The 55,514-nt window shown below is 64.3% G+C and carries 60 protein-coding genes and 1 tRNA gene (2 of these 61 only partly in view); 31 read left to right on the forward strand and 30 right to left on the reverse strand.

Features of this window, described 5'->3' with window-relative positions:
- Positions 1-16, forward strand: partial view of a hypothetical protein gene (locus KF889_04735; GenBank protein ID MBX3498729.1) — the 3' end only. It extends 779 nt beyond the left edge of the window; 16 of the gene's 795 nt are visible here — the last part of the coding sequence; its start codon lies off the left edge, out of view; its stop codon occupies positions 14-16.
- On the opposite strand, the gene KF889_04740 is transcribed toward KF889_04735, so the two are convergent.
- Positions 1-1,083 carry a hypothetical protein gene (locus KF889_04740; GenBank protein MBX3498730.1) on the reverse strand — a complete coding sequence of 361 codons (1,083 nt, stop codon included), beginning with the start codon at positions 1,081-1,083 and terminating at the stop codon, positions 1-3. The two genes, KF889_04735 and KF889_04740, sit on opposite strands and share 16 nt — an antisense overlap.
- Before the next feature lie 280 nt (positions 1,084-1,363).
- Entirely contained in the window at positions 1,364-2,842 is a 1,479-nt protein-coding gene (locus tag KF889_04745; GenBank protein ID MBX3498731.1) for an aldo/keto reductase, read from the reverse strand.
- A gap of 74 nt (positions 2,843-2,916) precedes the next feature.
- Between KF889_04745 and KF889_04750 the strand changes: the two genes are divergently transcribed.
- From KF889_04750 to KF889_04785, 8 genes are all read left to right on the forward strand, one after another.
- On the forward strand, positions 2,917-3,291 hold the full coding sequence (locus KF889_04750) for a TIGR04076 family protein (GenBank protein ID MBX3498732.1): 375 nt from the start codon (positions 2,917-2,919) through the stop codon (positions 3,289-3,291).
- Positions 3,288-4,361: an aldo/keto reductase gene (locus KF889_04755; GenBank protein MBX3498733.1), complete on the forward strand. Its 1,074-nt coding sequence runs from the start codon at positions 3,288-3,290 to the stop codon at positions 4,359-4,361. Before KF889_04750 ends, KF889_04755 begins: the two co-directional genes overlap by 4 nt.
- An 8-nt stretch (positions 4,362-4,369) precedes the next feature.
- Positions 4,370-5,125 (forward strand): ABC transporter ATP-binding protein, encoded by a 756-nt coding sequence (locus tag KF889_04760; protein MBX3498734.1) that lies wholly within the window; start codon positions 4,370-4,372, stop codon positions 5,123-5,125.
- A gap of 23 nt (positions 5,126-5,148) precedes the next feature.
- A complete protein-coding gene (locus KF889_04765; protein ID MBX3498735.1) occupies positions 5,149-5,847 on the forward strand; it encodes an ABC transporter ATP-binding protein in 699 nt (232 codons plus the stop codon).
- Complete coding sequence (locus tag KF889_04770; GenBank protein ID MBX3498736.1) at positions 5,844-6,758, forward strand: branched-chain amino acid ABC transporter permease; 915 nt, start codon at positions 5,844-5,846, stop codon at positions 6,756-6,758. The genes KF889_04765 and KF889_04770 overlap by 4 nt, the downstream gene beginning before the upstream one ends.
- The gene (locus KF889_04775; GenBank protein ID MBX3498737.1) at positions 6,755-7,693 is read left to right on the forward strand and encodes a branched-chain amino acid ABC transporter permease; all 939 of its coding nucleotides are present in this window, start codon (positions 6,755-6,757) and stop codon (positions 7,691-7,693) included. The genes KF889_04770 and KF889_04775 overlap by 4 nt, the downstream gene beginning before the upstream one ends.
- Before the next feature lies 1 nt (position 7,694).
- A complete protein-coding gene (locus KF889_04780) occupies positions 7,695-8,954 on the forward strand; it encodes an ABC transporter substrate-binding protein (protein ID MBX3498738.1) in 1,260 nt (419 codons plus the stop codon).
- A gap of 67 nt (positions 8,955-9,021) precedes the next feature.
- Entirely contained in the window at positions 9,022-9,687 is a 666-nt protein-coding gene (locus tag KF889_04785; GenBank protein ID MBX3498739.1) for a DUF108 domain-containing protein, read from the forward strand.
- A gap of 174 nt (positions 9,688-9,861) precedes the next feature.
- On the opposite strand, the gene KF889_04790 is transcribed toward KF889_04785, so the two are convergent.
- Positions 9,862-9,936 (reverse strand) — tRNA-Gln (locus KF889_04790).
- Positions 9,937-10,051: 115 nt separating this feature from the next.
- On the opposite strand from KF889_04790, the gene KF889_04795 reads away from it, so the two are divergent.
- On the forward strand, positions 10,052-11,587 hold the full coding sequence (locus KF889_04795; protein ID MBX3498740.1) for a site-specific integrase: 1,536 nt from the start codon (positions 10,052-10,054) through the stop codon (positions 11,585-11,587).
- 258 nt (positions 11,588-11,845) lie between these two features.
- On the opposite strand, the gene KF889_04800 is transcribed toward KF889_04795, so the two are convergent.
- Positions 11,846-12,142 carry a hypothetical protein gene (locus KF889_04800; protein MBX3498741.1) on the reverse strand — a complete coding sequence of 99 codons (297 nt, stop codon included), beginning with the start codon at positions 12,140-12,142 and terminating at the stop codon, positions 11,846-11,848.
- Entirely contained in the window at positions 12,139-13,035 is an 897-nt protein-coding gene (locus tag KF889_04805) for a hypothetical protein (GenBank protein MBX3498742.1), read from the reverse strand. The genes KF889_04800 and KF889_04805 overlap by 4 nt, the downstream gene beginning before the upstream one ends.
- A 1,666-nt stretch (positions 13,036-14,701) precedes the next feature.
- On the opposite strand from KF889_04805, the gene KF889_04810 reads away from it, so the two are divergent.
- Both KF889_04810 and KF889_04815 read left to right on the forward strand, forming a co-directional pair.
- Positions 14,702-15,109, forward strand: coding sequence for a hypothetical protein (locus KF889_04810; GenBank protein ID MBX3498743.1), 408 nt, complete (start codon positions 14,702-14,704; stop codon positions 15,107-15,109).
- Between the two features lie 47 nt (positions 15,110-15,156).
- Positions 15,157-15,477 carry a hypothetical protein gene (locus tag KF889_04815; protein ID MBX3498744.1) on the forward strand — a complete coding sequence of 107 codons (321 nt, stop codon included), beginning with the start codon at positions 15,157-15,159 and terminating at the stop codon, positions 15,475-15,477.
- A gap of 221 nt (positions 15,478-15,698) precedes the next feature.
- Here KF889_04815 and KF889_04820 read toward each other — a convergent pair whose 3' ends face one another.
- Entirely contained in the window at positions 15,699-15,977 is a 279-nt protein-coding gene (locus KF889_04820) for a hypothetical protein (GenBank protein ID MBX3498745.1), read from the reverse strand.
- Between the two features lie 269 nt (positions 15,978-16,246).
- On the opposite strand from KF889_04820, the gene KF889_04825 reads away from it, so the two are divergent.
- The 9 genes from KF889_04825 (at position 16,247) to KF889_04865 (ending at position 27,196) form a co-directional block, all read left to right on the forward strand.
- Complete coding sequence (locus tag KF889_04825; GenBank protein MBX3498746.1) at positions 16,247-17,008, forward strand: hypothetical protein; 762 nt, start codon at positions 16,247-16,249, stop codon at positions 17,006-17,008.
- Positions 17,009-17,058: 50 nt separating this feature from the next.
- Entirely contained in the window at positions 17,059-17,784 is a 726-nt protein-coding gene (locus KF889_04830; protein MBX3498747.1) for a hypothetical protein, read from the forward strand.
- A gap of 1,204 nt (positions 17,785-18,988) precedes the next feature.
- Complete coding sequence (locus tag KF889_04835; GenBank protein ID MBX3498748.1) at positions 18,989-19,216, forward strand: hypothetical protein; 228 nt, start codon at positions 18,989-18,991, stop codon at positions 19,214-19,216.
- 101 nt (positions 19,217-19,317) lie between these two features.
- Complete coding sequence (locus KF889_04840) at positions 19,318-19,893, forward strand: hypothetical protein (protein ID MBX3498749.1); 576 nt, start codon at positions 19,318-19,320, stop codon at positions 19,891-19,893.
- Positions 19,842-21,818, forward strand: coding sequence for a hypothetical protein (locus tag KF889_04845; protein ID MBX3498750.1), 1,977 nt, complete (start codon positions 19,842-19,844; stop codon positions 21,816-21,818). The genes KF889_04840 and KF889_04845 overlap by 52 nt, the downstream gene beginning before the upstream one ends.
- On the forward strand, positions 21,815-22,279 hold the full coding sequence (locus KF889_04850; GenBank protein MBX3498751.1) for a hypothetical protein: 465 nt from the start codon (positions 21,815-21,817) through the stop codon (positions 22,277-22,279). The genes KF889_04845 and KF889_04850 overlap by 4 nt, the downstream gene beginning before the upstream one ends.
- 63 nt (positions 22,280-22,342) lie before the next feature.
- On the forward strand, positions 22,343-22,843 hold the full coding sequence (locus KF889_04855) for a hypothetical protein (GenBank protein ID MBX3498752.1): 501 nt from the start codon (positions 22,343-22,345) through the stop codon (positions 22,841-22,843).
- A 1-nt stretch (position 22,844) separates the two neighbouring features.
- On the forward strand, positions 22,845-25,442 hold the full coding sequence (locus tag KF889_04860; protein ID MBX3498753.1) for a hypothetical protein: 2,598 nt from the start codon (positions 22,845-22,847) through the stop codon (positions 25,440-25,442).
- The gene (locus KF889_04865; protein ID MBX3498754.1) at positions 25,439-27,196 is read left to right on the forward strand and encodes a hypothetical protein; all 1,758 of its coding nucleotides are present in this window, start codon (positions 25,439-25,441) and stop codon (positions 27,194-27,196) included. The genes KF889_04860 and KF889_04865 overlap by 4 nt, the downstream gene beginning before the upstream one ends.
- Here KF889_04865 and KF889_04870 read toward each other — a convergent pair.
- From KF889_04870 to KF889_04935, 14 genes are all read right to left on the reverse strand, one after another.
- Positions 27,193-29,763, reverse strand: a complete 2,571-nt coding sequence (locus KF889_04870) for a hypothetical protein (GenBank protein ID MBX3498755.1) — start codon at positions 29,761-29,763, stop codon at positions 27,193-27,195. The two genes, KF889_04865 and KF889_04870, sit on opposite strands and share 4 nt — an antisense overlap.
- On the reverse strand, positions 29,760-31,343 hold the full coding sequence (locus KF889_04875; GenBank protein MBX3498756.1) for a hypothetical protein: 1,584 nt from the start codon (positions 31,341-31,343) through the stop codon (positions 29,760-29,762). The genes KF889_04870 and KF889_04875 overlap by 4 nt, the downstream gene beginning before the upstream one ends.
- 3 nt (positions 31,344-31,346) lie before the next feature.
- Positions 31,347-31,529 (reverse strand): hypothetical protein, encoded by a 183-nt coding sequence (locus KF889_04880; protein ID MBX3498757.1) that lies wholly within the window; start codon positions 31,527-31,529, stop codon positions 31,347-31,349.
- Between the two features lie 132 nt (positions 31,530-31,661).
- Positions 31,662-32,096 carry a hypothetical protein gene (locus KF889_04885; protein ID MBX3498758.1) on the reverse strand — a complete coding sequence of 145 codons (435 nt, stop codon included), beginning with the start codon at positions 32,094-32,096 and terminating at the stop codon, positions 31,662-31,664.
- Positions 32,097-32,139: 43 nt separating this feature from the next.
- On the reverse strand, positions 32,140-32,961 hold the full coding sequence (locus tag KF889_04890; GenBank protein ID MBX3498759.1) for a hypothetical protein: 822 nt from the start codon (positions 32,959-32,961) through the stop codon (positions 32,140-32,142).
- Positions 32,962-33,194: 233 nt separating this feature from the next.
- Entirely contained in the window at positions 33,195-34,076 is an 882-nt protein-coding gene (locus tag KF889_04895; GenBank protein ID MBX3498760.1) for a hypothetical protein, read from the reverse strand.
- A 6-nt stretch (positions 34,077-34,082) separates the two neighbouring features.
- Positions 34,083-34,328, reverse strand: a complete 246-nt coding sequence (locus KF889_04900) for a hypothetical protein (protein MBX3498761.1) — start codon at positions 34,326-34,328, stop codon at positions 34,083-34,085.
- Between the two features lie 83 nt (positions 34,329-34,411).
- The gene (locus tag KF889_04905) at positions 34,412-34,990 is read right to left on the reverse strand and encodes a hypothetical protein (GenBank protein MBX3498762.1); all 579 of its coding nucleotides are present in this window, start codon (positions 34,988-34,990) and stop codon (positions 34,412-34,414) included.
- Positions 34,991-35,001: 11 nt separating this feature from the next.
- A complete protein-coding gene (locus KF889_04910) occupies positions 35,002-36,960 on the reverse strand; it encodes a tail fiber protein (protein MBX3498763.1) in 1,959 nt (652 codons plus the stop codon).
- A 78-nt stretch (positions 36,961-37,038) separates the two neighbouring features.
- Positions 37,039-37,275, reverse strand: coding sequence for a hypothetical protein (locus KF889_04915; GenBank protein MBX3498764.1), 237 nt, complete (start codon positions 37,273-37,275; stop codon positions 37,039-37,041).
- The gene (locus tag KF889_04920) at positions 37,272-37,430 is read right to left on the reverse strand and encodes a hypothetical protein (GenBank protein ID MBX3498765.1); all 159 of its coding nucleotides are present in this window, start codon (positions 37,428-37,430) and stop codon (positions 37,272-37,274) included. The genes KF889_04915 and KF889_04920 overlap by 4 nt, the downstream gene beginning before the upstream one ends.
- Positions 37,430-37,774 (reverse strand): hypothetical protein, encoded by a 345-nt coding sequence (locus KF889_04925; protein ID MBX3498766.1) that lies wholly within the window; start codon positions 37,772-37,774, stop codon positions 37,430-37,432. The genes KF889_04920 and KF889_04925 overlap by 1 nt, the downstream gene beginning before the upstream one ends.
- 35 nt (positions 37,775-37,809) lie before the next feature.
- Positions 37,810-39,366 carry a phage terminase large subunit gene (terL, locus tag KF889_04930; GenBank protein ID MBX3498767.1) on the reverse strand — a complete coding sequence of 519 codons (1,557 nt, stop codon included), beginning with the start codon at positions 39,364-39,366 and terminating at the stop codon, positions 37,810-37,812.
- Complete coding sequence (locus tag KF889_04935; protein ID MBX3498768.1) at positions 39,366-39,761, reverse strand: hypothetical protein; 396 nt, start codon at positions 39,759-39,761, stop codon at positions 39,366-39,368. The genes terL and KF889_04935 overlap by 1 nt, the downstream gene beginning before the upstream one ends.
- A gap of 131 nt (positions 39,762-39,892) precedes the next feature.
- Here KF889_04935 and KF889_04940 point away from each other — a divergent pair, with 131 nt between their 5' ends.
- The 3 genes from KF889_04940 to KF889_04950 all read left to right on the forward strand — a co-directional run bounded on the left by KF889_04940 (position 39,893) and on the right by KF889_04950 (position 41,468).
- On the forward strand, positions 39,893-40,438 hold the full coding sequence (locus KF889_04940) for a hypothetical protein (protein MBX3498769.1): 546 nt from the start codon (positions 39,893-39,895) through the stop codon (positions 40,436-40,438).
- A gap of 295 nt (positions 40,439-40,733) precedes the next feature.
- Entirely contained in the window at positions 40,734-41,201 is a 468-nt protein-coding gene (locus KF889_04945; GenBank protein ID MBX3498770.1) for a hypothetical protein, read from the forward strand.
- A gap of 60 nt (positions 41,202-41,261) precedes the next feature.
- Complete coding sequence (locus KF889_04950; GenBank protein MBX3498771.1) at positions 41,262-41,468, forward strand: hypothetical protein; 207 nt, start codon at positions 41,262-41,264, stop codon at positions 41,466-41,468.
- Between the two features lie 9 nt (positions 41,469-41,477).
- On the opposite strand, the gene KF889_04955 is transcribed toward KF889_04950, so the two are convergent.
- The 3 genes from KF889_04955 to KF889_04965 all read right to left on the reverse strand — a co-directional run bounded on the left by KF889_04955 (position 41,478) and on the right by KF889_04965 (position 43,586).
- Positions 41,478-41,993: a flavin reductase family protein gene (locus KF889_04955; protein ID MBX3498772.1), complete on the reverse strand. Its 516-nt coding sequence runs from the start codon at positions 41,991-41,993 to the stop codon at positions 41,478-41,480.
- 70 nt (positions 41,994-42,063) lie between these two features.
- Positions 42,064-43,116, reverse strand: coding sequence for an LLM class flavin-dependent oxidoreductase (locus KF889_04960; GenBank protein MBX3498773.1), 1,053 nt, complete (start codon positions 43,114-43,116; stop codon positions 42,064-42,066).
- Positions 43,117-43,133: 17 nt separating this feature from the next.
- Positions 43,134-43,586 (reverse strand): MarR family transcriptional regulator, encoded by a 453-nt coding sequence (locus KF889_04965; GenBank protein ID MBX3498774.1) that lies wholly within the window; start codon positions 43,584-43,586, stop codon positions 43,134-43,136.
- An 84-nt stretch (positions 43,587-43,670) separates the two neighbouring features.
- On the opposite strand from KF889_04965, the gene KF889_04970 reads away from it, so the two are divergent.
- Both KF889_04970 and KF889_04975 read left to right on the forward strand, forming a co-directional pair.
- Positions 43,671-44,618, forward strand: coding sequence for a CHAD domain-containing protein (locus tag KF889_04970; protein MBX3498775.1), 948 nt, complete (start codon positions 43,671-43,673; stop codon positions 44,616-44,618).
- On the forward strand, positions 44,615-45,811 hold the full coding sequence (locus tag KF889_04975) for a GTP-binding protein (GenBank protein MBX3498776.1): 1,197 nt from the start codon (positions 44,615-44,617) through the stop codon (positions 45,809-45,811). The genes KF889_04970 and KF889_04975 overlap by 4 nt, the downstream gene beginning before the upstream one ends.
- A 332-nt stretch (positions 45,812-46,143) precedes the next feature.
- Here KF889_04975 and leuA read toward each other — a convergent pair whose 3' ends face one another.
- Together leuA and KF889_04985 are read right to left on the reverse strand one after the other, a co-directional pair.
- Positions 46,144-47,832 (reverse strand): 2-isopropylmalate synthase, encoded by a 1,689-nt coding sequence (gene leuA / locus KF889_04980; protein MBX3498777.1) that lies wholly within the window; start codon positions 47,830-47,832, stop codon positions 46,144-46,146.
- A 371-nt stretch (positions 47,833-48,203) separates the two neighbouring features.
- A complete protein-coding gene (locus tag KF889_04985; GenBank protein ID MBX3498778.1) occupies positions 48,204-48,881 on the reverse strand; it encodes a hypothetical protein in 678 nt (225 codons plus the stop codon).
- A gap of 142 nt (positions 48,882-49,023) precedes the next feature.
- Between KF889_04985 and KF889_04990 the strand changes: the two genes are divergently transcribed.
- Entirely contained in the window at positions 49,024-50,238 is a 1,215-nt protein-coding gene (locus KF889_04990) for an MFS transporter (GenBank protein MBX3498779.1), read from the forward strand.
- 169 nt (positions 50,239-50,407) lie between these two features.
- Positions 50,408-51,250, forward strand: coding sequence for a universal stress protein (locus KF889_04995; protein MBX3498780.1), 843 nt, complete (start codon positions 50,408-50,410; stop codon positions 51,248-51,250).
- A 24-nt stretch (positions 51,251-51,274) separates the two neighbouring features.
- Here the strand turns inward: KF889_04995 and KF889_05000 are convergent, their stop codons facing one another.
- A complete protein-coding gene (locus tag KF889_05000) occupies positions 51,275-51,562 on the reverse strand; it encodes a hypothetical protein (GenBank protein ID MBX3498781.1) in 288 nt (95 codons plus the stop codon).
- 99 nt (positions 51,563-51,661) lie between these two features.
- On the opposite strand from KF889_05000, the gene KF889_05005 reads away from it, so the two are divergent.
- Positions 51,662-52,033 carry a hypothetical protein gene (locus tag KF889_05005; GenBank protein ID MBX3498782.1) on the forward strand — a complete coding sequence of 124 codons (372 nt, stop codon included), beginning with the start codon at positions 51,662-51,664 and terminating at the stop codon, positions 52,031-52,033.
- Positions 52,034-52,040: 7 nt separating this feature from the next.
- On the opposite strand, the gene KF889_05010 is transcribed toward KF889_05005, so the two are convergent.
- Both KF889_05010 and KF889_05015 read right to left on the reverse strand, forming a co-directional pair.
- On the reverse strand, positions 52,041-52,478 hold the full coding sequence (locus KF889_05010; protein ID MBX3498783.1) for a DUF2852 domain-containing protein: 438 nt from the start codon (positions 52,476-52,478) through the stop codon (positions 52,041-52,043).
- Between the two features lie 57 nt (positions 52,479-52,535).
- Positions 52,536-53,162 carry a WHG domain-containing protein gene (locus tag KF889_05015; protein ID MBX3498784.1) on the reverse strand — a complete coding sequence of 209 codons (627 nt, stop codon included), beginning with the start codon at positions 53,160-53,162 and terminating at the stop codon, positions 52,536-52,538.
- 30 nt (positions 53,163-53,192) lie between these two features.
- Here KF889_05015 and KF889_05020 point away from each other — a divergent pair, with 30 nt between their 5' ends.
- Positions 53,193-54,194 carry a phosphotransferase gene (locus KF889_05020; protein ID MBX3498785.1) on the forward strand — a complete coding sequence of 334 codons (1,002 nt, stop codon included), beginning with the start codon at positions 53,193-53,195 and terminating at the stop codon, positions 54,192-54,194.
- An 80-nt stretch (positions 54,195-54,274) separates the two neighbouring features.
- A complete protein-coding gene (locus KF889_05025) occupies positions 54,275-54,925 on the forward strand; it encodes a hypothetical protein (protein ID MBX3498786.1) in 651 nt (216 codons plus the stop codon).
- 128 nt (positions 54,926-55,053) lie between these two features.
- Here KF889_05025 and KF889_05030 read toward each other — a convergent pair whose 3' ends face one another.
- Together KF889_05030 and KF889_05035 are read right to left on the reverse strand one after the other, a co-directional pair.
- On the reverse strand, positions 55,054-55,434 hold the full coding sequence (locus tag KF889_05030) for a HEPN domain-containing protein (GenBank protein MBX3498787.1): 381 nt from the start codon (positions 55,432-55,434) through the stop codon (positions 55,054-55,056).
- Positions 55,431-55,514 carry the end of a nucleotidyltransferase domain-containing protein gene (locus tag KF889_05035; GenBank protein MBX3498788.1) on the reverse strand. 231 nt of this gene lie beyond the right edge of the window, so only the last 84 of its 315 coding nucleotides appear in the window; its start codon lies off the right edge, out of view; it ends in the stop codon at positions 55,431-55,433. Before KF889_05035 ends, KF889_05030 begins: the two co-directional genes overlap by 4 nt.

Below are 55,514 nucleotides of genomic sequence, written 5' to 3' on the forward strand. Positions count from 1 at the left end.
TCAGGCGAGAGCGTAGCGCTTGAGCCAGGCCGGGTCGGGATCGTGGCCAAGGCCGGGCCCGGTGGGAATGTCGAGGGTAGGCTGCCATCGCACGAGGCCGATGCCGAAGGGGTCCATGTGGTCCTCGGCATCGATGGTCGCGAAGTAGGTGGGTGAATCCATCACCGCGATGAGGTGCAGGGAGGCGAGCGCGGCCGGGCCGACGAACGGCGTATGCGGCGCCACCGAAACTTCCAGTTCCTTCAGCGCGGCGAGCGCGCGGACCGATTCCGAGACGCCGCCGATCATGCCGACATCGGGCTGCGCGACCGCAACCGCCGGTGCCCTGGCGTAAAGCGCGAGCTGCTCGGCCGAGCCGAGATCGGCGCCGAGACCGATGGGAACTCCCGGCAGCGCCGGCATGTCGAGAATGCTTTCGGGTGGCCACACCGGATCCTCCAGCCACAGCAGGTTCAGCGCCCGCCAACGCGCTCTCTCGCGGTCGATGTCCGCCAGCTCGTGGGCGTTGTTGCAGTCGGCGACAAAGGGAATGCCGGCGGCGACAGGACGGCGGGCCTCCTCGATCACATCGAGGTCGAACTCGTGCACCTTCACCGCGGCGACGCCCGACGCCAGCGCCTGCTCGACGCGGGCGCGGACGCGGCCGGCATGGTTGAATCGGTCGAGGCTTGCCATGACGGAAACCTGCTTGCGTCGGGCACCGCCGATCATCGTCGACAGCGACTGTCCTGCCGCCTTGCCGGCTATGTCCCACAGCGCCGTGTCGACGGCACCCAGCGCGTTGAGGATGGTGCCGGCACGGCCGAAGGACGCGTGCCGCCGGCGCGCCTCGAGATTGAGCGCCTGGCGCCGCTCGACCGATTGGCCGACGAACAGCGGGGCGATGACATCTCGTATCGCGGCAGCCAGGCTCTCCTGCATCCTGGCGTGGATGCACAGCGATTCGCCATAGCCCACAAGGCCCGATCGCGTCGTTGCGCGACAGAACAGCAGGTGCAGCGCGGGCGCAGCACCGCCCTCGACGCTCGTGCGATTCTTGAACGGAACGCGCAGGGCAATGGGGTCGATGCGCTCGATGATCATGGCGGCTCCGTGCAATGTATGAAGCGTCAGCGAGGTTCCGGCAAGCCGAGCGCCGTCGCCGGGCCCACCTGGTTACCTGGGAGCTGCAGACGCCGTGACCATTGTGGCGGTCCTCTTGAGAACAGGGCCAGACTCCCGCTGGTGGTCGCGTGTGAATACCGCGTTGCGGGTGTGGGCACGCAGATCGCGCGGCTTGTCGGTCCACATGATGAGGCTCACGCACTCGATGGTCTGACTCTCGGGATGCACCAAGCAGCCTGCGCCATCGTGCTGTCTCTGGTCATTGGCCGGACTTCCCGGCGGTGGCTGCCCGAACGATCGCCTCAGCCTCGATCTCGACGCGGTGGTCACCGATTAGGCCGGCGACGCGCACCAGCGTATTGGCCGGCTTGATGTCGCCCAGGATGCGCCCATGCGCGCGCGAGATCGCCACGACGTCCGCCTCGTCGGTGATGTAGATGCGCGTGCGCGCGATATCCTCGACTCGTCCGCCCAGCGACACGATGGAAGCAACGATACGATCGAGAATGTAGGTGGTCTGCGCCCCGGCATCCGCCGGTGCCACTGCCCGCGACAGGCCCGCGATCGCCGTGGTGCCCGAAACCAGGATCCGATCGCCGATCCGCTGCGCCCGGCAGTAGCCGGCGATGTCCTCCCAGGATGACCCGGTCAGCACGCGCTCGGCGCCCGGCCCGGCCGGCAGCCGCTGGAATGGCCTGGCAACTTTGGAGAGGTGGTGGGAAAGATCGCCGGACGCGGTGAGGAACGGCGGCCGGCGGTACTCGTCGCCGCAATCGCCAGGGATCGGCCGGGTGGCGGTGAAGGCCTTATCGAGGAGGGCGCGGTCCTCGGCGTCCAGCGCGAAGGAAAACAGCCGCTTGTTGTCGGTCGCGTGCATCGCCTCGCCGAGCCGCGCGCCGATGATGACTCCGGCGACACGGCGCTGCTCGAGCACCCAGCGCGTCGCGACATTGGCCAGCGAAACACCGTGCTTGCGCGCGACCTCCGCGGCCGCCCGAAGCACGGTCTGGAACGCCTGCCAGCCACCAGCGGCCGCGATGAAGCGGCCGTATTTCATCTTCGACCAGTCGGCCACGCTGTCGGGCTCTTCCCGCTCGAGCCAGCGCTCCGACAGGAATCCGCCATTGAGCGTGCCGTAGGCAAGCAGCCAGGCACCGTGGCGCTCGCAGGTATCGGCGAGCTCGCCGGTGGCCCGCCGGTCCATCAGGGAGAAGCTCACCTGGTTGGTGCGCAACGGCACGCCATCCGAAAGCGCCAGATTGAAATGCGCGGCGTCGAAATTGGTGACGCCGAGTTCGCCGATCAGGCCCTCCTCGCGCAGTCGCGCCAGCTCATGCAGGGCATCCAGCCATGCCGGATGCTCGAAGGTCCACCAGTGGAACTGCAGCAGGTCGATGCGTTCGGCACCCAGCCGGTCGAGGCGCTCCTGGACACCCGCACGCACGATCTCGGTGGTCATCGGCCCCGGCGGCGGGCACCACTTGGTGAAGACGCGGGGGCACTGTGCACCGCCACGCGACAGCAGCCGGCCGGCAATGATCTCGGCGCTGCCGTAGTGATCGGCCATGTCGAATGTGTCGAGGCCCTGCGCGACATAGGCCGCGAGCCAGTCTGCGCCGGTTTCGGGATCGATCCTCGTTCCGTCCTTCTCGATGTCCGCTACCTGCCACAAGCCGGTCAGGATTCGTGAAATCTCCAGCTTGTCGGTCAGGCGGGAACGTTCGGAGATCGGGGACATGGTGATCAGGTTCAGATTTGCGCCATACTGGAGCCAGTCGCAGCAGGGGTCGTCAAGACCGGAAAGTTGGGGGTATGGAACGCGACGGCGAGCATGGATTCTGGCTATACGACCTGCGCGTCGAGACGGTGCTCGACGGGCGCGCGCCGGTTTGCCGACATGTCGAGGGGGAGTTTTTCCGGGTGATCGGGGAGAACCTGGTGTTCGAGGGCGCGCAGAAAGTCTCGATGTACGCGCTCGCGGCGGTCCTGCCGCTGCTGCCGGCCCGCCAGCGGGTCACCGATCCCGACGACTGGATGTCCACCGACGCCGAAGTCGCCTGCGCCGATCCGCATTGCGGTGGCCGCTTTCGCATCGTGCGCGAGGGGCGGCGCTGGTTCACCCATGCCGCGACCACCGGTTTGCCGGCATCACGCGGCACGCCCTACTGGCGTGAAGACAAGAAATGACCGTCGAAACCGCCGACCTGCGCCCGGGTCATCGCATCTCCCGAATCATCAAGGGTGGATGGCAGCTGGCGGGCGATCACGGCGAGGTTCGCCCCGAGCAGGCGATCGCCGACATGGAGGCGTTTCTCGACGCCGGCATCACCACGTTCGACTGCGCCGACATCTACAAGGGCGTCGAGGGCATGATCGGTGCCTTCATCGCCGACATCCGCCGTCGCCGCGGCGCGGAGGCAGCCGGCCGCGTCGTCGTCCACACCAAGCTGGTGCCGGATCTTGGCCGGCTCGACGACATAAGGCCGGACGAGATCGAGGCGATCGTCGACCGTTCGCTGCTGCGGCTGAAGATCGACCGCTTGCCGCTGGTGCAGTTCTTCTGGTGGGACATGACCCGCGGCGATCCGGTCGGCGCACTCGCCGCGCTCAAGGACTGCCAGCGCAAGGGCAAGATCGCCAATCTCGGCGTCACCAACTGGGACACGCCCGCGATGGATCGCTTCGTCGACGCCGGCTACGATGTCGCTTCGGCCCAAGTCCAGTATTCGTTGCTCGACCGGCGGCCGGCGGGCGCCTTTGCCGAGTGGTGCGCTCGTCGAAACGTCCGGATCCTCTGCTATGGCACGCTGGCGGGCGGGTTTCTTACCGAGCACTGGCTCGGCCGGCCCGATCCCGGCTACGCCTTCGAGAACCGCAGCCTCGTGAAGTACCGGCTGATCATCGACGAGTTCGGCTCGTGGGACCTGTTCCAGTCGCTGCTGGCCACGCTCAAGTCGATCGGCGACAGGCATGACGTGGCGCTGTCGTCGGTGGCGACCCGCTGGGCGCTGGATCAACCGCAGGTCGCCGCGGCCATCGTCGGCGCCCGCTATGCGCGGCATCTGCCGCAGACGCTGGAGGTCTTCCGGCTGACGCTCGGCGATGCCGACACGGACGCCATCGCGGGCATTTTGGCGCAGGCCGGCGGGCCGCACGGCCCGGTTTACGGGCTGGAAGGGGATCGGTCCGGACGGCATGGCCGGATCATGAAGTACAACCTCAACGCCAATCCGAACGACAAGGTGCTGGGCTCGTGACGGGTCCGGTGCTGTCGGTGAGGGGATTGACGCGGGACTTCGGCACGTTGCGCGCCGTCGATGGCGTCACGCTCGACATCCGACGCAACAGCATCACCGGCCTGATCGGACCGAACGGCGCCGGCAAGACCACCTTGTTCAACATGGTGGCCGGTGCGCTGACGCCGACCGCCGGGACGGTGACGCTGAACGGCGCCGACATCACGGGTCTTGCGTCGGATCAGCTGTTCGCGCGGGGCCTGGCGCGCACCTTCCAGATCCCGCGGCCCTTCCGGCGGATGAGCGTGCTCGACAACGTCCTGCTGGCGCCGCCGGATCAGACCGGGGAAACCGTCGTCGGTGCGCTGTTCCGACGTCGACGGGTGGCGGCGGAGGAAGCGCGCATCCGCGACAAGGCCCGGGCCATCCTCGATTTCGTGACGCTCGGCCCGCTGGCGGATCATCCCGCCGGCAAGATTTCCGGCGGCCAGATGAAGCTCCTGGAGCTCGCCCGTGCGCTGATGGGCGATCCCCAGGTGATCCTGCTCGACGAACCGGCTGCCGGCGTGAACCCGTCGCTTACCCGCGTCCTGGTCGAGCGTATCGAGGAACTGAACCGGCGCGGCGTGACCTTCGTGATCATCGAGCACGACATGGACTTCGTCATGCGCCATTGCGATCCGGTGATCGCCCTGGCCGAGGGACGCGTCGTCTTCCAGGGGACGGTCGCCGAGGCCCAGGCCGACCCGCTGCTGCTCGAAGCCTATCTCGGAACCGCTGCGTGACGGCCATCCTGAAGATCGAGGCGCTGGAGGCGGGCTATGTCCGCGACCTGCCGATCCTCAGGCAGGTCGACCTCGGCGTCGAACGCGCCAGCCTCACCGTGATCATCGGGCCCAACGGGGCTGGCAAGTCCACGCTGATCAAGGCCGTCGCCGGGCTCGTGTCGGTGTCGGGCGGGCGCGTGCTGCTCGACGGCAAGGACATCACCGGCATCCGTCCCGACCAGATGGGGGCGCTCGGGCTGTCCTACGTGCCGCAGACCGACAACATCTTCCGGCAGCTTAGCATCGGCGAAAACCTCGCTCTCGTGCTTCGACGCATACCGGACCGGCGGGCGCGGCTGGAGGAGCTCTTCAGCCTGTTCCCGCCGCTCGCGCAAAAGGCCGCGGATCGTGCGGGCTCGCTGTCCGGCGGCCAGCGGCAGATGCTGGCGCTCGCCATGGCGCTGGCGCCGCGCCCGCGCATCATATTGATGGACGAGCCGTCGGCCGGCCTTTCGCCGAAAATAGCGGCGGACGTCCACGCGCTGGCCCGTTCGCTGACCCGCCAGGGCGTGACGGTGCTCCTGGTCGAGCAGAACGTGCGACAGGCGCTCGGAGTCGCGGACCATTGCTACATCCTGGCGGAGGGACGCAACCAGATGGACGGGCCGGCCGCCGCCATCCTGGCGGATCCGCTGGTGGGCGAGATCTATCTCGGCGGCAGGCGGATGGGCGCGGCATGATCCAGAGCCTGCTGGACGGCATCCTGACCGGCGCCATCGTCTCGCTTGGCGCGATCGGCCTGACGATGGTCATGCACATGCTGCGATTCGCCAATTTCGCCTATGCGGAGCTGCTGGCCATCGGCGCCTATGCCGCGCTGGTGTTCGACAAGGTCCTGATGGCGCTCGCACCCGCGCTGGCGACCGCGTTCAAGCCCCTGACGGTCTCGGCCTCGCTGGCGCTTGCCACGCTTCTGGCCATGGCGATCACCGGCCTGTCCGCTGCCGCCATCGACTGGCTGGTCTTCAGGCGCATTCGCGCGAAGGCCGACGCGCTCTCGATGGTGTTTGCCAGCTTCGGCGTCGCCCTGATCATCCGCAACGCCATCACGCTCGTTTTCGGCCACAACGCGCAGCTCTTCTCGCAGGACATCGCCTTCGCGACGGTGCTCAGCACCGACCCGCTCATCCTCGTCAAGGCCGATCAGGTCTTCGTACTCGTTGCCGCCTTGGCGCTGATGGCCGCCTTCCACATCGTGCTCACGCGCACCGCATTCGGCTTCGCCCTGCGCGCCGTCGCGGAGAATCCCGTCCTGGCGCAGGTCGCAGGCGTACGCCTGTCGACGATGATCGTCGCGGTCTGGCTGATCGGCGGCGCGCTCTCGGCGGCGGCCGGCGTTCTCTATACGCTGACCAACCATCTTTCCCCCGCGCTCGGCCACAATTTTCTCCTGCCGGTTTTCGCCGCCACCATCGTCGGCGGCATCGGCAGCGTCTATGGCGCGGTGCTGGGCGGTTTTCTGGTGGGCGTCGCCTCGGGTCTCTCGTTGACGGTTCTGCCTTCAGGCTACGTGCCGGCGATGCCGTTCCTGATCATCCTCGCCGTGCTGCTGCTGCGTCCGCACGGGCTGTTCGGCGAGGACCAGGCATGACCGGCGTGGTCTCCTATCTGGTCTTCTTCGCCACGATGGCGGGCATCCTGGCCATCGTCGTGCTCGGGCTGAACCTGCAATGGGGCTATACGGGCCTGTTCAACGGCGGCGTGGCAGCCTTCTTCGGCGCCGGCGCCTACGTGACCATGCTGCTGGGCGGACGTCCGGAGCCCGGGCAGTTCGGCGGGTTCCTGCTGCCCTTTCCCGTCGCGGTCGCCGGCGGCATCCTGTTCGCCGGGCTGATCGCCTGGTTCTTCGGCGCGCTGACGCTCAGGCTGCGGCACGACTATCTCGCCATCGCCACCTTCGGCGTCGCCGTCGCCTTGGAGAGCGTCGCGCGCAACGCCGAATCGCTGACCGGCGGCGCCAAGGGATTGCGCGGCTTTCCCCGTCCGCTCGAAGCGACGATCGGCGACAATTTCCTTTACGGCCTGTTCTATCTGGCGTTGGTGCTGGCGGTTCTGGTGGCCGTCTATGTCGGGCTCGAGAGACTGACCCGGTCGCCCTATGGCCGGGCGCTGCGCGCCATCCGCGAGGACGAGGCGGCGGCCCGCTCGCTCGGCAAGAACCCGGTTCGGCTGCGGCTGCAGTCCTTCGTCATCGGCTCGATGATCATGGGCGCGGCCGGCAGTCTCTACGTGGCCTTCTACGCCTTCATCGGCCCGCAGGACCTTGCGCCGATCCTCACCTTCCAGATCTGGGCCATGCTGATCGTCGGCGGGGCGGGCAACAATCGGGGCGCCGTGCTGGGCGCGTTCCTGATCTGGGCGGCGTGGACCGCAAGCGGATTCGCGCTCGCTTCCTTCGCGCCCCAGGCAATGCAGCTTTACACCGGCCCGATTCAATACATTCTGATTGGGTCCGTGATCGTCGGCATGCTCTTGTGGCGACCGCAGGGCATTCTACCGGAACAGATCGGCAAGGGGGGAACGTGACATGAGACGGAAGATTTCGCGAATCGCCGCGGCCGCGGCACTGGCCGTTCTGGCTCAAGCCGGCGGCGCTGCCGCCCAGTCATGCTCCGTGAACGTCGGCGTCGTCTATCCGACGTCGATCGACTGGGGCAAGCCGATCGCCGCCACCGCCCTGTGGGTCGCCGAGCTGGTGAACGAGGCTGGTGGCGTCGATGGCTGCAAGGTCGAGACGATCCTGCGCGACGATCAGAACGACGCCAAGGTCGGCGTCGATGCTGCCAAGGCGCTGGTCGACATCAGCAAGGTGCGGCTGCTGATCGGCACGGTGGCTTCGGGCATCACCATCCCGATCCTGACCTCCGTCTCGGTGCCGGCGGGCACCATGCAGATATCATGCTGCTCCTCGACCACGCGCCTGACGGCGATGGCCGCCGAGGGCGCGCTGAAGGGCCTGTGGTTCCGGACATTCGCCACGTCGCGCGTCCAGGGTGCCGTCGCGGCCATGGCGGCGAAGCAGGCGGGCTACAAGAAGGTGACGGTCTTCTACAAGAACGACGACTGGGGCCAGGACCTCGGCAAGCTCGCCGCGGCGGCCTTTCGCGCTTCCGGTATCGAGGTGACCGCGCTGATCGCCATCAACGACGGGCAGCCCGGCTATCGGGCCGAGGTCACCCAGGGCCTCGCGGGCAAGGCCGACGCCGTCTACCTCGCGCTTTATCCCAAGGAAGGCATCTCGGTGGTGCGCGAATGGCTGTCGCTCGGCGGCACCAACAAGATGATCGGCGCGAACTCGCTGAAGTCGGACGACTTCCGCAACACCGTGGGCCTGCAGCATCTGGCGAACTTCGTCGGCACGGACACCTCGACGCCGCGCACCGACAGCGCGAAGGGCTTCGTGACGGCCTACACGGCCAAGTTCGGCAAGCCGCCGGCCGGGCCAGGCCTGCCCAACAGCTTCGATGCCGCGGCGGTCGCGCTGCTCGCCTACCACGCCGCCGGCAGGGACGCCACGGGCGCGCAGATCGCCGCCAAGGTCCCGATGGTGACCGACCCCAAGGGCGAGAAGGTCAACGCCGACGTCGAAGGCTTCAAGAAGGCCCTGGGGCTGCTCAAGCAGGGCAAGCCTGTGTCCTTCCAGGGCGCCACCGGCGCCTTGTCCTTCGACAAGAACGGCGACGTCTCCGCCCCGGCCGTCATCTGGACGTTTGGCGCGAGTGGCATCCAGGAGAAGCGTTACATCCCGCTCGAGGAGGTAGATTCCTTCATCGCCGCGCTGAAGTAACCATTGCCAGCACGGGCACATCCGCCTTCCGGCCTCGTCGAGAAGCCGGGAGGCGGGATTCCGTCGGATGAGCAATCCCGTCAACCTGATCGGCCGTGGCCGGATCGGCGGCGCGGTAGCCGATTGGCTCGAGCATTGCGGCAGCCATGTCCTGCAGTCGGTCATTGGCCGGACGGGCAACTGGCGCGCGGCACCGCTGACCATTGATGCGGCCGGTCCGCAGGCCTTGCGAGCACACGGCGAAGCCCTGCTTGCGGAAGGCGACCTCTGGACGGTGGGCGCGGCAGCCCTTATCGATGACGATCTGCGCGGGCGACTGGCGGAGGTCGCCAGACGCACCGGTCGCGAACTGCGCCTGTTCACGGGCTGGATCGCCGGTCCGACGCTGGCTCCCGCCGGCGCCGAGGCCCGGCTGCATGTCGAGCAGCACGCGCCGCGGCTGGGCCCGGCACCGGGCCTGCTTTTCTCCGGATCGCTGCGCGAGGCCGCGGCGCGATTTCCCGATCATCTCAACACGGCGACGGCCGCGGCGCTGGCCGGACCGGGCATCGATGCCACCACCGTTACCCTGCACTGCTCGATAGATGGTGGCCCCCACCTCATTCGTGCCCGATTCGAGGCGCCCGGCCAGTCCATCGAGACAAATGTGCAGTTCGGCGATGGCCCCCATCCGGTCGCACAAGCGATCATCGCCGCGCTCAAAGCCCGCGACCGCTGGCTGCGCTACGGCTGACCGGATCGTTCGCCGGGGCGCATTCGCCAAGGCATACGGACCGCTCGGTCGGCTGCGGCAGGTAGCAGCCCGCTGAAACCGGCTGCGCAGTGAGGGATTCCCGACGCAAACCTGCGCCAACAGCGCGACCGCCTCCGCTGCGGATTGGGGCGGAGACGGGCGCGCATGGATGGTTGGCTGGGGCGCCAGGATTCGAACCTGGGAATGGCGGAATCAAAATCCGCTGCCTTACCACTTGGCTACGCCCCATTTGACAAGGTTTTAAACCATTTCAGGGCCTTACGTTACAGGCGTGTATACAATCGTGTGTACAGAAACCGGGGAATCGTGTACAAGAATCTGTATACGACCGAGAGGCACCCCCATGGCGAAGTATCCCGGCCTGTTCGAGAACCCCCGTGATGGAATCTGGCTGTACCGGAAAGCCATCCCGGAGGCGGTCAGAGACGTAATCGGTAAGACGATGTGGATCAAGTCGTTTGGAACGACGGACCGGCGCGAAGCCGAATCGAAATGGTCCCTGTTCGACGCGGAGTTCCAATCGATGATCGCTCAGGCTCAGGGCCGGGCGCTGATCGAGACGAACAAGGATCATCGACGGGTAATCATGTGGGATGCCATCGCGGCGTGGCTGTACGCGTGCGCGGCCCAGAACGGTGGCCGGCTGCCGCTCCCGGAGAACGTCGAGATTCCGACCGAGTCCCGCATCACGTCGCACGCATTCACGTACGTCCGTCACCAGTTCCAGACGTGGGCCAAGGTCCACGCTCCGGACGCGGTCGAGGTCCTCAACCGGGGTGATCTCACTCAGGGCGGGATGCTGTTCCACCATGGTCTGACCGCCTCGTACTTCGTCGTCCGTGCCCTGTTAGAGCGGACCACGGCGGCGCCGATCCGGATCGAGCCAGAACCCCCGGTGGTCCCCGTGGATGCACCGAGGCTGGTCCAGATCGGGACGACACTCGAACAGGTCCAACGCGCGTGGTCGAACGAGACCGATCCCACGCCCAAGCATGAAGCCGATGTGACCCGAGCCCGGCTCATGTTTGAGGAAACCAATCCCGGGGTGAGCGTGGAACAGACCGAACGCGGCCACGTGGCGAAGTTTCGAGCCCGGCTCGGGGAACTCGAAACCTCGAACAAAACCAAAAACCGATACCTCGCGGGAATCTCCGCCCTGTTCGGACACGCTCGGAAAAAGATGCTGCTGATCGATGCGAACCCGTTCGAGAACGTCAAGTTCACCGTCAAGGATGAGGAACCTCAGCGCGACGCGTTTACGGACGCGAACCTGAAAGTCTGGTTCGCCCATCCGACATTCACGAAGTTGGAAGTCGGCACGCACGGTGCGGCTGAATACTGGCTCCCGCTGCTGGCCCTCTACCATGGTGCGCGTCAGTCGGAGATCGCCCAGCTTCACCGCGACGATGTGATTCGCGATCCCGACAGCCGCGTCTGGTACATGTCGATCCGTGGTGAAGTCGGCGGCGATTCGGACAAGCGCGTCAAGAACACCGGTTCCCGGCGGATCGTGCCCCTCCATCAGGCCGTGATCGATCTCGGGTTCTTGAAGTTCGTCGACCGATGTGAGGGGAGGTTGTTCCCGACGCTCAAACGTGGATCGAACGGCGGTTCGTTCAGCGCGGTATCGAAGTTCACCCGGGATCAACTCGACCACGTCGGGATCACCGATCCCCGACTGACCTTCCATAGCCTCCGGCACACGGCGCGTACCCGGGCCAGATCGACGACGGGAATCACCGAGGAACAGATGGACTACCTCGTGGGTCACGTGTCGGTGACGCAGGGGAGGAAGTACGGCACCCATGAACTCGCGGCGTTGAAAGCCGCCATTGATCGACTGACCTACCCGATCCGCGTGAAAGCGTGGAAATCCTGAACTGGGGACTGGTCCGAACCGTCATCGCGACCTAAATACTCGGTGTCGGGTTCATCCTTACTCGCCCGATAGTTCGCAGGACGGCCCCCGGGATCGGAAAGCCCCGGGGGCCGTTGTCGTTCATGTGTCAGTCGACGGGATCGGCTTCGGCCAGTTCGACGATCTCGCGCACCAGCGCACGACGCCGTTCAGCCCGGCGGTCCAAAGCCCGTTCGAGAATCTCCGCGAGTGCCCGGTTCAGGATCAGATCGGTGTCGGTCATGCTGCATCCTCCGACGCCGTCAACAGCCGAGTGAGGCGAAGGATCGTCTCGCGCGAAGCCAGTTGCATTCGGCGGATGCAGAGTTTGATCATGTCGTGATCAGCCTCGCTCAAAGGTACGATCTTGTTGATCTCCTGAAGCAGTTCGATCCGCGCGCGAATGAGACCATCGTAGGCATCACAGAGTTCCGCGTTCCCGGGCGGGCGGAACGAGTTCAGGAACTCGTACTGGCTGACATCGTCCTCCAGCTTGACCAGTTCCATGGTGGCGCGCTCGATCATGTTGGAAGTCATGCCACGTTCCTCCGGGTCTCAGACAGCCCATATGCGTCCTCATAGGTGGTCGGCTCCGACCAGCGCGGACGCAACACCACGACGTTCGACGGCGTCGGCTCCGGCGCGGTGATCGTGGGGAACCCGATCAGGTTGATCCGGGTCGGGGAGGACAGGGTCGCGAGCCGAGCGGAGAGTTCGGCGACGGTCGCCTCCAACTGGGAGACCCTCCCATCATCGATGACCGGGGCCGACGTGGTCTCGACCACCGGAAGGCGATCCCGATCCACAGAGGGTTCAGCCGTCCGGGCGAGGCGGGCCGCCTCGGGCCGGTTCAACACCCACTGCGCCATCAGGCGGGCATCGAAAAGTTCCAGAGGGATCGCCCGAGACATGTCGTGGTCCGGCCGCTGGCTCACCAAGTAATCCCCCAGTGTGGTGCCAAGTTCGTCGAACACGTCGTGGACACACAGGCTGAAACATCCCAGCCGGTGTTCGTCCCACCGCTCGAAGAACGATTCCTCGCTCTCCCCGGGCTGACGCGCACAGGGTCGGCCCTTCCTAAAGGGAGATTCCGCCGACTGCGGCGTGTACGCGGAGCCGTTCTCCTGAACCTCGAACGGACGCTCGCCGTAGTTCCTCGAACGGACCATGACCGGAACGTCATGCTCCCGACACACGTCGAGGAACGCCACCAGCGTCGACAGGTACGGGTCCTTACCCCGGCTCATCGACGTGAAAAGGTTCTCAAAGACCGACGATGTCGTCAGCACGCTCTGTGGAAGGGCGAGCCACGCCCGGAACAACGCGGTCGGTTCCGACCACTTATTCAGGATGGCGACCTGAACGGTCCGGTCCGACTTCTCGCCGAACTGTCGAACGTGGTCGACATCTCGTACTTCTTTGATCTTCATCGCAATGATTCTCCAAACGAAAAAGGGTCCGATTCCTCGCGTCGCCAAACTGTCGGAACCGGACCCTGTCGATGCCGGGCACGCCCGGCTTGGAGAATCTGTGTTGATCGTGATTGGCGACGCGATCACTCGTATTTAGGGATCACGCGCGAAACCGACTCCCAATCGAAAACTGGGTCGCTCATCGATGGGGATCAAGCGGTTCGACGACATCGTCGATCATTCGTATACACGCCGGAGGATGATCGATCCTCCCGGATGATGATCGATCCTCCAGAGGATGACCCTTCGATGATCGAGCGGGGATGACCTGTCGAGGATTGATGGAATAATCGCGTCGCTCGCCTCCGGCTCGCTCGTTTGTTTGTATACACGCCGGAGGATGGGAGGATGATTTCATCCTCTGGAGGATGAATCGCATCATTTCATCCTCACACTACACTTACACTCATCTTTCTTTAGATATTACTAAGGATAATAGATATAAAAGAGAGTGTATGTGTAGTGTGAGGACGACCGTCCTCTGGAGGATGATTTCATCCTCCCATCCTCCGGCGTGTATACAAACGAGCGAACCGAGGCGAAGCCGAGGGAGCGACGATCATCACATCGATGTCGTGGTCGATGTCGTTCATCGATGTCAGTCGATCATCACATCGATGTCGTTCATCGATTCGTATACGAATAACCATCGATGTCGTGGACGATCATCCAGTCGATCATCCAGTCGATCATCCAGTCGATCATCCAGTCGATGTCGTCCATCGATCATCCAGTCGATCATCGAATCTCATCATCGGCCGGGGCCAGTCGATCAAATATGGGATGCCGATGCCGCCGATATCGACGATGCGGGTCCGTGGGATTCTCGACGGGATCGCCCGGGGAATCCCTCTGGGAGAGATCGCCCGAACCGTCCGGGTGGGAATCACCACGGCGTACCGGGTCAAGAACGATCCCGATGGTTGCCTCGAACGAGCCCGGCTCGGGGAAGCCCGACCACGACGACCCCCACGGGGATCACGACCGCGAGGGCGCCCGGCCCGCGATCTCGACCCCGGACTGATCCGGGCGATCCTCGCGAGCCCTCATGGGCGAGATCGCACAGCCCACGATCTGGGCGTGAGCGTCTGGTTCGTGCATCGGGTCCGTCGGGATCGGACAAATACCGGAATGCCGGCTCGAACCAAAGACTTCATCCGTGAGGCGATCCTCGCCGCGCACGACGCGACCGTCGCCGAACTGGTCGCCCGGTTCCGGGTCAGCGCGTCCACGGTGGAGAGAATCCGTGGTCGGGCCGGGGTTGGAAGTCCCGGCCGGCGTGGTCGCACGTGGAACCGGGATGGGATCGACCACCGTCTGGCCCCGACCCTCCATCGGAGAATCCCGGCGGATTGGTCCGAGATCATTCGGGTGCATGAACGTGCCAATGCTGGGCCGCCCAAACGTCCGCCCGGAACGTCCTGACCGTTCCGGGAACGCCCGGGATGGGCGTCGAGATCGTCCGGGATCAGCATCCGAGTGGTGGTGATGGACGTGGTCGTTCGGTCCGAACGACAAAAAAGCGCAGAAAATCCCGGATTCTGACAGGTACTCGATAAGTAAAAGAGAGGGATTCGCTTTCCAACTTCTGGAATCCCTCGAATAACTGAGTGAGGGAATCCAAATGAATCCAAATGAAAACCAGAAATCCGTCCACCCGGCGAAGCGACAGGCTCGGGAGGATCGATTCGTCGAACTAGCCACGGCCGTCCTGATGCTGATCGACGATAACGCCCACCAGCACGGACTGACCGGAGACGAAGTCGCCGCCCTGTTGGATCAACCCGTCGAGACGATCAGGCCGATCCTGAGCCGGTTGTATCGCGATCTCGGACTGGCACGTCGGACCGAGCACCAGCGCCGGACCACGCGGTTCCGCAAGATGGCCTCGACCTACATGGTGGCGCCGGGGCTGCTCCATAGGTTGATCTGGGCTCACGGCGATGAAGCACGGTGTCGGTTGATCATGAAGGTGGTCGTCGCCGCGATGGAACTTCATCGATGTGCGGGTTCGACCCGGATGGCCGCTTGATCCCGGCTCCGAGCCGGATCATTTAAACCAGATAGAGGAGCCCAATCATGAAGCTGATCAATCATCGCGCCTACCAGATCAACGATGTAGATGTCGACATTTACCAGATCGATCCAGACGGCGCCGCCTGTCTGATCAAAGACAGGAACGCCAAGATGGGCGGCGGTATCTTCCACGGCGAATCGATGTTCCATTGGTTCATGGCCGAGGATGGCGTCCTCACCGTCGAACGCGTCCGAGGCGAGGATTACCCCGAGAATATCGGCGAGATCGCTCAGTCGTGCGCCACGGCCATGGCCGGGTACATCGCCGAGGTTCATGGCGATCACACGGGCGAGATCGTGCCGGATCGACGATCCATGCACTGAGTTCTCGATCCGAAAGGGGGGACCCGTGGGTCCCCCCTTTTTGATTCCGCCGGCCGCGATCCCTCAGGGATGATGGACCATGAACGAGATCGCCTTGATCAGCGCGATCCCCACGACGATACCGATCAGCCACGACCACGACCATCGTCCTCGTGGCTGCGTCCGCGCGTCGTGATCGGCCAACAACTGCTTTCCGCTCGGTTTATCCATTGCAGCCTCCATCAGTGCAGCGTGGTCGATCCGACCACCGAGTAACCGAGATCGTCCAACCAACGCTGAACGATCTCGACACGAACCAGACCATCGGGCTCATCACCCCGGTTCGACCAGATCAACAAGCCGGATGTCGCCGGCCAGAACTGCCAACCGAACAGACGATCATCGATCCATAGCGCGCCGATCAAACATCCGGGCTGACTCTGATCGACCAGCCCGATCCGCACATCCATGGAACGACCATCGACCAAAGTGATGCTGACTTCATCGACTTCGACTTTCATCGCGATCCTCCGGGGGACGAGAGTGAGGAGACTCGGACGATGATCGAGTCCAGTCAATACGAGTTCACCCGTGTACGAATATTTGAATCAATCTTGCGCGGGACGAACTTGTATACGGCCGAACATTGTCGCCAAACGTATACGTTTCAGCCCAGTTGGGACCGGGCGGCTTCGATCAGATCGCGGAGTACTTAGGCCGACGCCTGCATTTGCCCGCACATGACGGCGAACGCCTGCACGGCTATGATCGATCAACCAAGGGGAGATCGATGAACGAGCCTCAGCTTCGCCCGTCGCTGAGATACCGGGTCCGGATGTTCGTGTGGACATGGACGCGGGAGAACATGCGATGGAGCGTACTCCGGAACATCGGAAACTCATCGCTGGCGAAGTCCGCGTTCCTAGTGCCGGTGTTGGGCTACTTCATCCTGTACAACACCGAAGTGGTGAACTGGCTCAATGAGCATTCGATGCTTGGCTCTGGAACCGGACGGGCAGGGTGGCGAATCCACTTCCTCTACTTTGGAGGATGCGCGTTCGCTCTGGGCTCGATCCTGTACGCGTGGCGATGTCCTGCGACGGTCAAGAAGTACAAGGACTCGACCGAGTACCGCGCCGGAGAGGAATCGGTGATGGCCGCTCACCCGGAAAAGGAACTCAAAGACCTGATCCCTATAGGCGGTCCTCGCGAACACCAGATCATGATGCGTCGACTGGCGTCCAACTTTGTCAGTGCGTACTCGAACCGCTCCGAATACGGCAGTGGGGGAAAGACCGCGCAGATGGCGGTCGAGTCTCGCGAGGAACTGCTACGGGTCCTTTACGCGTTCGACACCTTGGATACTAGCAATCGCCGAATCCGGCTCTTGGTGTTCGTCTGCTACACAGTGGGGACGATCCTGATTGCGACCCCCACGGTGTTCACGGTCGGACAGGTCGCGTGGCAGATCATCGAGGGACATCCATCGGAGACCCGCTCAGGACGCTCACAGACGAAGATTCCCCCACGTGCTTTGGGGTATAGACTTTAACGAACAAACCGCGCCAGCGACGATCCTAGGCGGACCGAGAGGGGGAGCGGATGGAATCTCTTGGTAAGGTGGTCGAGGGAGTCACCAAGGTGGGCGCTGTAGTGGCGACGATCTCGCTCGTGATGGCGTTCATTTATAATCTCGGATACTTCAACGCGGATTGGGCGTGGTTGGAGTACCTCACGCTGAGCGACCACATCAACACGGCGATCTTCTTCGTTCCGGTAATATGTGCTTCGTCAATCCCCAGTGCGCTTCTTTTGGTGTGGATCGTCCGCAGACGGCGGTCCCTCCAAATGATTGATGATCCCGATGACAGAGAATCAGCGACCCGCAAACTAACGCTTATGGCCGGGGCCATCGGGCTGGTTCTAGGCGTCGTGGTGGTGGTGGCGGTTCTGTTCATTTGGGAAGGCGAATCGATCTACTTGGTTGCCGTGTTCGCTATCCCCATGGGGGTGGCCTTGTGGGCGGCTATGGAGATGGACCGGCGAACGAGTTCATCCCAAACACGGGTGATCATTTGGGCTGTGGTTGCATTCGCGTCATTCGTCGGTGCATCGTTTGTCACGGGCCACGTCCATTCTCGGAACCCGCGTGTTCCAGTCGTTCGCATCGACACCCCCGTGGGCGTCGTCGAGGGCCGATTGATTCGGATGATCGACGCTGGTGTGATCCTCAGACAGAGTCCGACTCTGACCGTGCTCGTGCCCAAGGCAGAGATCAAAAAGCTGGTCAAGGATCAGTCGGCTCCACCAGTGTCGAATCGGCGATAGGACGCTCACCTGCGAGGGTTTTCTGAATCCCACTGGGGGTGGGTCTGTGAGCGGATCGTCCACCAGCACGTGCGAGAATCGTTCCTGTGAGGATGACCTACTGATCATTGAGATACTCAAACTGTGGGAGCTACTGTGTCTCATGACGGGGTCAGGTAAGACAGAGCGCGAGCCCGGCGGGGACCCGGCCCGACCCCCGGGGGAGGGCCAGCCAGACCCACCCATAATCCGCTACCGGGTACCCCCTCGACGCGGTCCGGTTGGGGGATTCCGGAGCGCTCGAATATGCGTGGGAACGTGGGGGATTCGCTCGGAACCTACTATCCGTGGTGCCCGCGCGTGGGATTCGGCGATTATGCGCGATCCAGTCGGACCGAGAAAAACCCAAGTCATTGATCAGACTCGCGAATAACCGAATCGATCCGAGAAACTCCATTATGGAAAAGGCTTGCCGTCGACTTCCACGAATACACGCGGTGAATCACGACGTGCGGTAGCTCGGGCTGGATCGAGCGGTCCGGATCGAGGCTGAGATCGACCCGGATCGGACCCGCACGCGACGCGGATCGCGGCTGAACGACATAACCCCACGAAGGGGATCAGATCGAGCGATCAGGATCAGATCGAGCGATCAGGATCGGATCGAAGGGGATCAGGATCGGATCGAAGGGGATCAGGATCAGATCGAAGGGGATCGATCAGGATTCGACAGGGATCGATCATCAACGGGGATGTTCATCGTTGATCGCGGTTCAACCGTGCGGAATCCGGGATCGTTCGTTCGAGCGGGATCGTGCATCGCTCACACCGGTCAATAGATGCGGCTGCCATTCCGGTCCGGATGGCGTGATCGAGTAGGCGAGATTCATCGTCCCCCGATCAGGGGTGATTGCGCGCGCTGATCGATGGGATTGCAGGTTCGTTCGGATGCATCTCGAACGTGCCGCTCATGGTGGCGGCTCGATTCTATTTAGCTGAGTTGGCTTTCGCCGGAATCGAACCGTTCCGTCGACCCGTTAAAACTGTGACTGATCTGCAACAGACATAGAAATGTACGTTCTTCCATTGCTGACAGTCTTGAATGGACTTTCAATCAGGACATGTTTAGGGATGGACCGCCGCACAGGTGATCGAGCGGGCGATGGCCGCGTTCAAGCCGGACGGGATGTTCGCGATGGGCGCGACCAAGCGGGAGGGCTGAGCGATGAAGCTGCGCGAGTGTGTGGCCGAGGCGGATCGGCTGGGATGGGAGTTGATCGAGCGGCATCAGGCGTCGACCGGATCGTTCTATCTGGAGTTCCGGTTCCGCGAGGGGTTCACCACGGAACGGTTCCGGGTGTCCGACCACGAAGCGGGTCACCGCGACGGTGGTGAGGTGCGCGTGAGCGGATTCGCGAACGTGCTCGATCATCTTCGATCCCGCACACGCTGATCGCGTCCATACTGACCGAACGATGGGGCCGCCAGCGAGCGGCCCTTTTCGTTCGAGCGCGGATAAATACCGGGACAATCAAGAACTCGGGTTTACCGCGCATGGCAACGCTCATCGATATCGTCACAGAGATTTCAGTCCGACTCGGACTCGAACCCGTTCAGTCGTTGGAAGAGGAAACGATTGAGGCTCAGGCGTTCGCGGTAGAGGTGCCGCTCGTGCTGGATCGGTGTCTCGCTCGCACCGCGTGGCCGTTCAACACGAAGACGCTCGAACTATCCCGGTTGGTGGGTACCCCGACGAATCCCCTCTACCAGTATCAGTTCGCGATCCCCTCGGATTTGGTGCGGTTCGATCAGATCGTGGATACCGCTGGTCGACTCATCTTGGGCGAGTCGTGGACCCGAGAGGGTGATGTGATCCTCGCGAAGCGGGATCGACTCCTACTCAGGTACGGGCGGCGGATCAGCAACGCGGAGTTCGCGCTCGCTCCGGTCCCGTTCCAACATTACTTCGCGACATCACTGGCGTATGCGGTGGCGCCAAAGCTGAGCGCCGCGACCACGGACGTACAGCGCGCCTATGGAGAGATTCAGGTCGCCTATCAGGCCGCGTTGGTGGACGCGTGCCGGTCGATCTCGCCCACGCCGTTGTTCGGGCCGGGATCGTGGCGATGACGAAGTTCCGTCTGACTCAGCATGCGTTCTCCGGCGGGGTGATCTCGAACGAACTCGCGTTCCGGTCGGATCAGAAGCTGTATGGGCTGGCGGTCAAGCGGGCGGACAACTTCATCTGTACCGGACAGGGACCCGCGTTGACTCGACCGGGATTCCAGTTCCGCGCGGCTGAGCCGGGCTTGGCGATGTGCGTGTTCCGGATCGGGCTGGATCAGATTTACCTGATGGTGTTCCGCGATGGGCTGATGAACGTGTACCGCGATGGAGTGGTGGTCGCGAGCGATGTCGTCGTGCCATGGACGGCCGCTCAGTTGCCGATGGTGCGGTTCGCGCAGAACTCGACTTGGCTGGTCGGGTTCCACGAGGATGTGTTCCCTCAGAGGATCGTGCGGGGTGACGATGACGCGACATGGTCGGTCGGGAACTTCCCCATTACTGTGTACCCGTACAATCGATTCCCCGGTCATGATGCGATCACGATGTCCGCCTCCGCCACGACTGGATCGGTCACGTTGACCACCACCGGGGATGTGTTCTCCGCCGATAACGTCACCTATTCGACTGTGTTCTGGTTGCAAGAGGGGTACGTGCAGATCACGGCGGTCGCCTCGGCTACGTCCGCCACGGGGACCGTGTTGAAGACGTTGGGGTCGACCGATCCGGACGCATTTCGGGAGCAAGCGTGGTCACCGATCCGAGGTTATCCGATCTGCGGGGTGTTCTTCCAAGAGCGATTGGTGATTGGTGGATCGCGTGATCTTCCCGGCTCGATCTGGGGATCGACCATCGGCAAGCCGTGGGACTTCGACGACGTTCAGGATGAGACCGGCTTGGATGGTGGACCGAACCCGGCCGCTGATGATTCGTTCCACTTCGATCTGTCGGATGGATCGGCGAACCGGTTCGTCGACATCGTCGGCGGTGAAAAGGTCTCGCTGTTCATGTCCGATGGGGAGTGGTTGCAGTTGGAGGCGGCGATGTCGGGTGCGCCTGACATCTCGGTCCAGTTCACCCCGATCACCGCATATGGGTCACTGGATAACGGGATCAGGGCGATCAACGCGGACGGGACTGCGATGTTCGTGGATCGCCGTGGGACTCTGAGGGCGTTCGACTACATGGTGGATCGTGAGGGGTACGATTCGACATCGCTGATGGCAATCGCTCCGGAGATCATCACCGATCCGACCGCGACCGCCTACTTGCAGAGGTTCGAGAACAACTCGGTCGTGGTGGTGCTCAATGGGGATGGGACGTTCTCCGCGTTGATCTTCGACAAGTCGACGGGGGTTCGGGCGTGGTGCCGGATCGAACTCGCCGAAGGATGCTCGTGCGTGGACGTGTGCACGGTGGGGGATGACCTGTACGCGTTGATCGACTTCGATGAGGGTCGATATCTGGCGAAACTTGTCGCGGGTTCATACTTGTTGGACCTGCACTCGACCGCCACGGACACCGCGAAAGCCACATGGACGGGGTTCACGAGGTTCGCGGATCAGACCGTCACCGTGGTCGGGGACGGGTTCACGTTCAGCGATGTCGAGGTGGACGAGACGGGCGCGTTCACGCTGAGCCGGGCGGTCGCGACCGTGGTGGTCGGACTCCCGTACGTGTGCGAGTTGGAGACGCTACCCCCGCCGCTCGTCATCGATGGTCAGTCCAAGCGGGGCGAGCGGACCCGTAAGGTCGATCTCGATCTGTCCCTCACCGAGACTCGTTCGATCCACGTGGATGGGCGACGCGTTCCGTTGCGGCAGTTGGGTTCGAGCCTGTTGGATGTACCGCCGCAGCCGTTCACCGGGATCAAGCGGGTCCTTCTGAATGGGGTCGCGGCGGAACCCACGCTCACCATCTCGGTCCGCGATCCGTATCCCGCCACGATCAACGGGATCACGGTCGGACTCGATACGAGCACGGCGCGATGAAGCTACCGCGCGGGGTGAAGATCACCGAACCGAACCGGCAAGCGCTCGGGTACATCTTTGATCGGCTGCGACCGGATGATCTCGACGAGTACCAGCGGATGAACCCGGACACGTACGGGAGGGATCACTTCATCGATGCGTGGTTGAAGCTGACCGAGGCGTTCATCGTGCGCGTCCATGGTCGACCCGCCTTGGTGTTCGGGATGAACGTTCTCCCCCACGTGGTCTATCTGGTCGCGCAGGGGACCGAGGTGGTCGATCAGTACGGGATCGCGATGACCCGTGCCGCGCGGGGATATCTCGGGTGGATTCGGTCCGAGTATCCGTTGCATCGAATCCACATCGCCCCGTCCGTCACGCACACGGGGATACGTCGCTGGCTTGAACGGTTGGGATGCGTGGACACCCAAGTTCGACTGAGGCGGGGCCGGGGCGAACTCGCCCTGATGGAAGCCCGCTAAATACCAGCAAGAATCAACCCGAACGGGGATCAATCAAGAATGTGCGAACCTGCAAGTATCGCGATGGCCGTGGGCGCGTTGGCAATGTCCGTGATGTCGGGCATCCAACAGAAGAACATGGCGGACGCTCAGGCCAAACAGTACACGAACGCGGCGATCAACGCCGACACTGAGACGGCGATCCGCGAATCCGAGCGGGAGCAACTCGCGGCACGTCAACGCGGTCAGGTCAAAGCGATGATGGCCGGGTCCGGGGCGGGGATGAACTCGAACAGCTTCGTCGACGCGCTCGGGTTCATGGACGCTGGTGAGGCGACGGACCTGTATAATATTCGATTCGCCGGGGACAATCGTAGCAGCGCCCTAGAGGCGAGCGCGGCGAACGCGAGATGGGCCGGATCGAACGCGCTATGGGGGAGCGTCATCGGTGGTGGACTTCGGGCCGCCTCGATCTTCGGCGGAGGTGCGTTCGGCGGAGGGGCGGGCGGCAAGATCGGGAACGCGATTGGATCGTCCGGTGGTGGATTGAGTCTGGGTCTGACCCGGTTCGGGGAGACCCTCTAAGATGGCGAAGATCACCATACCGGGCGCGGTCGTTCCGTTCCAAGCCGGCACCACGAGCGTTTACATCCCTCCCGCGAACACCGCGCTTCTCGATAAGGGTGCGGACAAGCTGTTCGCGATGGCGGAGGAACGCGAGGAACAGGCCGGACTTGCGGAGGGTCGCGAGGCACAGTCCCGCGCGGGTTCCGATCCGCAGTCGACGGGAATCCTCGGACGGTTGACCGCGCGTGGTCGAGGCTTCGATCAGGGCGCGACCGAGGAACTCGCCGGGATCAAGATGAACGATCTTCTCGACAAGACCCGGAAGCTACAGGACCAGTTCGCCGCAGACCCACAGGGGTTCAACGAGGCGTTCGTCCAGATGCGTAGGGAGTGGATCGAGGGAGTCTTACCGCACCAGCGGCAAGGTCTGTTGCGGCTCGCCGATGGGATGCAACAACGTGGGAACTCCGCGATCCAGACCGGGCTTGCCCGTGCGGATGCGGAGCGGCACGTCACGTCGCTGATCGACTCGGTCGAGAAAGCGACGGACGCCATCTATACCGACACGATCTCGAACCGCGATCCCGCCGCCACTTCGCTCCGGGTGCAAACCACGCTTGAAATGATCGAGCGCGCACAGGCGAATGGCCGTATTACACCAATGCAGGCGCGGACCATGGCGGGCAACGTCAACATGATCCGGCGCCGGGCTGATGCGATCCGCGCGTTCGAGGCGAACCCGTCACAGGCGTTGATCGACTCGATTGAGAAAGGCACCGGCCAGTTCGCGGGCGGGAACTACACGGTCGAGGAACGCGAAGGCTTGGGCCGGTACCTCACGGGTCGACTGGCGCGGCGTCAGGCTGCGGCGGCGTCGGCTGCGGCGATTGGTGCGGCTGCGCTGCGGCGACGACTCGACGACAACGAGCGCTCGATTGAACGGACCGGTCAACCCATCGAAGGGATGTCCGAGGCGGAAGTCCGGAAGGCACTCGCGAAGGACCCCGCGCTTGCGGACGAATGGGTCGAGCGGTTCCGTCAGGCTGGAATCTCGTTCGACTTCAACCGGAAAATCCAAGGCGCAAGCCCGGCCGAAGTCGACGCGATGCTAGCGGCGAGCCAACCCCGTGAGGGATCGCCCACGTACGCGCTCGAACAGAAAGCGCATGACGCCCGGGTGAAGGCCGCGCGTGATCGCGCCACCACTATCGAGAATGACGGTGCCGGCTACGCGTTGAGGACGAACCCGACGTTGCGGACCGACATGATCAGCCCCGACGATCAGACCCGGTTCAACGCGTTCGACGCGTTGCTGACGCGTCAACGTGCCATCGGTGTACCCCTGATGAAACAGTCCGTGGTCACGAACGAACAGGCCGAACGCCACCAGTCCAACCTAAACGGATTGTTCGCGCGCGATCCGGCTGCGGCGGCCGAGTATCTCGGTGAGTTGAAGCGGTTCTATGGACCCCATTTCGATTCCGTGATGGGTCGGCTCGGTCAGGGAAAGGACAAGATCAACCCGTCCGTTCAGATCGTCGCCGACCTGAACGGGCCGAACGATCTGCAAGCCCGAACCGATCTGATCCGCGCGTTCCAATCCGACAACGAGGAACTCGTGAAGGCCGCGAACATGCGCGAGGCGAACGCCGCGACGACTGTCGTGAAGGCGTTGACCAGCAACATGCGCGATTGGCAAGAGACGATGATCGCCGCGAACCGGTCCAGTATCTACGGCGATAGCAAGGTCAAGGCGATGAACGAGGCGGTTCGTCGATACGCACTGTTCCTAGTGGGTCACCGTGGCCTGAGCCCGAGCGATGCCGCCGACAAGGCAACCGCCGATCTGGTTGGCCGGTACGAGTACATCCGGGATTCCGGGTTCTCCGTGCGGGTGCCGAAGAACCTTGGTGTGACCACCGGTCAGGTCGAGAAAGCCGCGCAGTTCGCGATGGATCAGTTCGACCCGAAGACGATGCGACCGACACCACCGGCCAGCGTCGGCGAAACCCTCACTCAGGAACAGCGCGACAAGGTCACGTTGTACGAGATGCGGGAGAAAGGATCGTGGGTCACCATGCATGATCAGTCCGGAATCTATCGGGTCATGCCGAACGGGCGGGCGTTCCTGATCAACCGAGATGGTCGAGAGACCGCGCTGGTGGTGAGGTTCGCCGACGTGCCCGGATTGGCTGCCGCTCATGATCGTGCGCGTGACGCGAAGGGACACCCGACGTTCGAGCCGTCCATCGTGGATGTGCCGCGAACCGATCCCCGTGTGGACCGGGTGACCAACGTCGAACGGTGGCAGCAATCGTTCGACCGTAAGGTCGAGACCCCACGCAACGAACCCGCCACCGGACCGGACAACCTCAACCCGGATCGTTGGAGCGATGCGTATCCGAGACCCGAACCCAAGCCGGCCGCACCCGTACCGGCTGGTTCGACTTCGCGTGAGCGGTACGAGGCGATCAAGGAACGGGATGATCGGGCGATGCGCTTGCGCGACATCAACACGGACGCGTTCGAGCCGAGCGTGATCCCGTCGCGGCAGTCGACCGGCCAGCACATCAGGGATCGTGAGGAACGCAAGGCACGGGAGAAGAACAAGCGATGAGCGGTTCCGATCTCGAATCCCTTGGCATCTTCAACGATCCCCGGATGGATGTCCGGGGCGTCGATCAATACGAGTCCTCCACGGGGGAGGTTCTCGGTGCGGTGTGGGACGACACCATCGATACCAATCCGGTGAACTATCTCGACCGCATGGCGCGCCGTTGGACCGGGAACTCGCCCACGCTGTTCGGGTTCGAGAATCCGTTCTTCGCGGATTCCGAACTGTTGTCGGCGGAGGAAGCGAACAAGCGATATGGGATCACCGTGGATGGTCGACGGTTGCTCGGCTGGGATTCGGGAACGACCGTGCGGGAGCGCGAGGCGAAGGAACTCCGCGCGCTGAAAGAGATCGAACTTCAACGTGAGTCGATCATCCGCCGTGGCCGTGGCGGTGTGGTGCAGACCGGGGCGAAGTTCTTCACCGGGTTGGGCGCATCGATGCTCGATCCGCTGAACCTGTTGATGGGCACGTTCCCATTTGTACGCGAAATCCGTGGTGCGACCATCCTAGGACGTGCCGCATGGCGCGCCGGGATCGGTGCGGCGGAAGGTGCGGTTGGAACGGCGATGCTAGAGCCGATCATCGCGGCCGGATCGACGGCGGAGCAACGCGAGTACACGTGGGCGACGGCGCTCGAAAACGTCCTGTACGGATCGGTGTTCGGATCGGTCGCGCATCCCGCGTTGGGTGGTGCGATGGACGCGTACCGCCGGATGCGCGGTGCCCCGGTGGAACTGCAACAGATCGCCTCGATCACCGAGAACGCCCCGGGCCAGACGCAAGCGGCGATGATGCGGGTCGGGATGATCGACACCCTAGAGGGGCGACCGGTCCGGGTGGAACTCCCGCTGATCGAACACCTCTTGGATTCCAGCATCGTCCGATCCCCGGCGGAACACGCGCAACGGCAGTTCGAGGCGATCACCCGGGGGATCGATGAGATCACCACCGCGCGGACCCGGATCGGTCAGACCCGGGACCAGCTTGTCGCCGCTCGTGCTGAACTCGACCGGCTTCGCGCGACCGGGGCGGACCCTGTTGCGATTCGTGCGGTCGAGGATCGCATCGATACGTTGATGGACGACGCGGGGTGGAACGAGAAAGCGCTTCGCGACATGGGGATCGATCCGAACTCGACGGTCGATCCGCCTCCGGTCGAGGCGATCCGGAAACAGGTGCAGGCACAGGCCGCGCTCGATACGGCGAGCCGTGCCGTACAGGAACAGACCGAGGCGCTCGCCACGTTGAGGGCGACCGAAGGGGTGGACCCCGCGCGGATCAGCGAAGCGGAATCCCGCCTGACCGAGGCGAAGCGGATCGAGACCGAACGGCAGGCCGAACTCGAACGGGCCGGCGCGGATATCCCCGCGATGATCCGCCGGGAAGCGGACGCGTTGACCGAGGCGAAGAACGAGTTCCTCGCCCGGGTGGATCGCTATCTGGAGGAACGCACGAACCCGGTGAACCGGATCAGCGCGGATGATGCGCGGCTGGTCGAACGTGCCGATCTCGAATACCAGCGGGCACGCGGCGCGGCGGAGGCGGAGCGTCAGCCCGGCGGAAAGACGCAACAGTCCATGCTGGAAGCCGAGGTTGCGGACCTTCGTAAGCGGATCGCCGACATGGACGCCGTTGGTGAACTCGGACCGCAGTTCCGCGATGAGATCGATCAACTCAACGCGGCGGCCGCACAGATCGAGCGGGCCAACTTGGAAGCGACCGCGCTCGAAAAGATGTACGCGTGCATGCGTTAACGGAAATCGATGAGCCGTTCCTGTCGGAAGTCGCGCATCATCTTCTGTTCGACCCGACCGACGAAGCCGGGGCTTGCGGCTTCCATCATGCGATGGACAACCAATCCTTCCCAGATCGCGCGCGCCCAAAACACGTTGATCAACGGGATGTGCCCGTTCACGAGTCGGATCGTCTCTGAGGCGAGGTTGTTCTTGCCCGTGCCGGTCGCGGCGGCGACCGCGTGCTGAGCGACACCAACCCCCTGAACGATGCTCGATGCGAGCGGGCCGGCGAGCACACCGATCTGAGGTTGACCCCCCTTCATCATGTCCTGAGTGATGATGTCGCCGATCAGCGACAGACCGCCGCCCTTGGCGAGCGCTTCCATCATGTTCGACGCGGCGGCTTCGCGGTCGTGCCAATCGCGCATCGACTTGTTCGCGAAGAAATCTTTCACGCTCATGCTGACCAGCCCGGCGAACGTGGTCGAGGCGAGGATTCCGAGGATTCCATCAACCGAGGCGGACTCGCCCCGGTAGAGTTCCCGCCTCATATGTGTGGACCCCATCATCCATGCGAACGACTTGAACTGCATGATCGACTTGACGATCTCGTATCCGGGATCGCCGGGACGACCGCCGCCCGCGCCACCGCTGGTGATGTATTTGATGTAAACGTTCGGGTCGGTCATCGATGCGCTGGCCTCGACGATGTTGAAGCCTCGGATGATCGAGTCGACGTTGTCGCGGAATCGGCGAACCTCATGCTCGGTCGCGTCGGGCTTGTTCATCACCGTACGGACCGCCGCGTCGTCAAGGTTATCGAGCGCATCCGCGACCACGAAGTGGCGTCCCTGATCGTCGACGAAGGTGTTCGCCCGGGCGATATCCCAAACGGTTTCGTCGAAGTCGTGGCGGAGCATGGTGGTGCGTAGCTTCTCGGGGAGATCGGCGAACTTCACATCGCGTCGATACCCGAGGTTCGCGGCGATCTCTATGTTCGACGCTTCCAGCATGACCCGCGTGATGTAGCGCTGGCCGTTGAGGATCGTCATCAACCCGGCCAGCTTTTGCGTGAACCCGGGAATGAGACTCTCTCCATCGGTGGCGCGGAGCGGGGCGTTCATCAGACTGATATGCACGTCCGCGCTCACCCCGAAGTGGTTCATGAACGCGAGTTGATCGGCTCGATTCCCGCCGGGAATCCAATCCGTGGCGAGTTTCCAAAAACTCTTTCCGACGGTCTCCCAATAGTTGATCCCGTGCCACTGTAGCGCACGGGCACGCATGAACGGATCGGTGACGGACGAGAGAATACCTCCGGTGAGTTTCGACGCGGTGATCCAACCGCGCGCGACCGTCATGATCCGCGACGCGGTGATGTTCGACGGGTTGCTGGCGGTGCCGTCGAGGATGTCCATGTACCGGCCGAACTTGCGTTCCGCATCGTCGAGACGCTTCGCCTCATCCGTGTCGCCGCGTTCGCGAATCCGATTGCGTGCGCGGTCGATATCCGCTTTCAGTCCGGCGCGTGGGTTCGGACCGTACTTGTCCATCAGTCCGGCATTCCGCCCGGTCGATCTCAGTAGGTTCGCCATCGCATCGTGGATGCCGCCCATCCCGTACTTCTCGTTAAACTCGAACCACGCGTCCGCGTTCTTGAACTCGATCAGCCGATCATGGCTGAGCGACTTCGCGAGGTTCGCGCTCCCACCCTCGAACGCCGACATCAGATCGGATTCGGTCCGGTGCCCGTGGTCGCCGGATTCCAGTCGGTACTTGAGGTGTCGAACGAACTCTGTGCGTTCCTTCGGGTCGGAACCGATCCCGTAGTTGTCGAACGTCTTCTCGCCGACCGACTCGTAAAAGTCCCGCTCGAACTGTTCAAAGCTGGCTTTCCTGATTTTGCGCTGATTGTAGGACTGTCGGGTGATGTAGCCGGGGAGGTGATCGATCACCGCACCCAACTGGTTCAACCGGACCCGCGCGAGTTCAGTCACGGTCACGTAAACCCGGGCGAGCCGCTCCGCCTCACGGTTCCCCGTGGGCGGTTGTCTGGTGTCGCCGTTCTGACGGGCCATCTCGCGCACGACATCACGACGGAAGTCTTTCGAGTGGAACCGCCAAAGCGTGACCGGGTTCATCGTGGTGAACCCGGCTTCGGCCATCGCGTGATAGAACGGGGTGAGTAGCTTGTTCGTCTCGACTTCGATCCGGGTTTCTGCGGATCGGCCGAACCCTTCGTTGTCGCCGCGTCCGGCTTTGCGTTCGATGTTGATCAGGTCGGACTCAATCGAGAGCGTCTCATTCCCAACGTGTCGGTTCTGAGCGGTCCATCGTTCCTTCGCTTTCTCTAGCTGCAAGGCTTTCTGTTTCCATTGCTCGAACGCGGCGCGCTTCTCCGCGCGGACCATATCGTTGATCACGTCCAGCAACGTCTCGGGTTCGGACAGAATCTTCGACATCCGCATCCGCTCACGAACGCGGTCCGCGACTTTCTTCGCGAGCGCTTCGATCTCCATCGGATGCAGCGCATCACCTACGGCTTGGGCGATTCCCGCGCGACAACGATCACCGAGTTCGCTCATTCAATCGGTTCCTCACCACCCATGGCGGCGCCGAACATGCTCATGATGTCAGGGCCGACATTCGCGGCAGCCTTTCCGGCTTCCGCCGCCATCTCGGTATTCCCCTGTCCGTTCGCGATAGCCATACCCCCGGCGACGGCGGTCCCCATCTGCATCGCTTTGAGTTCCGCCTCGACCTGTGCGGCCGGCTTCAACAGATGCGGCGGGACGATCTGTTCCCACAGGAACCGGTTCGTCGCCGGTACGTCGAGAATCTGCATCGCCTCGCGTCCGCCAAGCTGTTTCATCATGGCGACCCCCTCATAGGTTTCGCGGAATCGCTGCATCTGGTGGACCCGCGTGGTGAGTGCGCGGATGTTCAAGAGGACCGGCGATTCCGGACCCAACGGGAAATCCGGCATTCGGCCGGACGCCTGCAACGCCATCACCACCGAGCGGATCAACGGTTCGAGTAGTTCCTTTTCGAGTCGCCGTGCGGCACCACCGATCCGGTCGAACCACTGTGCCGAACGCAAGTCGACTTCTCCCTTCGTCATCCGATCCGATCCGGGAAGAACGTCGACCATCAGCCCTTGGCGGACCTTGGTCTGTTGCATCACGATCATCTCGGTTCCGAGCCGGACATCCGCGCCGGTCGGGATCATGTCGAGTTTCGAGTTCGGGTCCATGTAGTGGACCATGTCGGGCTGAATCCGCATGTTGCGGAGTTCAGGATCGTTCGAGGTGTACGAGGGTCGCGCCTGACGTTCACCCGCCGCCATCGTGTCGCGGACCATCTGGATCAACGTGTTGATGTCACCGAGGCACGAACGGACCGGGCTGTCCCCGTAGGGCTGGCCGCTCACCCGGTAGAACCGGAAGACGATGAACGGACGGTACGCGCATTGCTTCGTATGGAGCCGCTCGAATCCCTTCGCGGTCCACACCGAGAACTCCCAACGCTTACCGGATGGCGTCATCGCCTCGACCAGATCGACCGATTCGTCCGGGGTCTTCTCGTTCAACTCGACGATCCACGAGGGGCACTCGTCCGCGTACTTCTCGACCACCTTCCGCGCGGGCAACCGGTACTCGCGGAACACCGTATCGATGTAGCTCGATCCATCGTCGAGGAAGTAGAGACCCGAGATGTTCAACGCGGTGAAGTAGAGTCCATCGTCTTCGATCTCGATCCCGATGGCGCCGACGCCACAGATGATCGAATCGGTGACGGATTCCTCGACCACCGAATAGAAACCGGAGTCGAGTAGCTCCGCATAGAACACCCCTTCGGACTGAGCGAGTACGTATTCGAGTTCGCCGGTCGCGCCGTACTCCCGAGCGAGCGGGACAATGTCGAACTCACACCAACGGCGGTCCATCGGTACCAAGTATTTCGTGACCGTGCTGGCAAGCTGTTGCACCCCTACGGTCGCGGTCGAATCGTTCGTGTCGCGGCGATCCCGCACGATCCCGTTCGGGCACCATCCCTGTGGGATCGTCACCTCGTAACACTTGGCGATCTCGGTCTCGAATGGTTGGCGACGCGACTTCGCCACGGCCAGCCGAGATCGCGCCTGTTCGGCGGTCAACTCGGACATGCGTTAGAACGCCCCGAGTTTGAACGGTCCGGTTTTCAGATCGGCGAACGGATCGACCGGGGCGTCCAGCGATCCCGCACCAATCGCGGAAAGCCGGGCATTGTTGCGGGCCTTTCGGCCGGACTCGCGACGTTCCGCCATGACCTGTTCGGTCGGCTTCGCGGCGGGCACATCAGGGGCGGACATGAAACACATCTTTTTGGTTGCTCCGGTTGGGAGGTTTGTTGGTTCCGAGTATTTATCTGCGAGGGCTGAACGCAGATCGCCCCGCGCGTTGGAACGGCGGGGCGACTGGAATCAGATCAGGCCGGGATCGGCTTAGGCGGCGGTCCGCTTGAACAACACCGTAACGCGGACCGAACCGGTCCACGCGCCGGAACCGACAGCGGTGATGTCGACGGTACCGTCAGCGGAGAAGACATAGCCGCGACCCTTCGCGAGCGAAGTCACGTCGGTCAGGGCGTTCAGGCTGGCGCGGGTCGCCGACGTGGACGTGGTGGTCAGGATGAACGCGTCGTCATCGGTGATGGTACCCCCGAGGGAGTAGCCGACCGAGTACGAGGTGTTCGCACCAAGCGCGTCCGCATCAACGATCACGTCAACGATCTCGTCACCCTTGCTCATCGCGATCATCGCGCGGGACTCGGTGGTCGCCGGAGAACCAGCGCATTCGATTGCCTTCGTCCGGGACAGGATCATCGAATCGAAACGGGTCGCGGTGCCCGAAGAAACGTCAGAAGTTACAGTTGCCATTGTGAGTGTTCCTCATCTTGTTAGTGTTGGGGATCGAGCCGGATTAGAGGCTCGACACCGTGTTGACCTGTACGCCAGCGGGATCGATGACCGTCGCGCCGCAAACCATGGTGGACGCGAACAGATGCATCAGCTTCTGCGGGACGTAGTTGGATTCCGTCTTCACGTCCTGAGCGATACCCAGTCCGAGCGCGTTCTCATGAATGACGAACGTCTTGTGGACGGTGGATTCCTGAAAGGACAATCCGTTCAGAACGGTCGAGACAACGATGTCCATCCCGAACAGTCCGAGGATGTCACCGGTCATGATCGCGCCGGACTTGACGTAGTCACCGCTGGTTATCTGGGCAAGCTGGATCAGCTTTCCCCAAACCTTCGGGGTGACAACCCAAGTGATCTTTCCCGCGCCGAGATCGGCGGTCTTCATCGCGACACCAACGGCGGCGACGTACGCCATATCGAGCGCGGCGGAGGCGACACCGGTCGAGGCGCCAGCGTTGGCGGCTTCGATGATCCGGCGGTCGATCTTGCGGTTCAGTTCGTTCGCGATCTGGCGCGAGTTGACCTTGTCCCATCCGGAGACGTTCGACTGAGCCTGATCCAGCGTGTGAAGCCAGCGATGGGCCACAGTCGGAATCATCGTCGCGGTCTTGAACGAGAACGCGTCGGGGTCGAGGGCCAGATCAGCGCCACGGACGTACGTGTCCTCACTGGACGCGGAGGTGGCGAACGGGAAGTTGATGGTTTCAGCGCCGATGTTGGTCATTTCCAACACACGGCCACGCAACTTGGACTGGTCCTGTTCCTGAGCGGTGGTGACGAAGTCCGAGAACTTAGTCGCGAATACGGGATCGAGAGACGACATGGAGGTTTTCCCCCTCTTGTTGATTGGTTTGATTGATTCGACCGTCCGATCTGCCGCGAGGTGTTGTCCGGCTTTGCGTGTCCGGGTCCGCTTGCGGGGATTGTCCGGCTCACGCCACGGGCACAGGGCGATGTGTGACGTTCTGAAATCTATTTAGGGCGGACGCGGATTCCCGTGACACGAACGAAAACCCCCGCACGGTGGCGGGGGTCGTTGGTTGGAGTTCGATCCGGTTACTTCTGGGATTCCAGCTTGTGTTGCTGGCGGATGAGATCGTCGAGTTCCGCCCGCATCCGCTTGCCTTCGCTGGTCTGCGAATCCCGGGCGGGGTGATTGAGGATCGCCTTTTTCTTCGCGATGATCTCGTCGAGTGATCCCGCACCACCCGGCGCGGCGTCGGTCCGCTCGAACTTCGCTCCGCCCTGCGAGTCCATCATCATATCGATCAGCAATCGACCGTTCGCGATGGGGAGAAGACGCTTCGCCACGTCGGCGGGTAGCTTGGCGATGGCCCATCGATTCTGAGCGGCGATCCGGGTTTCCGCTTTATCCCCGTATTTCTCGACCAGCTTGGCGGTTTCCGCTTCATCGTCCACGGGGGTCCCGTACTGGCTGACGATGGCGTTCAACTGTTCGCCGTACTTGTCAGTCAGACGGTCGACGGTCTTCTGAGGGAGGCGTTCCTCTTTGAAGATGGTCCGCCATGCGTCGCGCTGTTCGTCGTTCTGCCACGCCAGTCCATGCCGGGTGAACACCTCATCGTTGTCCACGTATTCATCCGGAGCGGCCGGCGCATCCTTCATCTGGGTTTCGAGTTCCCGCATCCGCTTTTCGGATTCCGCGTACGCCTTGCTCAGATCGTCGACGGTCTTGAACTTCCTCGGTAGTTTCGACGTGTCCGACGCATCCTCGATCTCGACGCCCGAATCAGCATCGTCGGATTCCGTCGAGATGTTCTCGTCCATCTTCAACGATAGCTTCGGCCGCTTCGTCTCGGTGGTCGCGTCCGGCTTCACCTCGACCTTGGTCTGATCCGTCTGAGTTTGATCCGTCTGTTCGGTCTGGGTTGCGGCGGTTGATTCCGCCGTCTGTTGGTTATTGGCGTTCTGTTCCATCTGTTCTTAGCCTCTGTTGATCTGGTTGGTTCGGGTTCCCTTGATCGCGAACTCAACTCGATTGCGAATCCTCAGCACCTCGTTCAGCCGTGCGGCGATGGCGACGGCGAGGTGCGGATCAGGATGGGTCAGATCGAGCGCGGGAAGGATCGCGGATCGTGCGAGATCGTTCAGGACTCGCCGTCCGTGCGGGGTGTTGAAAGTGGCGGCGTAGTCTTCATCGCTGGCCGGTTCCGGTCGCGTGATCGACATGGATGGTTCCCATCCGGGTTCTGTGCTCATGCTCGTCTGATCTCGTCTAATCTGGTCTGTCCTTATTTAGCGAACAGAGAGAATCAGAACGTCGCGGCGAGCCTAAAGAGATCGTCCAACTGTTCGGTGGTCTGACCGATGGCCGCAGCCATCCCGACGATGAGCGGATCAGACCGTTCAAAGATCGCCGCACGCGCCCACAGACGTTGGGTGAGCGAATCCGCCTGAGCGACCGCAGCGTCCACCGTATCGAGCAAGTCGACCTGATCGAGAGCGCGGATGAGTTGGCCGGCGCTCACACTCGCGGGAACCGGGATGGGACCCTCGATCCACTCACCATTGTCGAACACATGATTCGCGGATGGCGGTTCGATCAGGGTGAGATGGTCGGGGAGTTCACCGACCTGAGCGATCACCACGGGCTGTCGGGTGGCCGTGTCGAACGCGACCACGCCGCGCAGATCGGCGACCACCGACCATTCACCATCCGCGAACCGGACGGTCTCGTTCTCACCCGGAACCGGGGGAACCACCGTGGTTGATCGAGCCGGGATCATCCAGACAGTCTCGCCAAGTTCGAGATCACGCGGGGATGCGACCGCCGTGGTGATCTCGGTCAGAACTCCATCCGGGTCGTAATGGTAGAGGTTGGGTGCGCTCATGTTGGTTCTCGTTAGTATTTGATGATCGGCAGGTACGTGCGGTTGACCGGGCGAGCCTCGGAACCGCCTTCGCTGGTGGTGTCGCCCATCGTTGATCCGGCATTGACGTTGTTACCGCCGACACCACCCGCCAGCGTCGCGGCCGAATAGCCGTACTGGTGGAAGTGCGAGAGGTTCTGTGACGCCTGATACACGCCAACGGCGCGTCCCGACGCGGGCGCGCCACGGGCGAACAGGTCGCGATCATCGGGGAGGTTGAACGTCGTCGATCCGTCACCGAGTCCGAACAGGCTCCGGGTGTACGTGTGCGTACCCGACTGTGATCCGGACGTGTTGATCGCGGTCCCTGCGGCATAGTTCACCTCGGAAGTCGCCAGTCGGAACGTGTTCGCATCCACGTAAATCACGAAGTATTCGTTACCAGCGGTGAGTCCGGTCGGTAGTGCTCCGGTGGTGGTGAGACGAAGTCGCTCACCCCCGTTGAATCCGTGCGCTGTACTGGTGACCACTCCGGGCGACGCAATCGTGATCGTGAACGTGACCCCCGTGAATCCCGGCTGTGTAACGAATAGGTCGAACAGATCGGCGTAGGTCGTGCGGGAGATCGCCGATCCATCCCGAACGAGATAGCCGGTCGGTGCGGTCAGACCGGGCCACCAGAACATCGAACCCACGAGGATCGCGTCCAGCGTGGTGGCGGGGTCCTTCCACGTTCCATCGCCGCACCAGAACGTCGAAGCGGTCGCACTCGTGCCGGAGTTGAGACGGCCCACAGGAATGTTGCCGCTCGAATCACTCAGGGTGTTCGCGCCCACGGTGATGGTCGATCCCGAGACGGTCAGGGATGAAGTCGTGAGCGGGGCGTTCGCGGAATCATCGGCGAGCCGAACGATCAGTCCGGTTCCGGATCGCTGGATCGATGGGAACGAACTGGTTGAACCACCGAACTGGAGCCGGTTGAAATCGGTTCCCGCGTTGTCGTTGATCTGGAACACGCCATCGGCGTTCGCCGCGATCCATCCCCGATTCGAGAACAGGAACACGCCCTCAGCGTCCGCGTAGAACTCCTCCGCAAACAACGGCGCATTCGCGGAGTTGTCGGCGAGTTTCACCCCGAGCATATGGGTGAACCGGTTCAGGGCGGGATAGCTCGCCGTGGTTCCGCCAAACTGGAGCAGGCTGAAATCCGTACCGGCCGCGTTGGACAGGCGAACGGCTCCATCACTGGGGCTGGTCATGATCGAGCGCGATCCGAACCCAATCGAGTCGGACGAACCCGCCACGAGATCACCCCCGGTGATCGTTCCGGTGGTGGTGAGCGTGCCCGATCCGAGATCGATGGCGGAGGGCAGAGAGATGGTTGGGTTGCCGCTCGCCCCGTCACCGTTCGTCACGGTGATCTGATTGGTTGTACCAGTCAGGGTTCGTGCGGCTGCGGTCCCCGAGCCGGTGCGGGCGATCAGCCCGTTCGAGCCGATGTCGTTGATCGCGGTCAAGATCGGGGTCACGTCGGGGTTCGAGTAGAGGACCGCGTCGCCGTCCGCGTCGAATCCGATCAGCTTCGCGGCCCGGTCCGTGGCGTCCTCGCCCAGCGTCAGCACGGCGGAACCACCAATCGCGGACGGGTTGAACTCGACCATGTGATCGAGCCGGTTCATCGCCTGTCCAACTAGGATGTAGAGGCGATCCAGATCGGCGTTGATATCGGTATGATGGAACGGTCCAACCGCCTGATAGTCGATCAGCCGATCCGCTTCCATGTTGCGGAGCGCAATGACGATTTCCGCATCGTTGGCCGGCGCCGACACGAACGTCAGTTCGTCATCCGCCACGGTGTAATCGGTGGTGATCGTCTTCTCGACCTGATCGACGTACACGGCCAGATCGCCGCTATCCTCGAACGGGAACGTGATCGTGAAAACTGTTTGGACCCCGTTCCCGGAGTACGTGTTCTTGGGCGTTACGGCCATGTTTGGATGCGTCCATGTTTGAATGACGCATCTATTTATCGAGCGGCGATCAGCCTCGCGGCCGGGGCGTTTTCGTTTTCAGATTCTCACGCGGATCGTGAGCGGGGCGTCTGGTTGGATTCGTTGGGTGCCATCATCGGCGAACGCCGGTTGGATCAGTTTGATGACCTTCATACACGAGGGACAGTCCACCTCGACATCGATCAGACCGATCAGGTCGAGGGTGAAGACGATCAGCAACCATGCGACCACACCCGCCAGCATGATCGAGCGGATGTTGGTGATGATGAACTGGACACGCTCCCACATGCTCATCGGGTGTAGACGCTCAAATCGGACAGGAACGCGTTATGCGCGCGATCCGCCTTCATCTTGTCGACCACGAACAACGTGGTGAGTCCGATCATGCTGACGAACAGCACTATCGCGAGGATCGACGCGGCACCGTCGAGAGCGCGGCGGGCGGTCATCAGATCAGACCCCACACGAGGATCGATCCCACGCTCAGGAACGCCCCGAGGCCGGTCGCGAGTGCGGTCCAGAGTGATCCCCGGGCGATCCCGCGATGGCCCATGAGGGCGGCTTGCTTCCCGACGTAACTGGAGAATCCAGATACGAGCGCAAAGAGTAGGGCGATGATCGTCCCGTACGTGGTGAACGTGGCGAGGAACGGGGCGGCGATCACCACGGCGAGGATCAGCGCGTATCCACCGAGAATCACCCCGGCCTGAGTCACGGCGACGGTCAGGTCATCGCGGTTCGCGGGGCCGATCACCTCGACCAACGGAATGTAAAGTTCTTCTCTCTCAGACATGCGGACACCTCAACTTGAATGTGTCCGTATTTAGCTCACCACATCGAACTTCGGGGGGCGTCGAACTGGCTCGTGTACGAGCGGGCCGGGCTGGTGATCGGTCCCCGGTTCCACCCGAGCCGTTCGAGGTTCGAGCCGGCCCGTGCGCCCAACGGGCGGAGCCGGGCGATAGCGAGGGCGGCGGAATCGAGATGATCGTCGAGATCACGTCGGTTCTTCACGCACGCGGGGAAGTTCGCGGCCTGATCGAGGAAGGCTTGCGGGATCGACTTGTGAACGTGGAACCGACGCGACGCGATCAGATGAGCGAGGGCGAGTTCGATTCGCATCGCCTTATCCTTCACCGTATGTTCGGGGATCGCCTGAACCGCGTATCCCTTAGAGACCGCATAGTTTTTGAAATCGGTGTGAAGCTGGCGGAACACGTTCGTCTCAATCGTGATCCGACCGAGGCGGAACTGTTTCATCAGATCGAGAACGACGGCGAACTGAGGGACGAATCCGTCCTTATCGACGGCGGGTAACTTGACCTGACGGTGAAGGTGAACGTTGTCTTTCGCGTCCCGCAGCACCAGCGAAACGACCGAGTCGTCCTTTCCGCTGAATCCTTCGCTCGGGTCCCATGCGATTTCGATATCCGTGATCTGAGCGTCACCGAGTTTGTAGACGCGTTGGGCGAATGCGCCGATCTCAGCGTGGGTGAGTTCGGTCTCGTACTCGACGATCTGCGACAGTGCCATCCCCTGAGTGGTCATGTTCGCGGGGATCAGCATGTATTGGGATTCAAAGTACGCCTGTCCGGACTCTTTGATGATCGAGGCGATCTCATCGTCATCGTACCGGTCCGGCCATGCGTAAACGCGAGCCTCGTTCTCGTCCTCGGTGTAGACCGGGACGAGATGGCGTTCGACTTCGGGGTCCGCCAAGAGCGGCGTGTACATGCTCTTTTGAACGCTCGTGTGCGGGGTCCCGACGAACAGTCTCATCCGCGAGATCGCGCGAAGTTCGCGGAGGCAATCCCTTAGCTTCTGTTGATCCTTCGGGGTCGCCACCGATTGGGGGACTTCGAGATCGTCCGCGACGACCAGCTTGGCGTGGTTCCCGGTGATCTTGCCGTCGAGGCTGAGCGCCATCACCGAATATTCGTTCGGACCACCATCACGGTTCACGTTGAACTTCGTGGTCTGCCACGTGTTGCCGCGTTCGCCCTGTGGCACGAGGTACGCACATCGGGGGTGCGTCTCAATGCACGTCCGGATGAAGTGGGCGTTCTTCTCCGCCAGCGAATGGACCGAACTGATCGTGATCGCGGTGAAGTAGGGATCACGGTACAGGCGCCACGCGATATAGATGCAAACGATGTACGATTTCGACGCCTCGCGGAACGCCTGCAACAGTCGCCGTGGACACGTCTGAGTGTCTTCCAACCAGACGCAGATCAGTTCGTGGAACTCCGGAGTGGGGAGAATCTCGTCCGGCTGGTTCCGTCGCTGAATCTCTTGGTATTCGAGAAAGAACTCACGGAACCCGATCATCGTCGCCGGATCGGGCGGGGGCGGGATCGGCTTTTTCTTGCTCTTGGCGACCGCCATCAGTCGTCATCCTCGACCGGGCGCGACTTCATCCGTTCCAGCTTCGCGCGGAGTTCCGCGTCCCGCGCGGCGGTCGCCTCGGGATCGGGCGCGGTGATCTGGATCACCGGGGCGGGTTCCGGATCGGGATCGGGTTCGTTCGGCGCGGGGACGGTTCGATCTGCGGTGAGATCGAGGATCGCCTGAATCTCGCGGATCACCTCGGTCCGGCGACGCGACCGGGCTTGCCCGATGTATTCGCGCTGACTGTGGGCTTTGAGAATCTGTTCCGCCGCGTTCCTATCCGTGGGGTTGATCCGGGGAATCTCCGGGAGCGGATCGGTGCGGAGTTGATCGAGTTCCACCAAGCCGAGATCGAACGCCCGATCCAGCACCGGGCGGAGCCGTTCGAGCATTCGCGGATCATGGCGGACGTGGAGGTACGAGGCACGGGACATGCCGATATTTATCGGCCCGCGAGAATCGCCCGGTTTGAACAGGGTTTCCGCGACGGTCCGCTAAGTATGGGATGATGATCGATGTACGAATGAACGTGTCCGACCGTGATCTCAGACGGAACCGTGAACCCGAAGGTCTAATCTGTGTGGGCGGGTTCATGCATGGCGAACGTATCCGCGACGTGCCCGTGCGGGACTGGCGGTCGGAACGGGACTACGCGAGGGATTGTCTGCGGCAGACCTACCGGGTGTGGCTGCCGGAACCCGGGTTGACGTTCAGCCCGACCGATCCGGTCGAGATCGAGGCGACCATCCAGACGATCACGTACGAGATTCGCGACGTGTTCGGGCTCACCTATCTGGAGGGACCCGACTGTGTGTTGTCCCGGATGTTGCCGGTCTTCGCCCGTGAACCCGCGATGAACGAGTTCATCCACGCGCGATGGTTCGAGCGGGACCGGACCGCGCTGATCGAACGCGATCTCGCCCACCTCCGGTACGTGTTCGCCCAGACCATCACCTACACGATGGGATTCCCGATCCATCTGGACGATGAGTTCCGCATCCACGCGCGGGAGGCTCGGGATCAGTTCATCCTGTTCGATGATCCCCGGTTTGGAGATTTCGCCGGGTAGGTTCGTGTACGATCCGTCTACAATCGGTGTACAGAAATGTGGTCGATCTCGTATACGAGAGGTTCAAAAAGTCCTTATTTTACGGGCTCTTTTTGAAGACACGGCGAATCAAAATCCGCTGCCTTACCACTTGGCTACGCCCCATCGTGAAGGCGGCCGGACCATACTGATGGCTGTCCGTGCTGGCAACTATCGCTCCTTACCGGCGCCGCAATTGGCGCCGCGAAGGGCGTGCGGGAACGTCGGCCCGCGCCGTCACGTTTACCGGGACCCCCGCGTGTGAGGAGGATTCCCCATGAGGAAGAGTGTCCTGGCGCTGGCCCTGGCGACCGCCGCCGGCTCGGCCTTTGCCCAGACAACCACGCCGCCGACGGTCAGCCCCGGCGCCGTGTCGCCGCCTTCGGTCGGCACCGGTGGCGCGACCACGCCGCCAATGACTCCGCCATCGGTCGCCTCGCCCCAGGTCACGCCGCCAGCCAATCCGCCCGGCGTGACCCGGCAAGACCTCGCGACGCCGCCGACGCAGCCATCATCTCCGACATCGCCGATGCCACCGTCGATGACGACCACGCCGCCCGCGGCATCCGGCGGCCTGAGCACTGCTGCCGAGGCGCGGGCTCGCGCGCGCATCGAGCGCGATGGCTACACCAATGTGACCGGCCTGAGCCGGAGCGCCGACGGCGTCTGGCGGGGCACCGCGATGCGCGGCTCGACCTCGGTGCAGGTGATGGTCGACGCCCGCGGCAACGTCACCACCCAGTAGGAGGCCAGCAAGAGGCCGGGGCGGGGCCGCGTCGCGCCATCAACCGGAGGAAGCGGAACCATGGCCAATTCGACCAGCGGCGGCGGCAATGGTGGTCTCTGTTTCATCGTCGGCGCCATCACCATCGCGGTGGTCGTGATCATCGCCATCCTCACCGGCGCGATCAGCATCACCGGCCCGAGCGGCGGAGATGCCCAGACCGGCAAGCTAGACATCACGATCGAGCTGCCGAAGGCGCCGATCCCGCCGCCCGCGCCGCCAAGATAGCGCGATGCCTCAGGACGGCGGCGCGACGCCGCGCAGCACGTCGGCGGGAACGAAGGTGGCATCGGCGTAGAGCAGGGCGACCGCCGTCGGCTCGAGCGCGACATCCATGATCCTGCCGACCACGATGGTATGCGTGCCCGCGACCATGGTGTTCACCGTCTCGCAGGCGAAGGTCACCGGGCAGCCGGCCAGCGCCGGCACGTCGCCGTTCATCGCGCGCCACTCGCCCAGCCCCTCGAAGCGTGCATCGCCCTCGACGCCGTCCATGCCGGCGAAGCGCTCGGCGATCTTGCGGTGCTGCGGCGCCAGCACGTTGACGCAGAATTTCCGGCTGGCCACGATCAGCGGATGGGCGCTGGCGTTGCGGTTGACGCAGACCAGCAGTTGCGGCGGATCGGCCGAGACCGAGCACACGGCGGTCGCCGTCAGCCCGCCGCGCTCGCCGGCATGGCGCGTGGTGATCAGGGTCACGCTGGCCGCCAGGTGGCGCATGCCCTTCTTGAAGGCGACCGCATCGCAGGTCATCGCCGCTTCCTCTCTACGCTGGCCGGCAGAGTGGGCGATGACCCGGCGCGGCGCAACCCGTTGCCGGGCGCTATGCGAAATGCGGAATTACCCTGCGCCCGAACAGCTCGACGGAACGGCGCGCGTCTTCGAAGCCGATGGTGTTGAAGTTCACCTGCAGCGAGGCGATCTCGAAGCTGCCGACCTGTCGCTGGTACGCTGCGATCTGCTCCCGGATGTCCTGCGGCGTGCCGATCCAGGCGGCGCCCTTGGCGATCTGCGATTCGTACGTCTCCTTCGCCAGCCCCGCAATGATCTGGTCGTAGCCGGGATAGTCGGCCGAGCTCGTGCCTGCCGTCCATTCGCCGGCGGCGTCGACCAGAGATCTCAGGTAGCGGATCAGCGGGTCGCGCGCGATCCGCGCGGCCTCCGCGCGGTCCTCGTGGCAGAACATGTGGAAGGCCAGCATGACGCGGCCATCGCCGGGATGGCCGGCGCTCTTCCAGCCCTCGCGATAGAGCGCCAGCAGCTCGGCCATCCGGCCGCCGGCCAGCGGGATCGCCATGACCGAGAAGCCGTTGCGGCCGGCGATGGTGAAGCTTTCCGGCGTGCCCAGGGCGGCGATCCACAACGGCGGGTGCGGGCGCTGCGTCGGGCGCGGCAGCGAGGTGGTCGGCGGGAAGGAATGGAAGCGTCCCTGGCGCACCACGTTCTCCTCCGCCAGCAGCGCGCGCACCTGCTCGATGCCTTCCTCGAAGCGCGCGCGGCTGTCGTCCAGCTTGACGCCGAAGCGGCTGAACTCGTGCGGCAGGAAGGCGCGCGCGAAGCCGACCTCGAGCCGGCCGTCGCTGATGGCATCGAGCATGCCGATCTCGCCGGCCAGCTTCAGCGGATGGTTGAAGGCGGGCAGCACGGCGCCGGTGATCAGCCGCGCGTTCTTCGTGCGCTGCGCGGCGGCAGCGAGGAAGACGATCGGGTTGGGCGAGTAGCCGCCATAGGGATGGAAGTAGTGCTCGACGATGCGGACGTGGCTGTAGCCCAGCGGGTCGGCGAGCGACACCAGGTCGAGGCTCTCGCGGAAATAGGCCTCGGCCGGCTTGTCGTCGGGGCCGACGTCGGGGAAGAACTGGAGGCCGAACTGCATATTAGTAAGTGTACTTACTATCTGCCGCGGGTCAATCGCCGCTCGTCGCCGATATCCACCAGCTTTGCCAGCAGGGCGAGAAGGGTTTTGCGTTCGCGCGCCGCAAGCGGCGCCAGGATGCGGCGCTGGGCGCGGCGCACGGCGGCTTCGGCGGCCGCCAGCAGGCGCGCTCCCCGGGGCGTGAGCGTCAGCACCCGGCTGCGGCGGTCGCGCGTGTCGGGCATGCGGCTCAGCAGACGCCGGCGCGCCAGCCGCACCACGACGTCCCCGATCGTGGCGCGATCGAGCGCGGCCAGCCCGGCCAGCGTCGACTGGTCGATGCCGGGCCTCGCCGCCAGCACCGAAAGCACGGCGTACTGGATCGGGGTGATGTCGTGCGCCGCGCACTCCTCCATGAAGACGGCGACGGCGATCTGCTGGCTGCGGCGGACGAGGTGGCCGGGCTTGCCGTGGAGACTTCGCAGGCTCATGCGCCCACAAGCCGCGCGCGGCCGCTTCCGTCAAGCGGGCGATCACGGTTGATCGTCCGGGCGTGGCAGGGGCACCCTGCGGTCATGGACGAGGAGGAGGCCCGGCCGCCGGCCTACAGCCCCGCCGTGCACGACCTCGTGCGCGCCACCCTGCGCTCGGCCCGCGCCGAGCTGCTGGCCAGCCGTGAGCTGGTGCTGGGAGGCCGCGAGCCCGTGGGTATCCACCGCAGCCGGGTGGCCCTGCGCCGCCTGCGCGCCGCCCTGACGCTGTTTCGCGAGCCGCTGGTCGGCGACCCGGTGCTTGGGCTGCGCGAGGATGCCAAGCGGCTGGCCACCGCCTGCGGGCCGACCCGGGATATCGATGTCCTGCTGGCCGGCGAGTTCGCCCGCGCCGTGACGGCGCTGGCGCAATTGCCGCGTGCCCCCGGCGATCTGGCCGCGCTGCGCGAAACCGCGCTGCGCCTGCGCCGGACCCGCCACCAGCAGGCGCGGGCGGCCCTGTCGGGCGACGCTTTCGAGGCCTTCGACCGCGCGCTGGGCGAGTGGCTCGACCGGCCCGTGTCGGTCGATCCAACCGCGCAGGACATGACGGGCCCGCTGGCGTTCGCCCGTGAGCGGCTGCGGCGGCGGCACAAGCGCATCGCCAAACGCCTCAAGGCACTCGACGAGCTGCCGGCCGAAGCCCGTCACATCCTGCGCCTGGAGGTCAAGAAGCAGCGCTATGCCGCATCGTTCCTGGCGCCGCTTTTTGACCCGGCGGCCGCGCGCGCCTATATCGGGGCCGCGGCATCGCTGCAGGATTCGCTGGGCCTGGCCAACGACCGGGTCGAGGCCATGCGCGTCGTCGGCGAGATCGCCGAGGCGGCGCGCCCGGCCGGGAGGCTGGACTGGGTCGCCGGCGCGCTCAGCGGATGGCTGTCGGCGGCGCCGACGGTGGAGATCGAGGACAAGGTGGCGCGCGCGGCGCGCCGCTTCGCCCGCGTCGAGCGCTTCTGGCGCGGCGGGCAAGAGGACAAGGAGCAGGATAGATGAGCACGACGGCGCCCGAGGAGCGCATTCCGGTATCGGTGCTGACCGGCTTCCTCGGCAGCGGCAAGACCACCCTGCTGCGCGAGTTGCTGCGCAAGCCCGAGATGGGCGACACGGCGGTGATCATCAATGAGTTCGGCGAGATCGGGCTGGATCACCAGCTGGTCGAGAAGTCGAACGAGGAGGGCATGGTCGAGCTCAGCAGCGGCTGCCTGTGCTGCACCGTGCGCGGAGACCTCGTGCGCACCATGGGCGAGCTCTATCTCAAGCGCCAGCGCGGCGAGATCAACGCCTTCAAACGCATGGTGGTGGAGACCACGGGGCTGGCTGATCCGGCGCCGATCATCCACACGCTGATGACCGATCCGCTGCTGTCGACGCGCTATCGGCTCGACGGGGTCGTGACCACCGTCGACGCGGTCAACGGCGCCAGCACGCTCGATAACCACATGGAGTCGGTGAAGCAGGCCGCGGTCGCCGACCGGCTGCTGCTGACCAAGACCGACATCGCCGACGCGCCGGTGGTCGATGAGCTGAAGCACCGGCTGCAGCATCTCAATCCCGGGGCGCGGATGTTCAGCATACAGCACGGCGAGGTCTCGCCGGGCGACATCATGAACGCCGGCCTCTACAACCCCGAGACCAAGAACGCCGACGTCAAGCGCTGGCTGCACGAGGAAGCCTATCTTGGCGACCCGCACCGCCATCACCATCATCACGGCGACGGCCATCACCACCATCATCACGACCACGAGCATGGTCATTCGCACGACCATGGCGACGAACCGAAGGGCGACCAGAACCAGCCCTTTGCCGGACCGGGGCCGGAGCACTACGCCGAGCAGCAGGACCCGCACGACGTCAACCGTCACGACGATCGCATCCGCGCCTTCTGCCTGACCTTCGACAAGCCCTTCGCCTGGGCCACGGTTGCCGGTGCGCTCGACGCGCTGGTGACCTATCGCGGCCCGGACCTGCTGCGCGTGAAGGGCATCCTCAATGTCGCCGAAAGTGACAAGCCCGTCGTGATCCACGGCGTGCAGCACGTGTTCCACCCGCCGGCCGTGCTCGAGAAATGGCCGGACGAGGATCGGCGCTCAAAGATCGTCTTCATCACCCGCGACATCCCCGAAGCCACGATCCGCCGCGTGCTGAAGTCGTTCATCGACGGCGCCGATCAGTGGACCAGCACTTGAGCCCGTGAGGGCCGGCGTCTCGCCGGCTAACAAGAAACCTGTCCGAGGTCAGCCTGCGCTGGCTCGATCTTGGCTCGCCGGCAATAACCCATAGCCCTCCCTCTTGTGTGCAGGGCGATCGCGTATGGCCCTCAAGAGGCTGGGGGCGCGCCACTCCAGTGGCGCGTCTCATCAATCGTCCGCCGCGCCGCTGGAGCGGCGCGCCCCGACCAGGCAGCTTCTTTCAAGGCGCTCGGGCCGCGTCGCTCCAGCGACGCATTTCGCCGGTGACAACTCATGAAAGAGGCCGGCGGGACGCCGGCGCTCTCAAAGAAAAATACTGTCCTCCCCGTTCAATCGACGCGCCTGGGCGTGCCGGCGATGCGGTTGGCGGCGGAGGTCACCGCCTTGAGCGATGCGGCGACGATGTTGGAATCCATGCCGACGCCCCAGACGACGCGGCCGTCGCCGGCTTCCGCTTCGATGTAGCTGACCGCCGTCGCATCGGAGCCCGCGCCGGCGGCGTGCTGGTGATAGTCGCGCACCCTGAGCCGGATGCCGCAGTTATTGACCAGCGCGTCGACATAGGCGGCGATCGGCCCGTTGCCGCTGCCGGTGATCTTCTTCCTGAAGCCGTTGAACTTCACCTCGGCATCGAGAAGACGCTGCTCGGGCGCGCCGGGGTTGGGCACGGTGGTGTGCTCGAAGAACTCCACCGGCATCTTGCGCTGCAGGTACTCGCGCTGGAAGGTCTCCCAGATCAGCGTCGGCTGGATCTCCTTGCCGGTGTCGTCGGCGATCTGCTGGATCACCTTTGAGAACTCGACCTGCAGCATGCGCGGCATGTCGATGCCGTAGTCGGCTTTGAGGATGTAGGCGATGCCGCCTTTGCCCGACTGGCTGTTGATGCGAATGATCGCCTCGTAGCTGCGCCCGAGATCCGCGGGGTCAATCGGCAGGTAGGGCACCTCCCAGATCTTGCTGTTGGAGGATTGCAGCGCCTTGAAGCCCTTGTTGATCGCGTCCTGGTGCGAGCCCGAGAACGCGGTGAACACCAGGTCGCCGCCATAGGGGTGGCGGGGGTGCACCGGCAGCTGGTTGCAGTACTCCACCGTCTGGCGGATCTCGTTGATGTTGGAGAAGTCGATCTGCGGATCGACGCCCTGGGTGTACATGTTCAGCCCCAGGGTCACGAGGTCGACGTTTCCGGTGCGCTCGCCGTTGCCGAACAGGCAGCCCTCGATGCGATCGGCGCCGGCCATGAAGCCCAGTTCCGCCGCCGCCACGCCGGTGCCGCGGTCGTTATGCGGGTGCAACGAGAGGACGATCGAGTCGCGGTACTTGAAGTTGCGGTGACACCATTCGATCTGGTCGGCGTAGATGTTGGCCGAGGCCATCTCCACCGTCGCCGGCAGGTTGATGATCATCTTCTTCTGCGGCGTCGGCCTGTAGACGTCGCCTACGGCCGCGCAGATGTCGCGCGCAAACTCCAGCTCGGTGCCGGTGAAGCTCTCGGGCGAGTACTCGTAGACCCACTCCGTGCCGGGATCGGCATCGGCCAGCTGCTTGACCAGCTTCGCCCCCGATACGGCGATGTCGATGATGCCGGCGTAGTCGAGGCCGAACACCACCCGGCGCTGCAGGGTCGAGGTCGAGTTGTAGAGATGGACGATGGCCCGCTTCGCGCCGCGACAGGCCTCGAAGGTGCGCTCGATCAGCTCGGGCCGGCTTTGCGTCAGCACCTGGATGGTGACGTCATCCGGGATCATCTTCTTCTCGATCAGCTCGCGCACGAAGTCGAAATCGGTCTCCGACGCGGCGGGAAAGCCGACCTCGATCTCCTTGAAGCCCATGTCGCAAAGCAGCTTGAACATCCTGCTCTTACGGTCGGAATCCATCGGCTCGATCAGCGCCTGGTTGCCGTCGCGCAAATCGACCGCGCACCAGATCGGCGGCTTGGTGATCACCACGTTGGGCCATTTCCGGTCCCTGATGTCGATCGGCTTGAAGGGGACGTACTTGTCGCTGGCCCCGGGCATCATCGGTTTCTGTGCCATGTCTCTCTCCTGCGGCCCCGCGGGGCGGCGAATGTCGTGAAGCGTCGTGCGGTCCGGGGCGGGGCGCGCCGGACCACGGGCTCGCGGGCGAACGGCTGAACCGCGCTCAGGCCCGCAAGCCGCCGCTAAGTCGCAGCGACGGCCTCGCGCCCGTCGAAAAGGCTAGGGAAATGAAGGACATGATCGGGAACCGGAAGCGGTAGAGACGACGGAGCGACCAGGGCGCGGGCGCGCGCCCGACCGGCCTCAAAGGCCGGCGGCGATAAGTCGAAGGCTCCGCAGTCGCCAGATCATGGGCCGGCAAGCTAACGCCCGGCGCGTGAAAGTCAACCGCCGGGACACCGGCCGTTGGCAGCCTAGCGTGTGAAGCCCTCGATGAACTGGGTGATCCAGGCCAGCGCCTGGCGGCTGTATTGGCCGTTGAACATCGCCTGGTCGAGGATGATGGCGCCGATCACGATCGGCAGCAGCGGGAAGCCGCCGCGCTTGCGCCTGGCCGGCTCGCTGGGCGGCACGTCGCGGATGGTGGTCGCCGAGGCGGCCGTGCCGGGCTGGCGCGCCCAGGGCCCGTTCGCCGTTCCGCCTGTGCCGACATGCTGGCCGCCAACCCAATGGCCGACCGGGTTGGTGGCGCTCATCTGGGCCATGGCCGCGCGGCGAACCCGGCGGATCCAGCTGACGACGACGAGCACGATGATGCCGATGAATACGAGTGGAATGGCGGCGAAGACCAGCGGCAGCCATTCCGGCATGCCGCCGGCGCTCTGGGTCGGCCTGCTCGGGGTCGGTCTGCTCTGGCTTGGGCGCGTCGGCTGGGTCGAAGGGCTTGTCGATTGCGAGGGCCGGCTCCTGGTCGAGGGTTCGCCGGGCTTGGTCGGCGTCAGAACGATCGGCGCATTGGCGACATAGCGGTCGTAGGCGATGCCGCCGCCGATCGCGAGGACCGCGACGACCACGAACAGGACGATCGGCCAGCGCGAGCTGCGCTGGGTGTCGATCACGGGATTCGTCGGCGGACGTTGGTAGGTAGCCATGGCCTCGCTGCCCTTTTCTTGGGGTTCGCCGTCAGCATCCTGCGCGTTGGCGGGTCCGCTGTCGACAGGTGACGCGCCATCGTCGACAGTCGACCCGCCCGATATGTCCCCGCCGCTGCTGCCCCGCCTGCTGATACCGCGCTTGCCCTTCTTTTATGGCTGGGTCGTGCTGGGCTGCGTCTGCCTCGCCGGCTTCGCCCGCCAGGGGCCGTCCGTGGCGGTGTTGTCGATCTTCGTCACGCCGATGACCGAGCATTTCGGCTGGTCGCGCACGGCCATCGCCGGCGCGGTCTCCGTGGGCGGCGTGCTGGCGGCGGTGATCTCGCCGATCATCGGCCCGATGCTCGACCGCCAGGGCGCGCGGCTCGTGCTGACGCTCGCCGTGCTGTTCTCCGGCATCGCCTGCATGGGGCTGTCGCTGATTCAGTCGCTGCCGGTGTTCTATCTGGTGTTCTGCTTCGCGCGCATGATCTGGGCCGGGCCGTTCGACCTCGGCCTCTACGGCGCGCTCAACGCCTGGTTTGTGGCCCATCGCGCCTTCGTCACCTCGATCGCCACAGTGGCGCAACTCGGCGGGCTGATCGCCTTGCCGCTGATCGCGCAGTTCGCCATCGGCGCTGGCGACTGGCGCGACGGCTGGATCGCGGTCGGTGCCACGGTACTGATCGTCGGCTTCGTGCCGAGCTGGCTGCTGCTGGTGCGGCGGCCGGAGGATGTCGGGCTGGTGCCCGACAGGCTGGCCTCGGCCGGCACCGCCGCGACACCGGCCGAACCGCGCTTCAGCCGCGTCCAGGCGATGCGCACGCCGGCCTTCTGGCTGCTGTCGCTGTACACCGTGCTGGTCTATCCGGTGCAGGCCGGCGTCAGCCTGCACCAGGTGCCACACCTGATCGAGCGCGGGATCTCGCCGTTGGTCGCCGCCTCGGTGGTCGGCGTCTTCTCCTCGCTCTCGGCGGTGGCGACGATCGGCTTCGGCTATCTCGCGCGGCGCGGGCCGATCCGCTACTCGATGGCGCTGGCGGCGATCCTGCTGGCGGCGGGCAGTCTCGGCCTGATCTGGGTCCACGGCGCATGGGCTGCCTATCTCGCTGCCGGCGCCTTCGGCATGGGCATCGGCGGAGTCCTCACCCTGCTGCCGATCGCCTGGGCCGACTATTTCGGCCGCGAGAGTTACGGTGCGATCCGCGGCGTGGCCCTGTCGCTGCAGGTGCTGGCCCAGGCGGTGGGCCCGGTGCTGTCGGGCATGCTGCGCGACGGCAGCGGCGACTATGTGCGCTCGTTGATTGTCTTCGGAACGCTGTCGGCGCTTGCGGTCCTGGCGGCGCTGGCGGCGCAAAGGCCGCGCCTCGCGGGTTAGCCGCGACCTGACAAGGCAGAGGCGGTCGCCGAATCGTCATGGGGTGCAGCCGGCGAATTGACGCCCGGCGCGGCGCGCGTAGTGTGTAGTTGGGTGGACCCGGCACCAAGTCCGGGACGCCCACAGGGAGTACCAACGGCCGCCGAAGTGCGGCACAGGAGGCGTCGTCATGAACACCATCCTCGCCCTGGCGTGGAGCGGCGATGATCTGTCGGCCTTCGAGGTCGCCGCCAATCTCGCGCACGACATGAGCAGCCATGTGATCGGGCTCGAGCCGCCGTCCTATCGCGCGGTCAGCGTGGCCTGGGCCGATGTCGGCATGGGTGGGCCATTCGACATGCCGATGGCCGACGACGAGGAGGACCGCAAGCGGGTCGAGGCGCTGCGAGAGGGCTTCTTCCGCGCCATGGACGCAGCCGGCGTGCCGCGGGCGGGCTCGGCCGAGGCGCAGGACGGTGCCTTATGGCGCGAGCTGAAGCAGGCTGCGCCGCTGGAGATCGGCTCGGTCGGCCGCGCCGCCGAGCTGATCGTCGTGCCGCAGCCTGGCGGACCGGCCAAGGTGCCGGAGAGCCTGTTCGAGGGTGCGCTGTTCGAGTCGGGCCGGCCGGTGCTGATGGTGCCGGCGGGCAAGCATCCCACGGTCGGCAAGCACATGGTGGTCGCCTGGAACGCCTCGACCGAGACGGCGCGCTGCGTGGCGATGGCCATGCCGCTGTTCCGCCGCGCCGAGAGCATCGAGGTGATCAGCGTCGACGGCGCCATGGTCGACGGGCCGAGCGGCGCCGACCTGGCTGTGTCGCTGAGGCGGCGCGGCCTGAAGGTGACGGCGCGACATCTGCCGGCCGGCAACAAGGCGCCCGGGCCGACGATCATCGAGGCGGCGCAGGCCTCAGGCGCCGACATGATCGTCAAGGGCGCCTATACGCAGAGCCGCTTGAGGCAGATGATCTTTGGCGGCCTGACCCGCCACCTCATCCTGTCGTCGCCGGTTCCGGTGCTGTTCTCGCATTGAGGCGAAGCCGGCGCCGACCCAGGGTCAGCGCAGCGGGATCACCGCGCCGAACGACAGCACCGGCCGGACGGGCACGGCATAGACCGGCGCCGGGGCGTAATACACCGGAGCCGGAGCGTAGTAGATCGGCGCCGGGTAGTGGTGGACGTGGATGCGGCGTGGCGGCGCGTGGTGATAGTGGTGATGGACCTGCTTGTGGCCGCCGCGCCAATGCTTGTGACCCTTGTCGCGGGCCTCCGCGACGCCGGCGGTGCTGAGCGCGACAATGAAAGCGCCAGCCGCGGCAAGTGCCACCGAAGTCTTCGCCATCATGGTTCGCCTCCTTGCTGGGAGCCGAACGTGGGTGCCGATTGAGGCAGAAAAAAGGGCACGGCCTGTGGCCGACTTGTGACTGGAGCGGGAGGTGGGGCGATGGGCGAACGTCAGCGCCTGATGATCGAGCCGGCGGCCCGCGACCTGCAGGCGCGCAGCGGCGGCGACGCGATCTGCACCTTCACGGCGACCAACGCCGCCGGCGAGGAGGTCTGGATCCAGCTGATCGAAGGCGGCTCGCTCAACACCCAGTATCCCCCCGACGAGGAGCCGATGAAGCGGCTGGGCATTCTGGGGGTCTTCGGCACCCTGAAGGCGCCGCTGATCGAGTGGGAGGCCGGCAATTTTGCGACATTCGATGTTTCGGGCATCGCCTCTTGGGACGTCGCCTTCGTCGTTGATCAGCTTTTCGTCAGATTGCTGAAGTGCGACGACGCCGGGTACGAGCCGGCGTCGTCTGTCGAGGCGTAGGTCGCGCTTACGACTGGGGCGCGGGTGGCGCGGGTGGCGGCGCCTGGGGCGGCTCGCTGGGCCGGTTGCGGCGGTCGGCCATGAACTGGTCGAACTCGGCCTTGTCCTTGGCGGCACGCAGCTTGTCGAGGAAGTCGCGGAACTCGCGCTGGTCCTCCTCGAGGCGGCGCAGCGTCTCCTCGCGATACTCGTCGAAGGCGACGTTGCCGCTCGACTGGTAGGCACCCCAGCTGCGCTTCCACGCCCTGTAATGATCCTTGGCGCGCATGCCGTCCGGCATGTGCCAGCGGCCGGCGTGGCAGTGTCTCCAGCTACCCATGCGTCCACTTCCTTTCATGTAGAACAGGATGGCCAGCCCGATCGGCCAGAAGACAACGAAGCCGGCGACCATCAGGGCGATCCAGGCGGGCTTGCCCCAATCGTCGAGTTTCTGCACCAGGCCCATCGAGCCCCTCCATGTTAATGTTAACGACATTTACATTGGGGTAGCCGCTTGGGGATGTCAAGCCCTGCCCAGGCCCAGACCGTTCAAATAAACCAGCACCGCCGACTCCAGCAGCTCGTCGGCGTCCATCGGCAGCTTGCGTCGGCCCTGATCGCCGCGGCCAAACAGCGAGGCGATGCCGTGGGCGATCGACCAGATGTGCAGGCTGACCATCAGCACCGGCGGCCGCTTGCCCGGCGGCAGAAGCGCGCAGAGCGTCTCGGCGGCCGCGCGCAGGACATTGAAGGCGCGGTCCCCGGCGGCGCGCAGCTCCGCCGTGGCGTCGGGCGACAGGCCCGATTCGAACATCGCAGAGTAGTAGGCGTGCTCGGTCCGGGCGAAGCGCAGATAGGCGCGGCCGAGATTGTTGAAGGCGATCATCGGCTCGGGCTTGCCGTCGTTCCACGCCTTGGCCAGCACCGTCTCGAAGCGCTCGAAGCCCTGGACCGCGACGTCGGCCATCAGCGCGTCGCGGTCGCGGAAATGCCGGTAGGGCGCTGCTGCACTGACGCCCGCCGCGCGCGCCGCCTCGGCGAAGGTGAAGCCCGCCGGGCCTTTCTCGCCGATCAGCGCGCGCGCCGCATCGATCAGCGCCTGACGCAGATTGCCGTGGTGATAGCCGCGCTCGCGGTCTTTCCAGCTCATGTTAAGGGAGTTTACATTGAAGCCGCCGCCATGGATACGACGCTGCCCGACCGGCTGCTGGATTACCTGCGCCAGACCCTGGGCGCGGCCATCGGCTACGCCGCGGCACCGGCGCGGCTGAACGGCGGCTTCGATACCACGATTCTGGCGTTCAGCCTCGCTGGCGCGCCGGCCGATTGGCAGGGCGGCCTGATCCTGCGCCTGATGGCACACCCCCGTCTGGCCGGTCGCGTGCGCCGTGAGGCGGCAACGCACGATGCGCTCACCGGCGCGGGCTTCGCCGCGCCGCGCGTGCTGCGGGCCGAACCCGACCCCGCGCCGCTGGGCCGCCCCTTCCTGATCATGCGGCGGCTGGCTGGCGGCAACATGGGCGCCGGCGGGCCCGCTTCGATCCTGCGCGCGCCGCGCGTGCTGGCGACGGCGCAGGCGGCGCTGCATCGCGTGCCTGCCGCCGCCCTGCGCGAGAGCGCACGTCGGCACGGCGTCGATCCGGCGATATTCACGCTCGAGGGCGAGGTGCGGCGCCTGGCGGCGCGCATCGCCGAATCCGGCCTGTCCGGCCTGTCCGGCCTGGGCGCCGGCGCGGCGTGGCTCGTGCGTCACCGGCCGCCGCCGGCCGAGGCGGAGGTGATCTGCCACGGCGACTACCATCCGTTCAATGTGATGCTGGACGGCAAGCAGGTCTCGGGCGTGATCGACTGGTCGCAGGCGATCCTTGCCGAGCCGGCCTTCGACGTCGCCGCGACGCGGGTCGTCCTGCGCTTTCCCTATCTCGGCGAGCCGCGCTGGGCGCGCTGGCCCTTCGGCCTGGCGCGGACGGTCTTCCTGCGCAGCTACACGCGCGCCTATCGCGCCGCGCGGCCGTTCGAGGAGCGCAACCTCGGCTACTTCGAGGCCATGCGGGTGCTGCACGCGCTCGCGGTGGCCGGCGAAACGCCGCCCTCGCCGCGAGACCCGTGGAACCAGCCGCATACCCTGGCGGCGCTCTACCGCCACTTCGAGACCATCAGCGGCGTGCGGGTACGTATCTGAGCCGAATCGACGTCCGACTTGGACACGGCGCGAGGCGAGCGTATACTCACTTCTGGCGAGACACGTCCAGGAGCAGATCAATGGAAGCCCTCAATGCGCGACGCCGCTACGTCCTCGACGTGATCGTCCCGCAAGTCGTCCCCAGCAGCTACGGCGACGCGAAATTCAAGCTGATCGACGCCAACTGGGCCCCGGGCAAGGGCTACACGACCTGCGGCGGTTTGACCTCGCATATCACCAACCAGCTCGGCGTGACCACAAAGCTGATCGCCGAGGGCATCATCGGATCGGGCCTCGCCAGCCTGCGCGACGCCGCCCTCAAGCAGAACGCCTGGGTCCATCACGACCTGACGCTGCGCTTCCTTGCCGGCGGCATGAACCTCGAAAGCTCGATGAACCGGCCCAAGCCCGGCGATCTCTACATGCTGTGCAGCGGCGAGGAGAGCTCGCACAAGACCTTCTGCAACTGCCTGTCGACCAAGGCCCATGGTCGTGTCGCCAAGATCGAGCATGTCGGCGTCATCGTCAGCTCGCAGGGCAACGTCTGGAAGACCGCCGACGCGGGCCAGCCGAACGGCAACGTGCAATGCGCCAAGTACTGCGACCGCACCTTCAACCCGGCCACGGGCCTGCTGACCGGCGAGTTCGACGGCAAGGGCGGCCGCCCGATGCGCCGGCTGTGCGGCTGGCTCGACATCGACAAGTATCCGTTCACGAAGTTCGCGAGCTAGCACGCGCTGCGCCCGAGCCTGCTCCTCCCGGCAAACGGACTGCTGCGGCGAATTCGGCGGCAAGCGTGGCTGCCCTATGCGTTGCCTGTGCGGCTGGACGGGTGTCGACGAGCTTTCGATTCAGAAGTTCAGGGAGTGAGCAAGCGTCGGCAAAGGGCGACGAAGGCTTCCGCATCGGCGAGAGCGGCTTCGGCGTCGTTGTGGTCGAATTGCGGCAGGTCGTCGTAGTCGGCCGCCAGCCGTCGTGCGAGCGAGGCACCAAGCAATCCGGCGATCTCGTGGTCGGTCGGCGCCTGGTCTTGCGCCAGGCGACTGAAGACCGAGATCAGTCCATCGTGGGTCTTCGGTCGAGCTCCGGTACGTTCCTCGACGAAAGCGCGCGCGACCCAGAACATCGCATAGTAGCTGCCGTGAATCGTTGTCTCCGGACGATTCAGGCGAAGCGTCACCCGACTGGTGGTCAACGCATCCGAGGCACGCGCAAGTGCCTGCGCTGATTTCGGCGTCACGCCGCGATTCCGTCCTCGGCCACGCTGGTGGTCAGCGCGGAGCCGTCATTAATTCGCGCCAGCGGCAACAGGATGAACTG

The organism is Alphaproteobacteria bacterium (assembly GCA_019635875.1).
In the GTDB taxonomy this organism is placed as follows: domain Bacteria; phylum Pseudomonadota; class Alphaproteobacteria; order Reyranellales; family Reyranellaceae; genus JAFAZJ01.

What these genes read in the sequence shown, in the direction of transcription:
- KF889_04740 (MBX3498730.1), bottom strand. Translation starts at nt 1,083, where the DNA reads ATGATCATCGAGCGCATCGACCCCATTGCCCTGCGCGTTCCGTTCAAG.
- KF889_04745 (MBX3498731.1), bottom strand. Translation starts at nt 2,842, where the DNA reads ATGTCCCCGATCTCCGAACGTTCCCGCCTGACCGACAAGCTGGAGATT.
- KF889_04750 (MBX3498732.1), top strand. Translation starts at nt 2,917, where the DNA reads ATGGAACGCGACGGCGAGCATGGATTCTGGCTATACGACCTGCGCGTC.
- KF889_04755 (MBX3498733.1), top strand. Translation starts at nt 3,288, where the DNA reads ATGACCGTCGAAACCGCCGACCTGCGCCCGGGTCATCGCATCTCCCGA.
- KF889_04770 (MBX3498736.1), top strand. Translation starts at nt 5,844, where the DNA reads ATGATCCAGAGCCTGCTGGACGGCATCCTGACCGGCGCCATCGTCTCG.
- KF889_04775 (MBX3498737.1), top strand. Translation starts at nt 6,755, where the DNA reads ATGACCGGCGTGGTCTCCTATCTGGTCTTCTTCGCCACGATGGCGGGC.
- KF889_04780 (MBX3498738.1), top strand. Translation starts at nt 7,695, where the DNA reads ATGAGACGGAAGATTTCGCGAATCGCCGCGGCCGCGGCACTGGCCGTT.
- KF889_04785 (MBX3498739.1), top strand. Translation starts at nt 9,022, where the DNA reads ATGAGCAATCCCGTCAACCTGATCGGCCGTGGCCGGATCGGCGGCGCG.
- KF889_04795 (MBX3498740.1), top strand. Translation starts at nt 10,052, where the DNA reads ATGGCGAAGTATCCCGGCCTGTTCGAGAACCCCCGTGATGGAATCTGG.
- KF889_04800 (MBX3498741.1), bottom strand. Translation starts at nt 12,142, where the DNA reads ATGACTTCCAACATGATCGAGCGCGCCACCATGGAACTGGTCAAGCTG.
- KF889_04805 (MBX3498742.1), bottom strand. Translation starts at nt 13,035, where the DNA reads ATGAAGATCAAAGAAGTACGAGATGTCGACCACGTTCGACAGTTCGGC.
- KF889_04810 (MBX3498743.1), top strand. Translation starts at nt 14,702, where the DNA reads ATGAATCCAAATGAAAACCAGAAATCCGTCCACCCGGCGAAGCGACAG.
- KF889_04815 (MBX3498744.1), top strand. Translation starts at nt 15,157, where the DNA reads ATGAAGCTGATCAATCATCGCGCCTACCAGATCAACGATGTAGATGTC.
- KF889_04820 (MBX3498745.1), bottom strand. Translation starts at nt 15,977, where the DNA reads ATGAAAGTCGAAGTCGATGAAGTCAGCATCACTTTGGTCGATGGTCGT.
- KF889_04825 (MBX3498746.1), top strand. Translation starts at nt 16,247, where the DNA reads ATGAACGAGCCTCAGCTTCGCCCGTCGCTGAGATACCGGGTCCGGATG.
- KF889_04830 (MBX3498747.1), top strand. Translation starts at nt 17,059, where the DNA reads ATGGAATCTCTTGGTAAGGTGGTCGAGGGAGTCACCAAGGTGGGCGCT.
- KF889_04835 (MBX3498748.1), top strand. Translation starts at nt 18,989, where the DNA reads ATGAAGCTGCGCGAGTGTGTGGCCGAGGCGGATCGGCTGGGATGGGAG.
- KF889_04840 (MBX3498749.1), top strand. Translation starts at nt 19,318, where the DNA reads ATGGCAACGCTCATCGATATCGTCACAGAGATTTCAGTCCGACTCGGA.
- KF889_04850 (MBX3498751.1), top strand. Translation starts at nt 21,815, where the DNA reads ATGAAGCTACCGCGCGGGGTGAAGATCACCGAACCGAACCGGCAAGCG.
- KF889_04855 (MBX3498752.1), top strand. Translation starts at nt 22,343, where the DNA reads ATGGCCGTGGGCGCGTTGGCAATGTCCGTGATGTCGGGCATCCAACAG.
- KF889_04860 (MBX3498753.1), top strand. Translation starts at nt 22,845, where the DNA reads ATGGCGAAGATCACCATACCGGGCGCGGTCGTTCCGTTCCAAGCCGGC.
- KF889_04865 (MBX3498754.1), top strand. Translation starts at nt 25,439, where the DNA reads ATGAGCGGTTCCGATCTCGAATCCCTTGGCATCTTCAACGATCCCCGG.
- KF889_04870 (MBX3498755.1), bottom strand. Translation starts at nt 29,763, where the DNA reads ATGAGCGAACTCGGTGATCGTTGTCGCGCGGGAATCGCCCAAGCCGTA.
- KF889_04875 (MBX3498756.1), bottom strand. Translation starts at nt 31,343, where the DNA reads ATGTCCGAGTTGACCGCCGAACAGGCGCGATCTCGGCTGGCCGTGGCG.
- KF889_04880 (MBX3498757.1), bottom strand. Translation starts at nt 31,529, where the DNA reads ATGTCCGCCCCTGATGTGCCCGCCGCGAAGCCGACCGAACAGGTCATG.
- KF889_04885 (MBX3498758.1), bottom strand. Translation starts at nt 32,096, where the DNA reads ATGGCAACTGTAACTTCTGACGTTTCTTCGGGCACCGCGACCCGTTTC.
- KF889_04890 (MBX3498759.1), bottom strand. Translation starts at nt 32,961, where the DNA reads ATGTCGTCTCTCGATCCCGTATTCGCGACTAAGTTCTCGGACTTCGTC.
- KF889_04895 (MBX3498760.1), bottom strand. Translation starts at nt 34,076, where the DNA reads ATGGAACAGAACGCCAATAACCAACAGACGGCGGAATCAACCGCCGCA.
- KF889_04900 (MBX3498761.1), bottom strand. Translation starts at nt 34,328, where the DNA reads ATGTCGATCACGCGACCGGAACCGGCCAGCGATGAAGACTACGCCGCC.
- KF889_04905 (MBX3498762.1), bottom strand. Translation starts at nt 34,990, where the DNA reads ATGAGCGCACCCAACCTCTACCATTACGACCCGGATGGAGTTCTGACC.
- KF889_04910 (MBX3498763.1), bottom strand. Translation starts at nt 36,960, where the DNA reads ATGGCCGTAACGCCCAAGAACACGTACTCCGGGAACGGGGTCCAAACA.
- KF889_04915 (MBX3498764.1), bottom strand. Translation starts at nt 37,275, where the DNA reads ATGAGCATGTGGGAGCGTGTCCAGTTCATCATCACCAACATCCGCTCG.
- KF889_04920 (MBX3498765.1), bottom strand. Translation starts at nt 37,430, where the DNA reads ATGACCGCCCGCCGCGCTCTCGACGGTGCCGCGTCGATCCTCGCGATA.
- KF889_04925 (MBX3498766.1), bottom strand. Translation starts at nt 37,774, where the DNA reads ATGTCTGAGAGAGAAGAACTTTACATTCCGTTGGTCGAGGTGATCGGC.
- terL (MBX3498767.1), bottom strand. Translation starts at nt 39,366, where the DNA reads ATGGCGGTCGCCAAGAGCAAGAAAAAGCCGATCCCGCCCCCGCCCGAT.
- KF889_04935 (MBX3498768.1), bottom strand. Translation starts at nt 39,761, where the DNA reads ATGCTCGAACGGCTCCGCCCGGTGCTGGATCGGGCGTTCGATCTCGGC.
- KF889_04940 (MBX3498769.1), top strand. Translation starts at nt 39,893, where the DNA reads ATGAACGTGTCCGACCGTGATCTCAGACGGAACCGTGAACCCGAAGGT.
- KF889_04945 (MBX3498770.1), top strand. Translation starts at nt 40,734, where the DNA reads ATGAGGAAGAGTGTCCTGGCGCTGGCCCTGGCGACCGCCGCCGGCTCG.
- KF889_04950 (MBX3498771.1), top strand. Translation starts at nt 41,262, where the DNA reads ATGGCCAATTCGACCAGCGGCGGCGGCAATGGTGGTCTCTGTTTCATC.
- KF889_04955 (MBX3498772.1), bottom strand. Translation starts at nt 41,993, where the DNA reads ATGACCTGCGATGCGGTCGCCTTCAAGAAGGGCATGCGCCACCTGGCG.
- KF889_04960 (MBX3498773.1), bottom strand. Translation starts at nt 43,116, where the DNA reads ATGCAGTTCGGCCTCCAGTTCTTCCCCGACGTCGGCCCCGACGACAAG.
- KF889_04965 (MBX3498774.1), bottom strand. Translation starts at nt 43,586, where the DNA reads ATGAGCCTGCGAAGTCTCCACGGCAAGCCCGGCCACCTCGTCCGCCGC.
- KF889_04970 (MBX3498775.1), top strand. Translation starts at nt 43,671, where the DNA reads ATGGACGAGGAGGAGGCCCGGCCGCCGGCCTACAGCCCCGCCGTGCAC.
- KF889_04975 (MBX3498776.1), top strand. Translation starts at nt 44,615, where the DNA reads ATGAGCACGACGGCGCCCGAGGAGCGCATTCCGGTATCGGTGCTGACC.
- leuA (MBX3498777.1), bottom strand. Translation starts at nt 47,832, where the DNA reads ATGATGCCCGGGGCCAGCGACAAGTACGTCCCCTTCAAGCCGATCGAC.
- KF889_04985 (MBX3498778.1), bottom strand. Translation starts at nt 48,881, where the DNA reads ATGGCTACCTACCAACGTCCGCCGACGAATCCCGTGATCGACACCCAG.
- KF889_04995 (MBX3498780.1), top strand. Translation starts at nt 50,408, where the DNA reads ATGAACACCATCCTCGCCCTGGCGTGGAGCGGCGATGATCTGTCGGCC.
- KF889_05000 (MBX3498781.1), bottom strand. Translation starts at nt 51,562, where the DNA reads ATGATGGCGAAGACTTCGGTGGCACTTGCCGCGGCTGGCGCTTTCATT.
- KF889_05005 (MBX3498782.1), top strand. Translation starts at nt 51,662, where the DNA reads ATGGGCGAACGTCAGCGCCTGATGATCGAGCCGGCGGCCCGCGACCTG.
- KF889_05010 (MBX3498783.1), bottom strand. Translation starts at nt 52,478, where the DNA reads ATGGGCCTGGTGCAGAAACTCGACGATTGGGGCAAGCCCGCCTGGATC.
- KF889_05015 (MBX3498784.1), bottom strand. Translation starts at nt 53,162, where the DNA reads ATGAGCTGGAAAGACCGCGAGCGCGGCTATCACCACGGCAATCTGCGT.
- KF889_05020 (MBX3498785.1), top strand. Translation starts at nt 53,193, where the DNA reads ATGGATACGACGCTGCCCGACCGGCTGCTGGATTACCTGCGCCAGACC.
- KF889_05025 (MBX3498786.1), top strand. Translation starts at nt 54,275, where the DNA reads ATGGAAGCCCTCAATGCGCGACGCCGCTACGTCCTCGACGTGATCGTC.